This window comes from Moraxella nonliquefaciens (genome assembly GCF_001679005.1).
GTDB lineage: Bacteria > Pseudomonadota > Gammaproteobacteria > Pseudomonadales > Moraxellaceae > Moraxella > Moraxella nonliquefaciens.
In genome coordinates this window covers 173,015-230,685 of the sequence record NZ_LXTW01000012.1, presented here as the reverse complement: position 1 = coordinate 230,685, position 57,671 = coordinate 173,015, and the positions used below count along the sequence as shown (strand labels likewise).

General features: G+C 42.4%; 57 protein-coding genes, 2 tRNA genes, 1 other RNA gene and 1 pseudogene (2 of these 61 running past the window's edge). 23 read left to right on the top strand and 38 right to left on the bottom strand.

Annotation, left to right across the window (positions count from 1 at the left end; genetic code table 11):
* From A7456_RS05265 to A7456_RS05255, 3 genes are all read right to left on the bottom strand, one after another.
* Positions 1–740, bottom strand: partial view of a ParB/RepB/Spo0J family partition protein gene (locus A7456_RS05265; protein WP_067008637.1) — the 5' portion only. Its footprint begins 295 nt before the window's first position; only the first 740 of its 1,035 coding nucleotides appear in the window; the start codon lies at positions 738–740; its stop codon lies off the left edge, out of view.
* Between the two features lie 310 nt (positions 741–1,050).
* The gene (gene pta / locus A7456_RS05260; RefSeq protein WP_067008288.1) at positions 1,051–2,511 is read right to left on the bottom strand and encodes a phosphate acetyltransferase; all 1,461 of its coding nucleotides are present in this window, start codon (positions 2,509–2,511) and stop codon (positions 1,051–1,053) included.
* A gap of 109 nt (positions 2,512–2,620) precedes the next feature.
* Positions 2,621–3,808, bottom strand: coding sequence for an acetate/propionate family kinase (locus tag A7456_RS05255; RefSeq protein ID WP_066892001.1), 1,188 nt, complete (start codon positions 3,806–3,808; stop codon positions 2,621–2,623).
* 397 nt (positions 3,809–4,205) lie between these two features.
* Between A7456_RS05255 and A7456_RS05250 the strand changes: the two genes are divergently transcribed.
* From A7456_RS05250 to A7456_RS05240, 3 genes are all read left to right on the top strand, one after another.
* Positions 4,206–4,595, top strand: coding sequence for a CZB domain-containing protein (locus A7456_RS05250; RefSeq protein WP_065255427.1), 390 nt, complete (start codon positions 4,206–4,208; stop codon positions 4,593–4,595).
* A 316-nt stretch (positions 4,596–4,911) separates the two neighbouring features.
* Positions 4,912–7,137: an NADP-dependent isocitrate dehydrogenase gene (locus A7456_RS05245; protein WP_067008285.1), complete on the top strand. Its 2,226-nt coding sequence runs from the start codon at positions 4,912–4,914 to the stop codon at positions 7,135–7,137.
* A gap of 149 nt (positions 7,138–7,286) precedes the next feature.
* Positions 7,287–7,892, top strand: a complete 606-nt coding sequence (locus A7456_RS05240) for a rhomboid family intramembrane serine protease (RefSeq protein ID WP_066892010.1) — start codon at positions 7,287–7,289, stop codon at positions 7,890–7,892.
* A gap of 196 nt (positions 7,893–8,088) precedes the next feature.
* Here the strand turns inward: A7456_RS05240 and exaC are convergent, their stop codons facing one another.
* Complete coding sequence (gene exaC, locus A7456_RS05235; RefSeq protein WP_067008282.1) at positions 8,089–9,603, bottom strand: acetaldehyde dehydrogenase ExaC; 1,515 nt, start codon at positions 9,601–9,603, stop codon at positions 8,089–8,091.
* 307 nt (positions 9,604–9,910) lie between these two features.
* Here exaC and A7456_RS05230 point away from each other — a divergent pair, with 307 nt between their 5' ends.
* From A7456_RS05230 to A7456_RS05205, 6 genes are all read left to right on the top strand, one after another.
* A complete protein-coding gene (locus A7456_RS05230; protein ID WP_062501503.1) occupies positions 9,911–10,429 on the top strand; it encodes a GbsR/MarR family transcriptional regulator in 519 nt (172 codons plus the stop codon).
* Positions 10,430–10,447: 18 nt separating this feature from the next.
* Positions 10,448–10,969 (top strand): hypothetical protein, encoded by a 522-nt coding sequence (locus A7456_RS05225; protein ID WP_067008279.1) that lies wholly within the window; start codon positions 10,448–10,450, stop codon positions 10,967–10,969.
* 88 nt (positions 10,970–11,057) lie between these two features.
* Positions 11,058–11,816, top strand: a complete 759-nt coding sequence (locus A7456_RS05220; protein ID WP_227713293.1) for a fatty acid desaturase — start codon at positions 11,058–11,060, stop codon at positions 11,814–11,816.
* A gap of 38 nt (positions 11,817–11,854) precedes the next feature.
* Positions 11,855–12,253, top strand: a complete 399-nt coding sequence (locus tag A7456_RS05215; RefSeq protein WP_062500872.1) for a DoxX-like family protein — start codon at positions 11,855–11,857, stop codon at positions 12,251–12,253.
* Positions 12,254–12,444: 191 nt separating this feature from the next.
* Positions 12,445–12,924 (top strand): DUF2269 family protein, encoded by a 480-nt coding sequence (locus A7456_RS05210; protein WP_062500874.1) that lies wholly within the window; start codon positions 12,445–12,447, stop codon positions 12,922–12,924.
* A gap of 5 nt (positions 12,925–12,929) precedes the next feature.
* The gene (locus tag A7456_RS05205; protein WP_067008277.1) at positions 12,930–13,775 is read left to right on the top strand and encodes an NAD-dependent epimerase/dehydratase family protein; all 846 of its coding nucleotides are present in this window, start codon (positions 12,930–12,932) and stop codon (positions 13,773–13,775) included.
* 148 nt (positions 13,776–13,923) lie between these two features.
* Here the strand turns inward: A7456_RS05205 and A7456_RS05200 are convergent, their stop codons facing one another.
* The gene (locus tag A7456_RS05200; protein WP_062500878.1) at positions 13,924–14,178 is read right to left on the bottom strand and encodes a hypothetical protein; all 255 of its coding nucleotides are present in this window, start codon (positions 14,176–14,178) and stop codon (positions 13,924–13,926) included.
* A complete protein-coding gene (locus tag A7456_RS05195; protein ID WP_067008275.1) occupies positions 14,175–14,657 on the bottom strand; it encodes a hypothetical protein in 483 nt (160 codons plus the stop codon). Before A7456_RS05195 ends, A7456_RS05200 begins: the two co-directional genes overlap by 4 nt.
* A 321-nt stretch (positions 14,658–14,978) precedes the next feature.
* Here A7456_RS05195 and metK point away from each other — a divergent pair, with 321 nt between their 5' ends.
* Positions 14,979–16,145 (top strand): methionine adenosyltransferase, encoded by a 1,167-nt coding sequence (gene metK, locus A7456_RS05190; RefSeq protein WP_067008273.1) that lies wholly within the window; start codon positions 14,979–14,981, stop codon positions 16,143–16,145.
* A 238-nt stretch (positions 16,146–16,383) separates the two neighbouring features.
* Positions 16,384–16,749 carry a DUF3144 domain-containing protein gene (locus tag A7456_RS05185; protein WP_227713292.1) on the top strand — a complete coding sequence of 122 codons (366 nt, stop codon included), beginning with the start codon at positions 16,384–16,386 and terminating at the stop codon, positions 16,747–16,749.
* 179 nt (positions 16,750–16,928) lie between these two features.
* Here the strand turns inward: A7456_RS05185 and guaB are convergent, their stop codons facing one another.
* A complete protein-coding gene (guaB, locus tag A7456_RS05180) occupies positions 16,929–18,398 on the bottom strand; it encodes an IMP dehydrogenase (RefSeq protein ID WP_066888792.1) in 1,470 nt (489 codons plus the stop codon).
* 312 nt (positions 18,399–18,710) lie between these two features.
* Between guaB and A7456_RS11170 the strand changes: the two genes are divergently transcribed.
* Positions 18,711–19,010 (top strand): hypothetical protein, encoded by a 300-nt coding sequence (locus tag A7456_RS11170; RefSeq protein WP_145916065.1) that lies wholly within the window; start codon positions 18,711–18,713, stop codon positions 19,008–19,010.
* 124 nt (positions 19,011–19,134) lie between these two features.
* Here the strand turns inward: A7456_RS11170 and cysS are convergent, their stop codons facing one another.
* On the bottom strand, positions 19,135–20,532 hold the full coding sequence (cysS, locus tag A7456_RS05170) for a cysteine--tRNA ligase (protein WP_067008271.1): 1,398 nt from the start codon (positions 20,530–20,532) through the stop codon (positions 19,135–19,137).
* A gap of 268 nt (positions 20,533–20,800) precedes the next feature.
* Complete coding sequence (locus A7456_RS05165) at positions 20,801–21,736, bottom strand: hypothetical protein (protein WP_067008268.1); 936 nt, start codon at positions 21,734–21,736, stop codon at positions 20,801–20,803.
* 362 nt (positions 21,737–22,098) lie between these two features.
* Between A7456_RS05165 and A7456_RS05160 the strand changes: the two genes are divergently transcribed.
* Entirely contained in the window at positions 22,099–22,872 is a 774-nt protein-coding gene (locus A7456_RS05160) for a methyltransferase domain-containing protein (RefSeq protein WP_067008267.1), read from the top strand.
* Positions 22,873–23,013: 141 nt separating this feature from the next.
* Here A7456_RS05160 and yiaA read toward each other — a convergent pair whose 3' ends face one another.
* Complete coding sequence (gene yiaA, locus A7456_RS05155; RefSeq protein ID WP_067008265.1) at positions 23,014–23,478, bottom strand: inner membrane protein YiaA; 465 nt, start codon at positions 23,476–23,478, stop codon at positions 23,014–23,016.
* 243 nt (positions 23,479–23,721) lie between these two features.
* On the opposite strand from yiaA, the pseudogene lon reads away from it, so the two are divergent.
* The 4 genes and pseudogenes from lon (at position 23,722) to A7456_RS05135 (ending at position 28,910) form a co-directional block, all read left to right on the top strand.
* Positions 23,722–26,123: pseudogene (gene lon, locus A7456_RS05150) on the top strand (endopeptidase La).
* A gap of 147 nt (positions 26,124–26,270) precedes the next feature.
* Positions 26,271–28,010 (top strand): arginine--tRNA ligase, encoded by a 1,740-nt coding sequence (argS, locus tag A7456_RS05145; RefSeq protein WP_067008253.1) that lies wholly within the window; start codon positions 26,271–26,273, stop codon positions 28,008–28,010.
* A gap of 55 nt (positions 28,011–28,065) precedes the next feature.
* Positions 28,066–28,494: an ASCH domain-containing protein gene (locus tag A7456_RS05140; RefSeq protein ID WP_067008250.1), complete on the top strand. Its 429-nt coding sequence runs from the start codon at positions 28,066–28,068 to the stop codon at positions 28,492–28,494.
* Positions 28,491–28,910 (top strand): RNA-binding S4 domain-containing protein, encoded by a 420-nt coding sequence (locus tag A7456_RS05135; protein ID WP_067008247.1) that lies wholly within the window; start codon positions 28,491–28,493, stop codon positions 28,908–28,910. Before A7456_RS05140 ends, A7456_RS05135 begins: the two co-directional genes overlap by 4 nt.
* 150 nt (positions 28,911–29,060) lie before the next feature.
* On the opposite strand, the gene ffs is transcribed toward A7456_RS05135, so the two are convergent.
* From ffs to A7456_RS05120, 3 genes are all read right to left on the bottom strand, one after another.
* Positions 29,061–29,157, bottom strand: an RNA gene (gene ffs, locus A7456_RS05130) — signal recognition particle sRNA small type.
* Positions 29,158–29,368: 211 nt separating this feature from the next.
* Positions 29,369–30,199 carry an inositol monophosphatase family protein gene (locus A7456_RS05125; RefSeq protein ID WP_066892038.1) on the bottom strand — a complete coding sequence of 277 codons (831 nt, stop codon included), beginning with the start codon at positions 30,197–30,199 and terminating at the stop codon, positions 29,369–29,371.
* 138 nt (positions 30,200–30,337) lie between these two features.
* The gene (locus tag A7456_RS05120) at positions 30,338–30,970 is read right to left on the bottom strand and encodes a WG repeat-containing protein (RefSeq protein WP_067008244.1); all 633 of its coding nucleotides are present in this window, start codon (positions 30,968–30,970) and stop codon (positions 30,338–30,340) included.
* 257 nt (positions 30,971–31,227) lie between these two features.
* On the opposite strand from A7456_RS05120, the gene A7456_RS05115 reads away from it, so the two are divergent.
* Entirely contained in the window at positions 31,228–32,469 is a 1,242-nt protein-coding gene (locus A7456_RS05115) for a YkvI family membrane protein (protein WP_062498984.1), read from the top strand.
* Between the two features lie 395 nt (positions 32,470–32,864).
* Here A7456_RS05115 and A7456_RS05110 read toward each other — a convergent pair whose 3' ends face one another.
* Complete coding sequence (locus A7456_RS05110) at positions 32,865–34,967, bottom strand: 1-deoxy-D-xylulose-5-phosphate synthase (protein WP_067008242.1); 2,103 nt, start codon at positions 34,965–34,967, stop codon at positions 32,865–32,867.
* A 276-nt stretch (positions 34,968–35,243) separates the two neighbouring features.
* Here A7456_RS05110 and ribA point away from each other — a divergent pair, with 276 nt between their 5' ends.
* Positions 35,244–35,852 (top strand): GTP cyclohydrolase II, encoded by a 609-nt coding sequence (ribA, locus tag A7456_RS05105; protein ID WP_067008631.1) that lies wholly within the window; start codon positions 35,244–35,246, stop codon positions 35,850–35,852.
* Here ribA and A7456_RS05100 read toward each other — a convergent pair.
* The 3 genes from A7456_RS05100 to A7456_RS05090 all read right to left on the bottom strand — a co-directional run bounded on the left by A7456_RS05100 (position 35,845) and on the right by A7456_RS05090 (position 37,229).
* Positions 35,845–36,036 carry a DUF3761 domain-containing protein gene (locus A7456_RS05100; RefSeq protein ID WP_066888817.1) on the bottom strand — a complete coding sequence of 64 codons (192 nt, stop codon included), beginning with the start codon at positions 36,034–36,036 and terminating at the stop codon, positions 35,845–35,847. The two genes, ribA and A7456_RS05100, sit on opposite strands and share 8 nt — an antisense overlap.
* A gap of 90 nt (positions 36,037–36,126) precedes the next feature.
* Positions 36,127–36,735, bottom strand: coding sequence for a tetratricopeptide repeat protein (locus A7456_RS05095; RefSeq protein ID WP_067008239.1), 609 nt, complete (start codon positions 36,733–36,735; stop codon positions 36,127–36,129).
* Positions 36,736–36,845: 110 nt separating this feature from the next.
* Positions 36,846–37,229, bottom strand: coding sequence for a hypothetical protein (locus A7456_RS05090; protein WP_066888821.1), 384 nt, complete (start codon positions 37,227–37,229; stop codon positions 36,846–36,848).
* A 123-nt stretch (positions 37,230–37,352) separates the two neighbouring features.
* Between A7456_RS05090 and A7456_RS05085 the strand changes: the two genes are divergently transcribed.
* Together A7456_RS05085 and A7456_RS05080 are read left to right on the top strand one after the other, a co-directional pair.
* Positions 37,353–37,769, top strand: coding sequence for a helix-turn-helix transcriptional regulator (locus tag A7456_RS05085; protein WP_067008236.1), 417 nt, complete (start codon positions 37,353–37,355; stop codon positions 37,767–37,769).
* A gap of 161 nt (positions 37,770–37,930) precedes the next feature.
* The gene (locus A7456_RS05080) at positions 37,931–38,266 is read left to right on the top strand and encodes a hypothetical protein (protein WP_066888825.1); all 336 of its coding nucleotides are present in this window, start codon (positions 37,931–37,933) and stop codon (positions 38,264–38,266) included.
* A gap of 122 nt (positions 38,267–38,388) precedes the next feature.
* Here the strand turns inward: A7456_RS05080 and secB are convergent, their stop codons facing one another.
* The 10 genes from secB to A7456_RS05030 all read right to left on the bottom strand — a co-directional run bounded on the left by secB (position 38,389) and on the right by A7456_RS05030 (position 45,586).
* Positions 38,389–38,829 carry a protein-export chaperone SecB gene (gene secB, locus A7456_RS05075; protein WP_066888827.1) on the bottom strand — a complete coding sequence of 147 codons (441 nt, stop codon included), beginning with the start codon at positions 38,827–38,829 and terminating at the stop codon, positions 38,389–38,391.
* A 145-nt stretch (positions 38,830–38,974) separates the two neighbouring features.
* On the bottom strand, positions 38,975–39,238 hold the full coding sequence (gene grxC, locus A7456_RS05070) for a glutaredoxin 3 (protein WP_066888830.1): 264 nt from the start codon (positions 39,236–39,238) through the stop codon (positions 38,975–38,977).
* A gap of 101 nt (positions 39,239–39,339) precedes the next feature.
* Positions 39,340–39,759, bottom strand: a complete 420-nt coding sequence (locus tag A7456_RS05065) for a rhodanese-like domain-containing protein (protein WP_067008233.1) — start codon at positions 39,757–39,759, stop codon at positions 39,340–39,342.
* Between the two features lie 73 nt (positions 39,760–39,832).
* The gene (rsgA, locus tag A7456_RS05060) at positions 39,833–40,870 is read right to left on the bottom strand and encodes a ribosome small subunit-dependent GTPase A (RefSeq protein WP_067008231.1); all 1,038 of its coding nucleotides are present in this window, start codon (positions 40,868–40,870) and stop codon (positions 39,833–39,835) included.
* 313 nt (positions 40,871–41,183) lie between these two features.
* Positions 41,184–41,274: transfer RNA gene (locus tag A7456_RS05055), tRNA-Ser, on the bottom strand.
* A gap of 87 nt (positions 41,275–41,361) precedes the next feature.
* Positions 41,362–42,072: a YdcF family protein gene (locus tag A7456_RS05050; protein ID WP_227713291.1), complete on the bottom strand. Its 711-nt coding sequence runs from the start codon at positions 42,070–42,072 to the stop codon at positions 41,362–41,364.
* Positions 42,069–43,118, bottom strand: a complete 1,050-nt coding sequence (gene murB, locus A7456_RS05045) for a UDP-N-acetylmuramate dehydrogenase (protein ID WP_067008626.1) — start codon at positions 43,116–43,118, stop codon at positions 42,069–42,071. Before murB ends, A7456_RS05050 begins: the two co-directional genes overlap by 4 nt.
* Positions 43,111–43,581, bottom strand: a complete 471-nt coding sequence (locus A7456_RS05040) for a low molecular weight protein-tyrosine-phosphatase (protein WP_067008230.1) — start codon at positions 43,579–43,581, stop codon at positions 43,111–43,113. The genes murB and A7456_RS05040 overlap by 8 nt, the downstream gene beginning before the upstream one ends.
* A gap of 61 nt (positions 43,582–43,642) precedes the next feature.
* Positions 43,643–44,686, bottom strand: coding sequence for a mechanosensitive ion channel family protein (locus tag A7456_RS05035; protein WP_082995450.1), 1,044 nt, complete (start codon positions 44,684–44,686; stop codon positions 43,643–43,645).
* A 24-nt stretch (positions 44,687–44,710) separates the two neighbouring features.
* A complete protein-coding gene (locus A7456_RS05030) occupies positions 44,711–45,586 on the bottom strand; it encodes an energy transducer TonB (protein ID WP_066892069.1) in 876 nt (291 codons plus the stop codon).
* Positions 45,587–45,737: 151 nt separating this feature from the next.
* Between A7456_RS05030 and A7456_RS05025 the strand changes: the two genes are divergently transcribed.
* Positions 45,738–45,828, top strand: a tRNA-Ser gene (locus A7456_RS05025).
* Positions 45,829–45,865: 37 nt separating this feature from the next.
* Here the strand turns inward: A7456_RS05025 and A7456_RS05020 are convergent.
* The 10 genes from A7456_RS05020 to A7456_RS04980 form a co-directional block, all read right to left on the bottom strand.
* Positions 45,866–46,180: a DUF3817 domain-containing protein gene (locus tag A7456_RS05020; RefSeq protein WP_067008228.1), complete on the bottom strand. Its 315-nt coding sequence runs from the start codon at positions 46,178–46,180 to the stop codon at positions 45,866–45,868.
* Positions 46,181–46,294: 114 nt separating this feature from the next.
* A complete protein-coding gene (locus A7456_RS05015) occupies positions 46,295–46,663 on the bottom strand; it encodes an MliC family protein (protein WP_067008225.1) in 369 nt (122 codons plus the stop codon).
* A 123-nt stretch (positions 46,664–46,786) separates the two neighbouring features.
* On the bottom strand, positions 46,787–47,869 hold the full coding sequence (locus tag A7456_RS05010) for an NYN domain-containing protein (protein ID WP_067008222.1): 1,083 nt from the start codon (positions 47,867–47,869) through the stop codon (positions 46,787–46,789).
* A 1-nt stretch (position 47,870) separates the two neighbouring features.
* A complete protein-coding gene (gene topA, locus A7456_RS05005; protein WP_067008622.1) occupies positions 47,871–50,471 on the bottom strand; it encodes a type I DNA topoisomerase in 2,601 nt (866 codons plus the stop codon).
* A 226-nt stretch (positions 50,472–50,697) separates the two neighbouring features.
* On the bottom strand, positions 50,698–51,222 hold the full coding sequence (locus A7456_RS05000; RefSeq protein WP_067008219.1) for a hypothetical protein: 525 nt from the start codon (positions 51,220–51,222) through the stop codon (positions 50,698–50,700).
* A gap of 120 nt (positions 51,223–51,342) precedes the next feature.
* Positions 51,343–51,783, bottom strand: a complete 441-nt coding sequence (locus A7456_RS04995; RefSeq protein ID WP_066888849.1) for a roadblock/LC7 domain-containing protein — start codon at positions 51,781–51,783, stop codon at positions 51,343–51,345.
* Between the two features lie 47 nt (positions 51,784–51,830).
* Positions 51,831–52,358 carry a GTP-binding protein gene (locus A7456_RS04990; RefSeq protein WP_066888851.1) on the bottom strand — a complete coding sequence of 176 codons (528 nt, stop codon included), beginning with the start codon at positions 52,356–52,358 and terminating at the stop codon, positions 51,831–51,833.
* 79 nt (positions 52,359–52,437) lie between these two features.
* The gene (locus A7456_RS04985) at positions 52,438–53,526 is read right to left on the bottom strand and encodes a hypothetical protein (protein WP_067008216.1); all 1,089 of its coding nucleotides are present in this window, start codon (positions 53,524–53,526) and stop codon (positions 52,438–52,440) included.
* Positions 53,527–53,846: 320 nt separating this feature from the next.
* Positions 53,847–53,972, bottom strand: a complete 126-nt coding sequence (locus A7456_RS11895) for a hypothetical protein (protein ID WP_265091092.1) — start codon at positions 53,970–53,972, stop codon at positions 53,847–53,849.
* A gap of 396 nt (positions 53,973–54,368) precedes the next feature.
* Positions 54,369–55,034: a DUF4230 domain-containing protein gene (locus tag A7456_RS04980; protein WP_067008619.1), complete on the bottom strand. Its 666-nt coding sequence runs from the start codon at positions 55,032–55,034 to the stop codon at positions 54,369–54,371.
* 361 nt (positions 55,035–55,395) lie between these two features.
* On the opposite strand from A7456_RS04980, the gene A7456_RS04975 reads away from it, so the two are divergent.
* A complete protein-coding gene (locus A7456_RS04975; RefSeq protein WP_067008213.1) occupies positions 55,396–57,123 on the top strand; it encodes a proline--tRNA ligase in 1,728 nt (575 codons plus the stop codon).
* 69 nt (positions 57,124–57,192) lie between these two features.
* On the opposite strand, the gene queF is transcribed toward A7456_RS04975, so the two are convergent.
* On the bottom strand, positions 57,193–57,671 hold the 3' portion of the coding sequence (gene queF, locus A7456_RS04970; protein WP_067008212.1) for an NADPH-dependent 7-cyano-7-deazaguanine reductase QueF. Its footprint extends 379 nt past the window's final position; only the last 479 of its 858 coding nucleotides appear in the window; the start codon falls outside the window, past its right edge; the stop codon is at positions 57,193–57,195.

The following is a 57,671-nucleotide window of genomic DNA, read 5'->3' as shown; positions in this document are numbered from 1 at the left end:
GTGCGGGCATGACCCATATCAAGCAAATTATCCATCATGAATGCTTTGACCTCATCGTGCAAGGCATTAAGACGCAATAAATTAGATACGGTCGTACGTGCCTTGCCCACGACATCGGCAATCATTGCATGACTCATGCCAAATTCGGTATGAAATCGCTCCAATGCCGCCGCCTGCTCTAACACCGTCAAATCTTCACGCTGAATGTTTTCAATCAGCGCCAAAGCAATCGCGACCTCATCTGAGAGTACACGCTCAATGGCGGGGATGGTATTAAGCCCTGCCAATCTGGCAGCTCGCCAACGTCTCTCCCCTGCGATAATCTCATGAGTGATGCCTTGTTCCTTACGCTCACCCTCCAACAAAGGGCGAATCACGATGGGTTGCATGACCCCATGCTGACGCACCGATTCGGCAAGCTCTTTTAAGGTCTCTTCTTTAATGTCTCGTCTGGGCTGATATTTACCCGATTGCAACCGAGCAGGAGCGATTTGAATGAGCGTAACCTGCTCACCATCTTGGGTAGGTAGATGATGGGTAGATTTGGGCGTGTTCAGTTTATCGGTATTTTTGTTGGTATTTTTATCGGTATTGGTTGTTTTGGGGTTGGTTGATTTTTGGGTAAAAGCAGGTGCCACTGTCGGCATGATGGCTTCTGCGGTCAAATCTCTTTCTCGTTTAATGTTGCCCATCAAGGCTTCTAAACCACGTTTTGTGCCAAGCCCACGCTTTTTTGTCATGCCCATCTACCCAGTATTTATCCAATGTTACAAAAATAACGAGCTATTTTAGCACAAATAATATCTTATGTTAAATGCTAAGTGTGCTTTTTGTCATAAAAATACCCAAAGTCATTTGGTATGACTGATGCCACAGCTTTATGTATCGTTTTATACACCATAAAAAATGGAAACACCCCAAAATTTTAACTTCTTTTGCAAAATTTTTCTTTTTAAAGGCAAAAATAAAGGCAGAATAAAGGCAAAAAGAGCGGAACAACCGCCCTTTTATGTGTTTTTTGTCTTAATAAGCTTAATAAACTTGACAAATTTAGACCGCTTGAATCGCTGTCAAAGCAATGGTATAAACAATGTCATCTACCAAACAGCCACGAGAGAGGTCATTGACAGGCTTATTAAGACCTTGTAGCATAGGGCCAACACTTATCACGCCTGCGGTACGTTGTACGGCTTTATAAGTGGTATTACCTGTGTTCAAATCAGGAAAAATAAACACATTGGCATCGCCTGCCACGTCAGAATTTGGTGCTTTTTGTTTGCCCACGCTTGGCACAGATGCTGCGTCAAATTGTAGTGGACCATCCACTTTTAGCTTGGGGGCTTTTTCACGAACAATCTCTAACGCACCTTTGACTGTATCCACATCAGGGCCTGAACCTGAATTCATGGTAGAGTAGCTAATCAAGGCAACTTTGGGGTCAATACCAAATGCCTTGGCAGACTCTGCCGACTGAATGGCAATCTCAGCGAGTTGTTCTGCTGTTGGGTTGGGGTTTACCGCACAGTCGCCATAGACGACCACTTGCTCGGGCAGTAGCATAAAGAACACGCTAGATACTAGGCTATACTCTGGGGCGGTCTTGATAAGCTGGAACGCTGGGCGAATGGTGTCAGCCGTGGTGTGTACCGCACCTGAAACCAAACCATCCACATCACCCACTTGTAACATCATCGTGCCTAGGTAGACGGTATCTTGCAGGGCTTGTCTTGCTCCTGCTTCATCAAGTTTGCCCTTACGGCGTTCTACCATGGGGGCGACATATTTTTCAATGACACCAGTCGGTTCAATAATCTCAATATCATCAGGCAAGGTAACACCACGCTCGTCTGCCACCGCACGAATCTTGGCAGGGTCGCCCAAAAGCACACACTGGGCAATACGACGATTTTGGCAAATTACCGCCGCTTCAATGGTGCGTGGCTCATCACCCTCTGGCAATACAATGCGTTTTTTGGCATTTTGGGCAAGACGAACCACTTGATTGCGAAAGGCATAAGGTGATAGCTTTTGGGTGCGTTCGGACGTTTTGTAATTGTCAAATGCACCGCCATCAATCTCAGATAAATGACCACCTTTGTCAGTACGTGCTACCACTTGCACCTTACCTGACAGCTCTGCTGTGCCAATGATACCCCAAATACGTTCACCTTTGATACCGCCAAATACAGATGCAAATACAGGCAGGCGTATGTCATTATCACCCACCAAAATCACATCTGCATCAAAACCTGTTGCCAGTTCACGGTTGACACGGTTGGCATAGGGGCGACTCTCATCGGCAAGCACACCCACCACCACACTCACAGGAGCAGACTGTTCGGCAATGACAGTTTCTAGGAGGTCATCAAGGTTATTATCGCTGATGGCATTTACCAATTCATCATGGCTTGGTATGGCGACAATTGTACCATCGGTCAAATCTGCAACATTTTGAGCCACGGTTTGCATGTTGATTTGGCTTGTGGTAGGGATAAGTAATAATGTTTTCATAAGTTACCTTTTTGGTTATCTTTTTATCAATTTATCAATCAGTCATCAATCAAATTTTAAAGAAAAGTCAGACCCAAATCTGACTTTTATTATTTGTTTTTGTTGTTTTTTATAGTCCCAACACCGCACGAGACTCGCTCATGATTTGAAACTCTTCATCGGTTGGGATGACCCACAACTGAACAGCAGAATCCTTGGCATGAAAACTGCCCTCCGCTCCACGGAACAGCTCAGCATTCTTATCGGCATCAATTTGTACGCCCAAATGTTTTAGGTAACCGACAATCTTAGCACGCATGTCTGCACCATTTTCACCAACGCCACCTGTAAAAGCAATGCCTGTCAATACTGGCAAGCCTGCGGTCAAGCTAAGCAGATATTTGGCAACACGGTAAGCAAACATATCAAGGGCAAGCGTGGCATCAGTATTACCCTCTTTGTCAGCTTGTTCTAACAAACGCATGTCGTTAGAGATACCAGAGACCCCCAAAAGACCGCTCTTTTTGTTTAGCAAAGTGTCAATCTCTTGGATAGACAGCCCCAAAGTACGGTGCAAATGCAGATGAATGCTTGGGTCAATATCACCTGAACGAGTACCCATCATCAAACCCTCTAACGGAGTTAGACCCATTGATGTGTCAAGGCTTTGACCATCATATACCGCTGTCGCTGAACAGCCATTACCCAGATGAGCCACAAGCCAACCTGTTTTACCCTCTTGACCGCTTAACGCATTGGCACGGTTTGAGACGTAATTATGCGATGTGCCGTGAAAGCCATAACGGCGGATTTGGTGCTTAGTGTATAACTCTTTGGGGATGGCATAGCGGTAAGCATGGTCAGGCATGGTTTGGTGAAATGCTGTATCAAAAATCGCCACCTGAGGCAAGTTAGGATAAATGGCGTTAATCGCTTTGATGCCAGCAGCATTGGCAGGGTTGTGCAGTGGAGCAAGGTTTGCCAGCTCTTCAATGGTCGCCAATACCTCAGGGGTAATGACGGTCGCTGATTTGAATTTGTCGCCACCGTGCACCACACGATGACCCACCGCCACAGGCTTATGCTCAGCAATCAGCTCGCCTAGGATAATTTGCAAGGCTTCGGTATGAGCCCCTGAATTTGGGATATCAATCTCCACTTTTGAACCGTCTAGGTTTTTGTGTTTGATGCGAGCATCAGCATTACCCAAAGCTTCGGCAAGACCTTCAATACGACTGTTACCATCTTCGCCAATCAAGGCATATTTGATGGATGATGAGCCACAATTTAATACTAAGGTGGGGTTGGTTAGGGACATGGATTTTCCTATGAAAATAAAAAAGATACGGCGGTAATTATAACACACAAAATTAACTTTGACAAAAGGCATGAACCAACCAAAACATGGCTTATCATCAAGCCTAAGCACAAAACTCACAGACAAAGGACGCTCCCACAAATCAACACCCAAAAAGCGTCATCCATCAATTTTATAAATCCCACCAACCATACGGTATAAATGCAGACCATGATTTGTAAACCATGATTTGTAAACACAAAACAGAATTTTTTAACCATAGAATATTGACCCCCCCCCCTTAATTTGATAAAATAACAAAGGTTTGTTAATTCTTTTTACTTTGAGTAAAATTTTATTAATAAATATTGACAAATCAAGCAAATCAACCTTGTTATTTTAATTAGGACATTTATCCATGAGTAATCCCAATACAACCATTCAACCTCTAGATTTTAGTGCAGCATTAAAAGCTCATGCAGACTGGAAAGGAAAATTAAGAGAAGCCATTGGTAATGAAGAGACCTTAGATGAAGCCAAAGTGTCTCGTGATGATTTATGTGTCTTAGGTGTTTGGCTTCATGATGAAGCTAACGTAAACGCCTTGACTGGTCTTGAAAGTTATCACCACTGCAAACAAAAACATGCAGAATTTCACAAAGAAATCGGTAAAGTAGCAAAAGAAATCAATAGAAAAAATTTTGACAAAGCCAAAGAAATGATTGGTTCAGGTTCACAATATTCTGAAATCAGTACTGACATTGCACTGTCATTACACCAGTTGAAAAAAGATGCCAGCACCTCTTAAAATGCTTTTTAAATAAATCCCCAAAAACCACGAGTGTCATGACATATGTGATGCTTGTGGTTTAAAATTATGGACAATCTAAAAAGTACGCTAAAAAGCTCTATAAAATCCGTAAAGTGGACTAAGTCTGACATTAGCAAGCGTTTTTCATCGGACAAGGCTTTCAAAAAAGTTAGGAAAATTGGTAAAAATATGGCATAATAAGTACAAGTTTTGGGTTATATGCGAATGATTGCACCCAAAATTAGACCCAAAATAAAACATCCACTTGCAAAGCGAACTTGCACTCACCATCCATGACGAACTCGGAGTTTTTATGTCAAAACCAACCATTGTCTACACCTATACCGATGAAGCCCCAGCCCTTGCCACGCACTCTTTACTGCCAATCATTCAGGCCTTTACCAAAAGCTCAGGCATTGACATTACCACCAGCGACATCTCTTTGGCAAGCCGTATCTTATCTCAATTCCCCGAATTTTTAAAAGAAGAGCAACGCCAACCTGACGCACTTGCCAAACTTGGCAAACTCGTTACCCAGCCACACGCCAACGTCATCAAACTGCCCAACATCTCAGCATCCATGCCTCAGCTTTTGGCAACCATCAAAGAACTACAAGATGATGGCTATGGTGTGCCTGACTATCCTACCAACCCCAAAGATGACAAAGAGCGTGATATTCAAGCTCGTTATGATCGCATCAAAGGTTCAGCGGTCAATCCTGTTTTGCGTGAAGGTAACTCCGACCGCCGTGCACCCAAAGCAGTCAAAAACTTTGCCAAAAAACACCCACACAGCATGGGAGCATGGTCAGCTGACAGCAAAACCCATGTCGCCACCATGAACGGTCATGATTTTTTTGCCAATGAAAAATCGGTCATCATGCCACATGCTACCACTGTCTCCATCATTTTTACCGACAAAAATGGCAACAGCAAAGCACTACGCAAGCCACTGACTCTAAAAGCGGGCGAAATCCTAGATGCCACTTTTATGAGCAAAAAGGCCTTGGTTGATTTTTTAGATGAACAAGTCAAAGATGCCAAAGAAAAAGGCGTACTATACAGCCTACACATGAAAGCTACCATGATGAAAGTCTCAGACCCCATCATCTTTGGTCATGCGGTCAAATCATTTTTTAAGCCTGTCTTTGATAAATATGGCAAAGAACTTCATGATATTGGGGTGAATGTCAATAACGGTTTTGGTAACTTACTTGCCAACCTTGATAAGCTAGATGCCAACACCAAAACAAAGATAGAAGCCCTAATCGCCGACACCTATGCCAATAATCCTGATGTTGCAATGGTAGACAGTGATAAAGGCATTACCAATCTGCATGTTCCCAGCGACGTTATCATTGACGCCTCCATCCCTGCCATGGTGCGTGCATCAGGTCAAATGTGGAACAAGGACGGTAAACAGCAAGACACCAAAATCATCATCCCTGACAGCACTTATGCACCACTGTACCACGCCACCGTTGAGTTTTGTAAGGCAAATGGTGCGTTTGACCCTACAACCATGGGTACTGTGCCAAATGTTGGTCTGATGGCTCAAAAAGCAGAAGAATACGGCTCGCATGATAAGACCTTTGAGATTGAAGCGGACGGCAAAGTAGAGGTCATTGATGAAAATGACAACATACTGTTATCACACAATGTAGAAGAGGGCGACATTTGGCGTGCCTGTCAAACCAAAGATGCTCCCATCAAAGACTGGGTCAGTTTGGCGGTCAAACGTGCCAGACTCTCTAAGATGCCTGCGGTGTTTTGGCTGGACGAAAACCGTGCTCATGATGCCAATATTATCAAAAAAGTCAACACCTATCTTGATGAACTTAATACCGATGGACTACAAATCCACATCATGCCATTGGTTGAAGCCACCAACTTCACGTTAAATCGCCTAAAAAACGGTGAAGATACCATCAGCGTAACGGGTAACGTCATGCGTGATTATCTAACCGACCTATTCCCCATTTTAGAACTTGGTACCTCTGCCAAAATGCTCTCTATTGTGCCACTTATGAATGGCGGTGGCATGTTTGAAACAGGTGCAGGCGGTTCTGCCCCCAAACATGTTCAGCAGTTTAACAAAGAAAACTATCTACGCTGGGACAGCTTGGGTGAGTTCTTGGCATTAGCGGTATCACTTGAACATCTTGCTGAACGTGAAAACAACACCAAAGCCCAAATTTTAGCAACCACCCTAGACAAGGCAACCGAAGCGTTGCTTATGAATGATAAGTCGCCACAACGTAAACTTGGCTCTATTGACAACCGTGGCAGTCATTTTTATCTTGCCAAATACTGGGCCACAGCACTTGCCACACAAGATGAGGACAAAGACTTGGCTGATGAGTTCGCTCCCATCGCCAAAGCATTGGACGAACAAGAAATAACCATCGTAAATGAGCTAAACGGTGTGCAAGGGCAGGCGGTTGAGACCGAGGGTTATTACTTTGCCAACCGTGAGTTGCTTGATAAAGCCATGCGTCCGAGTGCAACCTTTAACAGCATCATCGCCAAATTAGGCTAACTTAGATGCCCTGATATTAACCCTGATATTAAAAATGCCATCCCAGTGATGGCATTTTTATTTGTCATAAAGACATTCATGATACTTGCACCTTTGTGTGGATTTGATATACTGACATCATTTTCTCATCATTATCAGCGTTACTTATCATGAATCATACCACCGTCATCATCATTATTACTGTCGCTGTCAGTCTTATGGCCTGGCAAAACAAAACTTTTCTCGGCAGGCTCGTCTTTGACCCCATCTGTATCGCTCGCCATAAACAATATGACCGTTTTTTGACCAGTGGTTTTGTCCATGGTGATGGCATGCACCTGCTTTTTAACATGATTACGCTGTACTTTTTTGGGCGAACCATGGAGCGGTTTTATATCCATGAGCTAGGAGCATTAGGTTTTGTGGGTTTTTATGTGCTTGCCATCATTGCATCAAGTATCCCTGACTATATTCGCCATAAAAACAACCCACGCTTTACCAGCCTTGGGGCATCAGGCGGTGTATCAGCCATACTGTTCGCCTTCATTCTGCTTGCACCATGGCAGGTCATTTATCTGTTCTTTATACCCATTCCTGCCATTATTTTTGCCATTGGTTATGTCGGTTATAGCATTTGGGCAGACAGACGTGGCACAGGACGGATTAACCACCTTGCTCATTTATCAGGAGCGGCGTTTGGCGTGATTGCCACCATCATCATCAAACCTACCATCATACTACATTTTATAAATGCCCTGTTAAGCCCTACTTTTTAGAGATGATTTAACTCAATGCCCAAATGGCACACATATCAACATGATAATAAGACCACAAGATTGCTCTGATGTGCTTGGGTACAGTGAGTGCATCAAAATCATGAACCACATTTTGGGCCGTTATTTTAAAATAAAAACAGACAATACATATTGTCTGTTTTTTAAAGGTAAAGGCAGTTACATTAAAGGCTAAAAATTAAAAAAGTCCGGCTGTCTTGGGTGAATAGCTCACCAACAGGTTTTTGGTTTGCTGATAATGGCTTAACATCATCTTGTGGTTTTCACGCCCAATCCCTGATTTTTTGTAGCCACCAAAGGCAGCGTGGGCAGGATAGATGTGATAGCAGTTTGTCCACACACGTCCTGCCTGTATCGCACGCCCTGCACGATAAGCGGTCGTGCCATCACGAGACCACACGCCTGCACCCAAGCCGTACATGGTATCATTGGCAATTTGCATAGCTTCATCAAAGTCCTTAAAGGTCGTAACGGTCAAGACAGGGCCAAAGATTTCATCACGGAACACCTGCATTTCATTAGTACCCTTAAATACAGTCGGCTCAATATAAAATCCACCATCTTCGTTCTCTTTACGCTCACCGCCACCTGTTAGTAGCTCTGCCCCTTCTTTTTGACCGATGTCGATGTATTTTAGGATTTTGTCCTGCTGTTCTTGGCTTGCCTGAGCCCCAATCATCGTCTCGGTATCAAGCGGATGTCCTGTTTTGATGTTTTTGACTCGGTCAATGGCACGCTTGATAAACTCATCGGCGATACTCTCATGCACCAACGCACGAGACGGACAAGTGCAGACTTCGCCTTGGTTTAGGGCGAACATGGCAAAGCCCTCCAACGCCTTATCCAAAAACTCATCGTCCTTATCCATAACATCGGCAAAGAACACATTGGGCGATTTACCCCCTAATTCTAAGGTAACAGGAATGATATTTTCAGTTGCATACTGCATGATCTTCTGACCCACCTCGGTTGAACCTGTAAAGGCGATTTTGCTAATGCGTGGATTTGTGGCAAGTGGTTTGCCCACTTTTAAGCCATCACCATTGACAACATTTAGCACACCTTTTGGTAAAATATCCTCGATGAGTTCAATGAGTACAAGAATGCTCACAGGTGTCTGCTCGGCAGGTTTTAGCACGATACAGTTGCCCGCTGCCAATGCAGGGGCGATTTTCCACGCTGCCATGAGAATGGGAAAGTTCCAAGGAATGATTTGCCCAACCACACCCAGTGGTTCGTGATAATGATAAGCAACCGTATCATGGTCAATCTCACTGACGCCACCCTCTTGGACTCTGATACAACCTGCAAAATAACGAAAATGGTCAATGGCAAGTGGAATGTCCGCCTCCAACGTCTCACGCACAGGTTTGCCATTCTCCCACGTCTCAGCAACAGCAAGCAGCTCTAAATGTTCATCCAAACGGTCAGCGATTTTTAATAAAACATTGCTTCGTTCCATGGGCGATGTCTTAGCCCAAGCATCTTTGGCTTTGTGGGCAGCGTCTAGGGCAAGCTCAACATCTTCGCTTGTAGAATCTGCTACTTTGGTGAACACTTTACCGTCCACAGGTGAAATGTCATCAAAATACTCGCCTTTGACAGGGGCAACCCATTCGCCACCGATGAAGTTTTCGTATTGGGATTTGAAATTGACTTTTGAGCCGTCTGTATTGGGATTGGCGTAACGCATAGAGATTTCCTTATGTTGGTTAAAGTTGGTTAAAGTGAATGATACTGCCTTGTGGTACATACCACACACAGCAAAGAGCGATATGTACAGTTGTAAATTAGCTTAAATTCTCTCAAATTGCAAGGGCGAAATGTTATGAGATTGTAAATTGCTAAGCTATCATGAATAAATAAGAAAGCTATCATGGACAAAGGCAGATTTTGCCGACTTTAAAAATTTTAACCGCATGGTAAATTTTTAAATTTCAGTATTGACAGAAATTATAAAAACTTCTAAAATATCCAAAAACGTTAAAAAGGCAACTATCATGAAACTCTCCCCCACCACCGAAAAATTTGTCCTGCATTGGGGCGAAATGGGCAGTAAATGGGGCGTAAACCGCACAGTCGCCCAAATCCACGCCCTACTATTCATCACGGCAAAGCCGATGAATGCCGAACAAATCGTAGATACGCTCGGGGTCGCCCGCTCCAACGTCTCAAACAGCATTAAGGAACTGCAAAGCCTAAATCTTGTGCAGACCACGCACATATTAGGCGACAGACGGGATTATTTTACCACCAATAGCGATGTATGGACGCTCGCTCGGGTCATCGTAGAAGAACGCTACAAAAGAGAGCTTGCCCCTACCGTGCAGTTTTTAGATGAACTCATGAATACGCCTGAATTTGAACTGGAAAATGAAGGGGTCAAACAACGCATTAAGGATACGCACGGCTTTGTGGATACGCTCACCACTTGGGCAAATGAAATGCTAAAACTCTCTACAACGACACTCAATAAAATCCTAAAACTTGGGGCAACGGTGCAAAAATTTTTGAAATAAAAATAAGCGAGCAATAAAATGGCAACCAAAAAAGAAATCCTAGCTTATGCCAAACAACATGGCTTTATTTATCCAAAAGAAAAGGTGATTTTATTATTTATCTTGTTGGGTGGTGCGGTAGGTGGTTTTGTTTTCTTATTATTAACGAAACTATGGGAATTATTAATATCAATTCTTGGAAATTCAAGTAGTACCATTGATTATTTTCAAAGTTTTATTTTTTCATTTGGACTAATCCCACTCTTTCTATTTTTTGGAACATTATTTGGTTTTATTCCTGCTTTATTGACAGGCATTTATTTATCCATAAAAGAATTTATTATCATTGAGGCGAAAGATTATGGATTTTTGTTTTTAATTGGTAGTTTATCCGTGTTATTTTCTATCACCATCTTAATCATCATAACTGACCCAAATCCATTTATCTTTGATTTTAATGATACTATAATAACCATATTATTAGCTATCATTGGCGGAATATCAGCGATGATTTTTGGTAAATTATTTTTACCAAAACTACCAAAGAACTTTGATAAATAGGACAGCAAAATGAAAAAAACCCAATTATCTAAAACAAGTCCAATGGCAAGATTTACGCCATTTGACATTTTGGCAAAAGGTTTATAACGTGGCATTGCCCTATCCTTTTTTGCTTGTATCTTGGTATTTGGTTCATCAGTCGCATTATGCGTTTGCATTTATCTGCTCGGTATTTTTTGTGATTACTGCCTATCGGCAAGGTCATGATTTATTTCATCAGGCATTAGGCATTCATCGCCATTTGGCAACGGCATTATTATTCATCATCAGTTTATTGTCATTTAGCAGTTTGCATAGCATGAAATACAGTCATCTATTTCATCATTACAAGCCATTAAGTGATGATGATACCGAAGATTATTTGGCTCATCAAACATGGTATCAAGCACTGCTTGGGGGATTATTATTTCGTGTGCGGATTTATCGGCATGGCTATCATCTCGCCCTAAAACATTTTAAACCAAAAATCATCATTGAAAGCCTGTGTATTTTATTATTATCATTTTGTGCTTTTTATTATCAATCTGCCTTATTGCTGTATCAATTTGCTGTGATGTTTTTTATTAACGCAAGTTCAGGATTGATTGCGGTATGGGGTTTACATCATGATTGTGATGAAATTGGACGCACCGAGCGAAATCCGATTGTTAATGCCCTGACCTTTAATTTATTTTATCATGCCGAACATCATTTATTCCCTGCTGTTCCTACGGACAATTTACCAAAATTGGCAAAACGTTTGGATAAAGTCGCCCCACACTTTAGCAAAAATAGCGTGGTGCCGACATTGCAAGACATATTTGGCAATAAAAATGACACTTGCCCCATTCGGCAATTATTTGCTTAAATTAAAATCAACGCTACTGATTAAATCAAAGGCATTTTATGAAAATACCCAACTATATCTATCACGCCCTTGCCTTATTATGGTTATATAGTGGCGTTATCCCGATAGTTTTTAATCATTCATCATCGCTTGATTTATTGCATGGCATGGGATTTTATGGCGTGATTGTTGATGTGTTATTTATCGGAGCCAGTGGCATTGATGTGATGTTTGCCCTATTTATCATGACTAAATACCGCACGCATTATCTGCTTTGGCTTAGCCAAATCATTGTCATCATTGGCTATAATACATTGATTTTAACACTTTTACCAAAATCATTGCTGATAGAGCAATTATTACACCCCTTTGGTAGTATGATAAAAACTCTACCTATTTTGGCAATCGTGATATTTTTATATGAGTATCACAAACCCAAAATACACTCTACAAAATGAAAAAGTACTACGGTTTCTGTTCTTGGTGAGCCTGTCGAACCATGACGGAAACTTATCCGCAGGCATAGCTCGGGGTGAACGGTTTCCGTAGTAAAATTCAATTTTGTTAGCTGTAAGATAGGGCGTGCCTAATATTTTTTTATTAACTTATTTCTGTTTTTACAGAAATTATGGTAAACCAAGGAAAAACCATGAGCGACTTTACCCTATATCAACTCATCAAAACCTTGCATATCTTATCCGCCATGATAATTTTAGGCACAGGTTTTGGTACAGCGTTTTATCTGTTCGTAACCAATCGCAGTGGCTGTGTCCCTGCCCAATCAGTCGTCAGCCATTGGGTGTGTCGGGCGGATTTTTGGTTTACGACCCCTGCGGTGTTTTTTCAGTTTTTCTCGGGGCTGTGGCTCATGAACGCCCTAAATATGCCGTTTTCTGCCACTTGGATTTGGGCGAGCCTTGTGCTGTTTTTCTTTACGGGGGCGTGCTGGCTTCCTGTGGTCGTGTGGCAACTAAAAATGCGAGACATCGCCAAACAGTCGCACGACAATGGCGACACCGCCCTACCCCAATCCTATTGGGACTATGCCAGAAAATGGGAATTGGCAGGTTATCCTGCGTTTTTGGCGGTATTGGGGATTGTGTTTTTAATGGTATTTAAGCCGATGTGATAACCATGAACATTTTATTATTCGGTCATACAGGATTTATTGGCAAAAAGATTGATAATTTATTAAGTCAAAATCCCTTATATCACATCAAATCCCTATCATCAAAAACGCTTGATTTTAATTATCCAACCATACCGCCCGATTTATTTGATGATATTGATGTGGTGATTAACGCTGTTGGCGTGATGAGTGATGATACCGCCTTTATGGAAAATACTCATCATCATACGCCTGTTTACCTTGCCACTATCGCCAAACAAAATGGCGTAAAGCATTGGCTAAATCTCTCAGCACTCGGAGCGGACAAGCATTCGCCCATTGCCTTCGTGGGCAGTAAAGGGCGTGGCGATAAGGCGTTATTGGCATTGGCAGATGATGATTTTAGGGTAACTGTCATTCGTCCGTCTTTGGTGTTTGGGCAAGGCGGAGCAAGTACCGAGCTGTTTTTAAGACTTGCCAAATTACCGATTTGGGTTTTGCCTAATGGCGGTCATTTTATCATACAGCCCATTCATGTTGATGATGTGGCGTTGGGGTTTTTACATCTTTTATCTTTTCAAACATCTTTACAAAAAAGTGGTGTTGTTAATATGGCAAGCTCGCCCATTTTATTAACAGATTATTTAAAAATACTGGCAACTAATTTTTATCAAAAACAGCCTGTTTTTATCATCAATATCCCTGTATATTTTGCTAAATTATTTTTAAAAATAATTTATCCAATATGTAAAAATACGTTGTTTTCTATGGATAATTTAACATTATTAGAAAATAGTCAAATGGTTGATGAAAATGATTTTATCAATTTATTAGGCAAAAATACACGCAGTTATCAGGATTTTATGTTTTAATTTTAAAAATAATCCATGACAATCCCAAAATAAAAGTAGATACCAACAATCCCGATATAAACATCAGCATAAAACCTTTAAAATAAGGCGTATAATAAAACCCTGTTATCATCGTTAAAATTTTTATCGCCAATAAAGCCACCACAAATTATGTAAGAATACTAAATTGTATTAAAATCCTACCCATAACCATATCATGCAATATCAGGCTAAATGTTGGATAATGTGCTAAGGCATATTTATCTATCATCACATAAATAGGCACAAATACCAATACGCCCAATATCAAACTTAATGTCTCTAGCCAATTACTAAAATAACCCCCAAAAGCACTCAAAAATAAAAACCCAACGATTGCATTGGAGCATACCAGACCTGTCCATTTTAGCCAAATATTATTCATCTTTTAGCCCCATTATTTTTTAAATAATCACCAAACGTCATCATTGCCATAATTACCGCCGTCAATATCGCCACCACAACGGATAATAACCCACCTGTTACCACCGTCAAGAAAAACGCTCCAAAAAATCCTATGTTCGTTGGGTGAGTACTTATATTAAAACCCATAATACCGCCAACCAATTCAAATGCTATCCCACCTGCAAATATATCCACAATCATTATAAATTGCATCAACGCCCGAATAAGCACGCTAATCCATAAAGATTTTCTAAGGTGTTCATACTGATAATCCAACGCATATTTATCCAAAAATACATAGATTGGCACAAATACCCAAATACCAAAAAAGATACCTATATTATACGTCCATGATTTAAGATCCAAAAAACCACCAAGAAACAACCCAAGAATAGCATTTAACCATACCAATGCCGTCCATTTTGACCAAAGCTCAGTCATGTCATATTTTTGTGTCATAGTATGCCTTTTTGTGTTGATAAAATTGGTAGTATTATAATCACTTGCTCTTTGTATGATTGTGAAAAAATCATGGAAAAATAATGAAAAATAACAACGACTGCAAAATTTTTCATGGTTTGCCAAATTTTTTTCATCTATTTTTTTACATTTATCTGCCAAAATGGGGTATAATTTTCCGCCAAATATCTATGTAAAATCCAGATATTCTCGCCTTACGATGTAGAGTTTTGCTCATTCTGTCAAGCCTAGATTTACGTTGTAAATGATGAAAAGCCACCAGAATGTCGTAAGTTTTTTAATCTATTTAAGTGATTTTTTATGAATTATCAATTATTTACATCAGAGTCCGTTTCCGAAGGACACCCTGATAAAATGGCAGACCAAATCTCAGATGCCATACTTGATGAGATTTTGACCCAAGACAAGGACGCTCGTGTGGCATGTGAGAGCTTGACCAAAACAGGGGCTGTGGTACTGGCAGGAGAGATTACAACCCATGCCAACATTGACGTGGAAGCAATCGTCCGCCGTACGGTCAATAAAATCGGCTATAACCATAGCGATTTGGGCTTTGACGGGGCAAGCTGTGCGGTCATCAACATGATTGGCAATCAGTCGCCCGAGATTGCCCAAGGCGTGGACAGACAACGCCCCGAAGACCAAGGGGCAGGCGACCAAGGGTTGATGTTTGGCTATGCGTGCGTTGAGACAGACGTACTCATGCCTGCTCCCATTCAGCTCTCACACCGCCTAATGGAACGCCAAGCCGAACTGCGTAAAAACGGCACGCTCTCATGGCTACGCCCAGACGCTAAGGCACAGGTAAGCCTACGCTATGATGACAATCATCGCCCATTGGCGGTAGATGCGTTGGTGCTGTCCACTCAGCACGACCCCGAGATTAGCCAAGCTGACCTGCATGAAGCGGTCATGGAAGAGATTATCAAACAAGTCATTCCTGCCGAACTGCTCCACGCTGGCACAAAATACCATATTAACCCAACAGGTAAATTCGTCATCGGAGGGCCTGTGGGAGATGCTGGTCTGACTGGACGTAAAATTATCGTGGACACCTACGGCGGTATGGCTCGTCATGGGGGCGGTGCGTTTAGCGGAAAAGACCCGTCCAAAGTTGACCGTTCGGCTGCCTATGCAGGGCGTTATGTCGCCAAAAACATCGTGGCGGCAGGGCTTGCCGACCGCATTGAAGTGCAAGTGTCCTATGCCATTGGCGTGGCAGAGCCGACTTCTATCTCGGTCAATACCTTTAATACAGGCAAGGTGTCTAATGATGAGATTATCCGCCTTATCCGCACCCATTTTGACCTACGCCCCTACGGCATCACTCGTATGCTGGACTTGCTACAACCGATGTATCAAATCACGGCAAGTTACGGGCATTTTGGGCGACATGGTACGGACAATGCCTTTACTTGGGAAAAGACCGATAAAGTAGAGGCGATTATGGCGGATACAAATTGGTAATTTATCAAAATCATGCTAATATTAGAGCCAGTTTTTGACTGGCTTTTGTTAATTTGGCATCATTGGGCAAGCATGTTTAAATTTGGATGTTTATCCAAAATCAAACATTCACCATTGAACAAAGGATTTGACCCAACCAATGTGCCTAAATGACCAATGAACCAACCGTTAATTTTATCCACTCATCAATCTTATCATCTTAGTTCTTATCATCAATCTTAGTTTAATGGAAAAATCTATGTCAAATCTTAATGAACAAATGACCAATAACACCGCCGAACTCCCCCAAAATGCCAACGCTTTTTTTGAACGGGCGGACAGTGTCATTACGCTTGCCAACAGCCAATTATCACCAAACTCTCACGCAGGGCAAGTGGCAGCATCTTTGAGTTATGCCGCCGCTCGTTTTGCGGTGTCGGCGGCAAGCATTGGTTTTGTCAAGGGGTCGGATTTTACCAAAGAAAAAGCGGACATCATCGCCTTTTATACTGAGCAATACCAAAAAATGCTTAGCGATAATATTGATGATTATGCTGAGAATTTTGAGAAATATACAGGACTAAAAACAACCACTCAAAATCCATCAGATCAGAACAAGAAATGATAAGATAAGCAGAAAACGCCAAATTTACCCAGATTTACCTTTGGGTAGATTTGGATTTTAATCATTAACAATCCATCCAACCTTTGATTGGATGGATTTGATTGGATGGATTTGATTGGATGGATTTTATCCTAACAAGGTTAAACTGCTAAAATATTTTTCATTAACCTTGATGATAATTAACCTTGACGATAATTCGGAGCTTCTTTGGTAATCTGCACATCATGAACGTGCGACTCTTTCATACCTGCCGATGTTACCTTAATAAACTGTGGCTTAGTTCGTAACTCTTCAATGGTAGCACAACCTGTATAACCCATGGACGAACGCAGACCGCCAGCCAGCTGATTGATGATGCCTGTTACCGAACCTTTGTATGGCACACGTCCTTCAATGCCTTCTGGCACAAGTTTTTCCACACCCTCTTTGGCATCTTGAAAATAACGGTCAGATGAACCATTTTGTCCGCTCATCGCCCCAAGCGACCCCATACCACGATATGCCTTATAGTAGCGACCTTGATACAGCTCCATCTCACCAGGAGCTTCTTCTGTCCCTGCTAAGAGTCCCCCTACCATGATACAGCTTGCTCCTGCTGCCAAAGCCTTTGCCATATCGCCAGAAAAACGAATGCCGCCATCAGCAATCAGTGGGATACGCTCTTGTAAGGCACTTGCCACATTATCAATGGCACTAATCTGTGGCACACCAATCCCTGCAATGATACGAGTGGTGCAGATAGAACCTGGCCCAATGCCAACTTTAACAGCATCCGCCCCAGCATCTAAGAGGGCAAGGGCAGCATCACCTGTGGCAATGTTACCGCCAATGACTTGTATGTGGGGGTATTTTTTCTTGATAAAGGCAACCCTATCAATCACACCACGGCTATGTCCATGAGCGGTATCAACCACAATCACATCTACATCAGCCTCTACGAGTGCCTCTACACGTGCCTCGGTATCCGCCCCTGTACCAACCGCCGCCCCCACACGCAAGCGACCTTGTGCATCTTTGGCGGCGTTAGGATTGTTTTCGGCTTTGCTAAAATCATTGACGGTAATTAGTCCTTTTAAGTGAAAATTATCATCAATAACAATTACTTTTTCAATGCGGTGCGTGTGCAATAAGCGTTTGATATTCTCAGTAGACTCACCTTCTTTGACAGTAACGAGTTTATCCTTTGGGGTCATCACATTTTTGACAGGCTGATTAAGATTGGTCTCAAAACGCAAATCACGGTGTGTTACAATGCCTACCACTTGACGGCTATCATCTACCACAGGCACACCTGAAATGTGATTTTCACGAGTGATGCGAAGCAGCTCGCCCACACTTGTCTCTGGACTTACAGTAATGGGATCGGCAACGGTACCCGCTTCAAACTTTTTGACATGACGGATACGACTGGCTTGACGGCTGATGTCCATGTTTTTGTGAATGATGCCCATGCCACCAAGCTGTGCCATGGCAATTGCCATCTTTGATTCGGTAACGGTATCCATCGCCGCCGATAAGATTGGTAAGTTTAGGTCAATCTCACGGGTCAGACGAGTGGATAAGCTCACATCTTTTGGCAACACCTCAGAGTAGGCAGGTAGCAGCAATACATCATCAAAGGTCAATGCTTCATAACTTAATCTTAACATAACAGCCCCTTATGGCAAAAATGGAAAATACACCATCAAAAAACCAAAAAAAGCTAAACAGTCATCTGCCTAGCCTTTGGATATACGGTTACTTGTTTGTTTTGGCATTGTATATCGGTTTGAGAGTGTAAAATTAGCGGTGCATTATACAACAGATTATCAGACTTGTCAATTATCAATTTATTTAATTTATTGATTAATTTTGAAGGTATCCGTAAATTACAAAATAAAGTTGATGACAAGATAACTATGATATAAAATACCCAATCAATCTATAAACTTATACCTAACTTACTTATATAAGCACCAGTTATGAAACGCCTTACCCTACTTTGCCCATTACTACTAACCGCCTGCACCGCACCAACAGTAACGCCTAAGCCTGCTGTTATTGATGCGATAGCACCCCATCCATCTACTCTGTCAGAACCTGCCATGTCCATGAAGCACTGCACCATGGAGTATTTTCCTGTCTGTGCCACACTTGAACAAAATGGACAACGCTTTGATGAAACCTTTGGCAACCGCTGTGCTGCCCATACATTCATCCCAAATGACACTAAGGTGATAGATGTGCGTGATGGTGAATGCAACCCAAACAGCAAGCACTGATGAGATTTGGTTATTTGTAATTAAAGTCTCATCACACCATAGCCAAACGTTAGCTTGGTTATCCTTGTTATTATTGTGTTATGACAATAATAACAACCATCATTATCATACACCCAACCTTTATTCACACTCTTCGCCAGCTCGTCCCTGACCTACCGTCTTCTAACGCCACACCTTGTTCTTCTAGCTCGGCACGGATTTGGTCAGCAAGCGCAAAATCCTTGTCAGCTTTGGCTTGTTTACGCTTATCAATCATCGCCAAAATCTCACTCTCAGAGATGCTCTCATCACCAATTTGGGCTTGTAAAAAGGCTTTTGGAGCAGTTTGGGCGATGTTTAGCACACGTGCCAGCGTCTTTAATATCACAGCAAATTTTAGTCCGCCTGCCATGTCGTCTGCCTTAACCGCTTTATTTATCTCGCCTGCAACCTCAAATAAAACACTCATCGCTTGGGCGGTGTTAAAGTCATCATTCATCGCACGCACAAAGGCTTGCCCATGCTCACCATCCCACACCGTCTCATCTATCTCTACCACCTCAAAAGGTTTTAGGGCGTGATATAGACGTGATAAGGCGGTATGGCTTTCTTTTAAAGCCGTATCAGAGAAGTTAATCGGACTGCGATAATGACTAGATAGGATAAAAAAGCGAACGGTCTCGGCATGAAAATCCTGCAACACCTCACGAATGGTAAAGAAGTTGTTCAAGGATTTGCTCATTTTTTCATCATCCACATTGACAAAACCAACATGTAGCCAGTTGTTGGCGTACTGTTTGCCTGTCGCCCCCTCGCTTTGGGCAATCTCGTTTTCATGGTGTGGAAACTGCAAATCATGCCCGCCACCATGAATGTCAAAACTCTCACCCAAACAACAAGTACTCATCGCACTGCACTCAATATGCCAACCAGGGCGACCCAAACCCCATGGACTTTGCCAATGTGGTTCAAACGGTTTGGCAGATTTCCACAGCACAAAATCAAAAGGGTTGTCTTTATCATCTACTGTAAGAACCCTTGCCCCTGCTTGCATGTCAGCAAGTTTACGTTTAGACAGCTTGCCATACTCAGGAAAATTTGCCACCTTATAATACACATCGCCACTTGCCCCCTGATAGGCTAGGTCTTTGGACTGCAAGGTATTTATCATATCAAGCATTTGGGGAATGTGGTCAGTTGCCTTAGGCTCACTGGTTGGACGCAAGCATCCTAAGCGGTCAGCATCTTCGTGCATGGCACTGATAAAACGTGCGGTCAGCTCGCCAATGGTTTCGCCGTTTTCGTTTGCTCGTTTGATGATTTTGTCGTCAATGTCGGTGATGTTGCGGACGTAGTTTACCTCAAAATAACGAGACAACCAACGATAAATCACATCAAAACTCACCATCACCCGAGCATGTCCAATATGACAATAATCATACACCGTCATGCCACAGACATACATGCCCACTTTGCCATCATGGATGGGAACAAAACGCTCTTTTTGTGCCGATAAAGTATTATACAGGTGTAAGTCGCTCATGCTATGCCTTTAACTTGACAATGGTTTTTGATAAAGGGGCTATCATACTAAAAATTTAAAAAAAATACTAGGGCATGGATGAATGAAAAACTGGGGGAATTCATTAAAATCAGTTAAAATCAGTTAAAATCAGTTAAAATCAGTTAAAATCAGTTAAAATCAGTTAAAATCAGTTAAAATCATCATTTTAAAACAAAACTCCAAATCGCTTTGGGGCATATTGCCACTTATCATCACTTGCCACTTGGCTTAAAATGACATAAAAATATCAGTAAGTCTCATCGGTCTCAATAATGACAATCTCATCACTGATGGGTTTTTGTGTTTCAAATTCAGCTGTGGGCTTTGTTTTTGGTTTGGATGGTGTTTGGGTCTGTGATGTTGTCTCTGGTTGGGTCTTGGATGTCATCTTGGATGTCATCTTGGATTCTGCGAGTTTTGTATTAGATTCAAAGGCTTGTGGTATGCCAGATGGGATGTCCTCAGGCTGTAAAATGGCTTCTTCGGGCGTGGGAATTTGAGGCAATGGTGGCAACTCCACAGGGCGGATTTGCACCGTTGGGGCAGGGATGATGTCATTAAACTCTTGACCGATATTGGCGGTTTCACGTTTGGCATTGACCAGGTTTTGGCGATTCATTGCACGTATTGCTGTTGCCATGGTTTCAGACGCAAGCATAATGACAGGCGTGTTATTATCAATGGTCAGTGTTTGCTCATCTGAGTGAAAAACAAAATCACCCACAAGACGATTGCCCCCCATAATACTTATGCCATCTTCAATGGCTTGCTCTTCTAGACCTGCCACGCCTGCCCTGCCAAATACCTTATTGGCAGTCTCAATCTCTTGACTGGGTAGGACGATATGAAGCTGTCCACGACACTCGCTGGCGGTTTGGCTGATGTTTTGCAAATCAATATCCAGCTCCAACAAACGTGCGTTTAGCTGTAACGCCAACTGCTCGCTTGCTCCACTACCAAGTGCATGCACAGATGCTGTATAAAGCTCATCACGCACAAGGCTGACCACACGGTTTTTTAAACCAATATCATCACAGACCATAACAGGGTGTTGGGCAACCTTGGGGGTAGCAACATCAATTTCTGCCTGTGGTTTGGGATCATCCTTTTTGGTGCATCCGACCATGCCAGCTAACGCAAGGGCGATGGCAGACACACAGGTTAAATGGTTAAGTATTTTCATGGTTTATCTCAAAATCTTGGTTGACATTTGGGGTGTGGCGGTCTTGTGCTCTACAATAAAATACCCAATTTAAAAAATAGGGTTAAAAATAAGAGCATGACAGGTTTTTAAAACAACCCCAATAACCAAATCATGTGCATGTTAATCATGCCAATGCTCATCATTTTATACCTATATACACCTAAAATATACCTAAATTTTTATACCCAAATTTTAAGCATCAGGCTGGTGTTTAGTGGACAGATGGTCGTTTTTCACATGTAAATTTAAAATGCAAATCATGTTATGTGCTATAATGTGCCATAAAGGGCAGACCCCAACCATTATACCACGCCAAACCCATTTGCCAAATTATTTTTACCATGAATGATACCATCTCCCATTCTCATGTTAATGACCGTAATTTTAATGACATCGCCGATCATTTTGCCAAAAAAGTCTATGGCACCCCAAAAGGTCAAATCCGCCTTGCCGTATTAGAGCGAGACTTATCCAAACATTTGCCAAATCATCCGCTTAGGGTGTTGGACATAGGGGCAGGACTTGCTCAAATCAGCCTAAACCTTGCCACACATCATGACACAACCATCAGCGACATCTCTACTAAGATGATACAACAAGCCCAAAACACCGCAAGCAAACTTGGCGTATCACCTCGTTTTATCACCGCTTCTTATCAAGAGCTTGCCACACGGTTGCAGGGTGAGACCTTTGATTTGATTTTATGCCATGCTGTCCTAGAATGGCTTGGCGAACCTGCCAAAATCATGGCGTTTTTTGATGAATTTTTAGCCGATGATGGTTACTTGTCTTTATGCTTTTACAATCCTGCCAGCATGATTTATCGCAACCTTATCATGGGTAATTTTTATCAATTAGAACACCCCAAACCCGCCGATAACAAAAGTCTAACCCCAAACAATCCTGTGCCTTATGAGACGGTCAAATCATGGCTTGATGATAAAAAATACACCATCATTTGCCAATCAGGGATACGAGTGTTCTCTGACTATACTCCCTTAAAACGTGGCGGACTGGGTAATCCTGATGATGTTATGGCGATGGAACTTAACTACTCCCAAACGCACCCTTTTTGGCAAATGGGGCGGTACTTGCATATTTTGGCGAAAAGGTAAGATAATTCACTCTTGACTCAAAATAGCAACTTATTGATTATTCAATAATCATTTTTAGGTTGTAGGGACGAATTGCAATTCGCCCTTGATAAACAAAGCACTTATATAAGAAGCCAAAATGGGATAAGACACCAAAAACACTTACTCTTTTTCTTTTAAAAAATCATCTTTTTCCAAAAAGACATCGCCCTGCTCATAAGGATTTTCATATTCCTTAACCACTTGCAAATCCCGAATGTTCTTTTGAATGGTAATCACCGCAAAGAGTGACAAGGTAAACGCCATAAAATAATAGCCCTTTTCGCTAAGTAGCAAAGTGGCGTTCCATAGACCCACGGTCATCAGTAACATCGCAAGCCCCAACGCCAACCAACTAATGCCATAATAAATGCCCGACACAGGGATATTTTCTGCTTTATCACGAATGGTTTTTTGTAGGCTAATCGCCGCATACAGCCCCAATGCCAACACCGCAAAATAATAGCCCTTCTCGTTTAACATCATCTCGGCATTCCACAGACCAACCAAAAAGCCAAGCACGCCCACGCCCAGCATCGCCCAAGATGCACCGACATAAGCCGATGTTGGTTTATTAATGATTTGCATGGTTTTTTCCTTTCATCATTTAAAAAATTGATAGATGTTTTTAGAGTTTTGAATAATATAGCAAAATAAAGCAAAACCGACAAGTGTACTTTATGGCATGATTTGGCTTTTAGCATTGACCATATTATAAACAATAATACGATTTTTGACCCAATTTTTCATAAAACCATCGCACCGCCTTGCAATTTACCACGCCTGCCACCATAACAGGTCAACATTATAAGAATTTATTTGGAGTTTATCATGCCTGATAACCAAACCTTACCCCTACTTGCCGTGCGTGATGTCGTGGTTTATCCACACATGCAAATCGCTCTATTTGTGGGGCGTGAGCAGTCCATCAATGCCATAGAACTTGCCGATGAGCGTTTTGATGGTCATCTGCTTGTGGTCTCACAAAAAGACTCGCTGTCAGAGGAGATTAGTACAGACAATCTTTACCACTTTGGTACGGTGTGCAAGGTCATCAGCACCATGCCCCATGATGCTGATGAAAACTGTCTTAAAGTACTCATCGAAGGGCAAATGCGTGCCAAAGTGAGAGATGTTAATGTTGATAAGGCACATAACACTCTTGTGGCGACATTTCACAAAAAGCCTGTTAGCGATACACTAAGTGATGACGACAAAGAAGCCTATAAAAAGGTACTGATGGACTTTTTTGCCAATTTTGCCGAAGAAAATCTACGTAACGGACGTGAGATTATCCGTGTGGCAGGCAAGATTAACGACTTGACCGAGCTCATGTACTTTATCGCCACTCGCATATCCATGCCCCTTGACACAAAACAAACACTGCTTGAAGATAACGATATCACCGATCATTACCAAACGCTGGTTGATTTTTTTGTCAGCAATCATGCTGAGCAGTCGCTTGAAAATGAACTTCAAGAGAGCGTACGCAAGCAGATGGAAAACAACCATCGTGAGTATTTTTTAAATGAAAAAATGAAAGCGATTAAGTCTGAGCTGTCTGACTTAAATGATGGGGCAGATGAAGAAGACGGAGAACTTGAAAAACGCCTAAACAATGCTGACCTGCCTGATGATGTCCGCAAAAAGGCTGAAACCGAATTTAAAAAACTAAAACAAATGCCCCCAAGTTCATCAGAGGCATCGGTGGTACGTGGTTATGTAGAATGGATACTAGATACCCCATGGAAAAAAGCAAGCAAGGTATCTGTTGACCTAAATAAAGCCAAAGAAACGCTAGACAAAGACCACTATGGGCTAGATGATGTCAAAGACCGTATTTTGGAATATCTGGCAGTACAATCTCGTGTCAAAAAATTAAAAGGCCCGATTTTGTGTTTGGTTGGTCCTCCTGGGGTGGGAAAAACATCGCTGGGCGAGAGCATTGCTCGCGCCACAGGGCGTAAATTTGTGCGTATGGCATTAGGTGGTGTGCGTGATGAAGCTGAAATCCGTGGACATCGCCGTACCTATATCGGCGCCATGCCCGGTAAAATTGTGCAGTCTTTGGCAAAAGTGGCCGTTAAAAACCCGCTGTTTTTGCTGGATGAGATTGATAAAATGGCACAAGACTACCGTGGTGACCCTGCATCCGCCTTATTAGAAGTGCTTGACCCATCGCAAAACAACAGTTTCAATGACCATTATCTTGATTTGGATTTGGATTTATCTCAGGTGATGTTCATCTGTACCGCCAACTCAATGAACATACCCCCTGCCTTGCTTGACCGCATGGAGGTAATCCGTCTGCCAGGGTATACCGAAGATGAAAAAATGAACATTGCCAAAAACCATCTCGCTCCCAAAGCCCTGGAACAAAACGGACTTGGCAAAGATGAGCTTGATATTAGCGATGATGCTGTTCTTAACATCATCCGCCACTATACTCGTGAAGCAGGCGTGCGTAATTTGGAGCGTGAGATTAACAAAATCAGCCGTAAAGCGGTACGTTCACAGATTGAAACCTATGGCATCAAACCCAAAAAAGACAGCAAAATTGAGTCTTTGTCGGTAACAGATGAAAACATTACCGATTATTTGGGTGTTAGACCCTTTGACTTTGGGCTTGCCGAAAAAGACCCTGAAATCGGACGCATTACAGGACTTGCATGGACTTCGGTGGGTGGCGAGTTGCTCACCATTGAAACCGCTACCATGCAGGGCAAAGGTGAGCTTGTCTTTACAGGGTCGCTTGGCGATGTCATGAAAGAATCCATTCGTGCCGCCATGAGTGTGGTACGTGCAGGGGGTGAGCGTTTTGGCATCAGTTATGATAAGTTCAAAGATACCGACGTTCATGTGCATATGCCTGAGGGTGCTACACCCAAAGACGGCCCGTCCGCAGGCATTGCCCTGACCACCGCTTTGGTTTCTGCTTTTACAGGCATTGCCATTCGTGCTGACATTGCCATGACAGGTGAGGTTACCTTACGCGGTAAAGTGCTAAAAATTGGCGGTCTAAAAGAAAAACTGCTTGCCGCTCTGAACATGTGCTTATCCCCAAAGCCAACGAACCTGACCTTGCCGACATTCCTGATAACGTCAAAGAGGGTTTGACCATTCAAGCGGTTGAGACCATCGATGAGGTGCTAAAAGTCGCCTTGGTTGCCCCACTCATGCCCTTAAAGCCCAGTATGGTTGTCAAAAACGATGAACAAACGTTGAGAAGCTGACCCAAACATACCCAAAACCCTGTCTGCTGGCGGGGTTTTTCCACTTTATGGGCATGCTACCAGCCCTGACAGTTCTGTGATGATTTTTGCCAAAACTGTTCAATTTTTAGTATAATAATTCGTTTAATATCACTTTTAAGAGCCATCATGAACATCTCCACCCTACTTCACACTCACCTACAAACCGCGATGATAAACGCAGGAGCAGATAAAGGCACCGACCCCATCATTAAACAGTCAAATAAGCCCCAATTTGGTGATTATCAAGCCAATGGCGTGATGGGTGTTGCTAAAAAACTTGGTATCAACCCACGAGAATTTGCCCAAAAAGTACTTGATGAGTTAAACGCCAACCAATCCTTAGATGGTATTGCCAAAAAATTAGAAATTGCAGGGCCTGGTTTTATTAATATCTTTCTTGATACAGATTTTTTGGCAAAATCCGTTCAAAATGCACGCTTATCGGAACATTTGGGCATCACATCAAATCATAACCAGACAGTTGTCGTTGACTACTCATCGCCCAATGTCGCCAAAGAGATGCACGTTGGGCATTTGCGTTCTACCATCATTGGCGACAGTTTGGTACGTGTGCTTGAATTTTTGGGTGATACCGTCATTCGTGCCAACCATGTGGGCGACTGGGGAACACAGTTTGGTATGCTCATCGCCTACCTTGAAAAAATGCAAAATGAAAATGCGTCCGATATGGCATTATCTGACTTAGAAGCCTTTTACCGTGATGCCAAAGCAACTTATGACAACGATGAAGCATTTGCCGAAAAAGCTCGTGGCTATGTGGTCAAACTCCAAAGTGGTGATGAATATTGCCTTGCCATGTGGCAAAAACTCGTTGCCATTACCATGAGCCAAAACCAAGCCAGCTATGAACGCCTGAACGTAACCCTAACCGATAAAGACATCATGGGCGAGAGTCTATACAACCCCATGCTCCCTGACATCGTCAAAACCCTAAAAGAAAAAGGCATGGCGGTAGAAGATGACGGGGCGACTGTGGTATATCTGCCTGAATTTAAAAACAAAGAAGGCAAGCCGCTTGGCATCATCATCCAAAAAAAAGACGGCGGATTTTTGTACACTACCACCGACATTGCTGCTGCAAGCTATCGTTATCATACCTTAAATGCTGACCGTGCCATTGTTTACTCTGATACCCGTCAAGCCCAACATATGGCACAGGCATGGGCGATTGCACGGCTTGGCGGATTTGTGCCTGATACGTTCAAATTAGAGCATCATAATTTTGGCATGATGTTAGGCAGTGATGGCAAACCGTTCAAAACTCGCACAGGCGGTACAATCAAACTTACTGACCTACTTGATGAAGCTGTTGCCCGTGCCACAGTATTAATAGACAGTAAAAACCCTGACATGAATGCAGATGAGAAAGTAGCACTCATTGATGCTGTTGCCATCGGAGCGATAAAATACGCTGACCTATCCAAACACCGAACAACTGATTATGTGTTTGATTGGGACAGCATGCTAAACTTTGAGGGCAATACCGCCCCTTATATGCAGTACGCTTATACACGTGTGCGTTCTATTTTTGCCAAAGCAGGGGTAAATCCTGACACGCTAACAGGCGAGATTGTCATCACGGACGACAAAGAGCGAGCATTGGCGGTCAAATTACTCCAATTTGAAGAAGCCCTACGTCAAGTTGCCAAAGACGGCACACCTCATGTTTTGTGTGCCTATCTGTATGAATTGGCTGGGGTTTTCTCATCATTTTATGAAGCCTGCCCGATTTTGTCAGCAGATGATGACACCAAAAACAGTCGCCTACAACTGGCGGATTTGACCGCTAAGACCTTAAAAACAGGCTTAAATTTACTCGGTATTAAGACGGTTGAGAGAATGTAAATCACACATTGCCATTGGGTTGTCCTGATGGCAATTTTTTAACTTGGAAGCACTTATGTTTGACAAATTTGGCAATATAAGCACCGACAATTTGGACATTACCGCCCTGCCCCATTGGTCATTTGGCGACAGCCCCCAAATGGCAGACGAACTTGTAGGGCTTGTCTTAGACGGCAAAAAGCGAGCCACTTGCACCGCTCTACATTGGCATTTGGACGAGCCAGCTTACCCCGTTGGTAGCCTGCAAGTCATCACAGACGGACAAAACCGCCCACGCTGTGTTATCCAAAACACTACCCAATTCATCATTCGCTTTTGTGATGTTGATGAAAAGTTGGCACGTCAAGAAGGCGAAGGCGATTTGTCGCTTGATTTTTGGCGGACGGCTCATCAAGAATTTTTTGAACGGTTTGGGATATTTGATGATAAAATGTGGTTATTGTTTGAAACCTTTGATGTTATAAAAATACTGGACACTCCATGAACAACCAAACCAATCAAGAACCCCAAACCCTAAATAAAGTCCGAGCCGATAAATGGCTGTGGGCTGCTCGATTTTTTCGCACTCGCACGCTTGCCAAAGAAGCAATAGAAGGCGGAAAGGTTCACATGAACGGTCAAAAAATCAAAACAAGCAAAGAGTTACACGTAGGCGACATTCTAACCATTCGCCAAGGTCATGCCAGTGTCCAAGAACAAAAAACAATAATTATCAAAGCCTTATCTGACAATCGAGGCAGTGCTACCATCGCCCAAACGCTATACGATGAGACGGACGAGAGCATTGCCACCAGAGAGTTTTTTGCCCATCAACGTCAATTACAAAACCTTGCCAGACCATCCACCAAACCTGACAAAAAACAGCGTCGGGACATTAAGAAATTTAAAAATAATTGGTAAAAATAAGCACACAAGCACACAAGCACACAAGCACACAAGCACACAAAGATTATCTCAAAAGAACGACATCAGAAAATAACAATATCATCATGGATATGTAGGAGAAGATACGTACAGAGAAGGGTTGTCAAATTTTAGACAAAAAAATGACTTCACCAGCACATCTTCGGCACACTTTGGGATTACTACCGTTGCTACCTTCCGGTCCTGGCGGGGTTCATAAATCAAAGTTGCGAAGCTACCGATGAAGCCGAGATTAATTATACATGAATTTTTAAAAAATGCAAGAAAAATTTACCAAAACTTTTATATTTGTAAAAACCAGTCCCAAACTACCGCTTACCATCCTAAATACCATCTAAAACTTCAAGCTACTTTGTTTGTTTGGTGGTTTTATTTGATGATTTTGCACATTCAAATGTTCAAAGCCATCTGGCTTGTTTATTTTGGCTTGTTTATCATGCCAGTGCGTTTTCCCACGTTGGGATGACCGCTTGCATGAGTGGTTTTAGCAGTTTGGCATTACAGGCAAAGACTGAACCTGTCTGCATGGCGTTATTTGCTCCCTTGTGGTCAACCACCACCGCTTTGGCCTCACTGGCAATCAGCTCGCCTGCACACACATCCCACGGCTTAATATTCATCTCAAAATAACCATCAAAACGTCCTGCTGCCACATAACACAAATCCAGTGCTGCTGAGCCTGTGCGACGAACCTGTCCGCCTTGCTCACAAATCACCGCCAAACTGGCAAAATGCTGACGGATAAAACTCGTGCGAGTCTCGCCCATCATGCGTTCATAAGGATGCCCTGTGGTAAACAGTCCGCCCGCTATCGTGGTACGCCCCGAGACTGACAGACGACGTTGGTTAAGTCTTGCTCCACGATTACGGCTGGCGGTGAACAGTTCATCACGCATAGGGTCATAGACCACGCCATGCTCGGTTACACCTTTATGCTGAATGCCAATAGACACACAAAAATGTGGCACACCATGCACAAAATTCTGCGTGCCATCTAGCGGGTCAATGACAAAACACCACTCTGCATCTGCCCCCCTACCCTCTTGCAAGCCAAACTCTTCACCCAAAAATGAATGCTTAGGGTAACTCTCTTTTAACAAAGAAATGGTCAGCTCTTCGGCATAACGGTCAACCTTGGTTACCAAACCATCCAAACCTTTGGACTCAACACCCAAATCAATACGATGACGGTTCTCATGAGCCTTTAAAATCTCATGACCGACTTTTTTCGCCACTTCGGACGCAATCACCACCATAGGTTCCATAATATACCTTACCAATGTTTATTAAATAATGTAAATAATGCTTTTGTATTCATCATACAAAGACTGTCATTATAGCCTAAAATGGGTAAAATTGCGATCAAAATTTACCACCCATCAAAGTTGGTCAAAACTCATCTATTAATGGTTGGGTTCTGGCATCAAAGGCTCAGCAAATAACAACTCATGAATCAAATCCACGGTAGCGACATCCATCTTTGCCATTGGCGGGGCGGGGGCATCATCTAACACCCTTTGACCTTGCCCATCTACCATAAAATACTCATCCTCCTTGCGAACTAATGCCATGCCATTTTTAAAAAACCCCACATCATCATATTTTAGTGGTACAACTAGCAGTCCTTGATGATTGATAAAACCAAATTTTTCTCGGTATTTTACCCTTGCCAGTTGATGGTTAAATTGACCAATTTCATCAAACATGATTGGCACAATAATAATCCCTCTGTCATCCATCATACCATATTTGCCATTTTGGGCAACTTTGATGAGTCCATCTAACACACATTCAACGCCGTCATATTCATCGCTGACTTTGGGCATGACACAGTCATGAGCCATTGCCATTTGATAAGCACTCAAAACAGGCATTAACAAAACAAATATCGGCAGGCACAGCAAAGGGGGTTTGATTATTGACATGAGTAAAGTGGCATAAAAGTGGCGTAAAAGTGGCGTGGTACATAAAACGTGGCGTGGTACAAATGGCATGACCAAATCAGTCAAACAGCCAATAACAACAGATTTTATCAAACTTTATTCGTCAATACCAAGACTTTTATTCAGCACCAGCACCAGCACCCATGCCATTTTATGCAACAGATTGATAATTTATGCTTAATTTGCCCTATTTTATCATTTTATGTTATAATTTCATATTTTTTTATGATAGATAACCCACCATAAAACGCTCATTTTGGTCAAGATTTGCAACCCAGACCCGCTTTGCAAATCTTTGCTTACACAGTTTTATGTAGAGTTTTGGGGCATGTAAAGTTTTAAGGTTTTTTATGAATTACAAACGCATTATCATGATTGCATTGGCATATGTCGGTGTGGTTACAGGGGCAGGACTGTCATCTGGTCAAGAAGTTTTTCAGTACTTTGTCAATTTTGGTACAATTGGTTTGGTTGGTGTGGTGCTTGTTGGCATTTTACACGCCATTTTTGGGCGGATTATTTTGACACTCGGCTCATACTACCGAGCTCGTGAACACAGTGCGGTTTTAGAGCGAATTACGGGCAAATTGGTGTACCGCCTGCTGGATATTTCACTGATTTTGAGTGGATTTGTGCTGGGCTTTGTGATGATTGCAGGGGCTGGGGCGAATCTAAACCAAGAGTTTGGTCTGCCCACATGGGTTGGTGCATTGCTCTGCTCGGTGTTGGTCGTCGTTGTGAGTATGATGAACTTTGAACGTGTTACCCAAGCCATTGGTGTATTTACGCCCATCATTGTGGGGATTATTGTGTTGCTTGCCATTTATACATTTTGGGGAAAATCTTATGATTGGGTAGCCTTAGATGGTTTTGCCAAAACCTTGCCAAAGGCTCTGCCAAATATTTGGGTGTCAGTCGTCAACTACTATGCCATTTGTATCATGGCAGCGGCGGCGATGTCCTTTGTGCTGGGCGGTAATGAGATGTATGTTGGCGAGGCGGGGCGAGGCGGACTGATTGGTGGGGCGATTATTGGCGTAATTACCACTTGCACCGCCTTTATCTTACTTGCCAACATTGAGCTTGCCAGTCAAGTTGCCATTCCCATGCAAGCCTTAGTCGCCCAAATCCATCCCATCTTTGGCACATTCATGTCAATCATCATTTTTGGCATGATTTTTAATACCGCCATCAGTTTGTATTATTCACTGGCAAAACGTTTTTCAGGAGCGGATGATGTTCGCTTTAAAAAGCTCATGGTCATCTTTGTGGCGGTCGGTTTTGGGCTAAGTTTTGCAGGCTTTAAAACACTCGTGGCGACTGTATTTCCGATTTTGGGCTATATTGGCATGCTCATGCTGTTGGTCTTGACAACCACTTGGATAAAAAATCGCCACATCATCAAAGAAGAACGCCTACGTCGCCGTCAAATCTTTGACCTTATGGTACAAAAACACGATGATGACCAACATTTTGACAAAACCCATCAAAAACACTTGGATGGTCTGATTGACAAATCAGTGCTGGATAATGATGATTTACGTCAACAAATGCGTGATATGGCAAAAGAGCATTTAGACGATAAGAGATGATTGGGTTTTGTGGTTTTTTAAAAGATGATATTTTGTCAGGGTAAATATGATTTGCCCTGACAAATCTATTTTGGGCGTGGTTAATTAACAATGCCAGATACTTTAACTACCATTGCATTGCACCTAATTCATAAAAGTTCCACCACATAGGCTTCCACTCTCCATTGACATAGTTACATTTGGGCAAGTGGCTTGAATGGTGTAGCAACTGCTACCATCTGCATTAACCGACTTCTTTTTGAATTTCGCAATTTCCATCATTTCTTTGCTATCGCATTTAATACACACGCTCAATCTTAAAACCCTTTACAGGTTTTTCAGGATAGTTCATTTATTCACACCTTTGTAAAACAAATTGATTGGATTACTATTTTATACAAAATTTTTAAATCAATCTATCTTTTTGGTTTATTCAACCACTCCAAAATCCCTGTCCCATCTAGCCTGCATTGTGCCAACTGCTCATCATGACTGCCATGGGCAACAAACACATCATCAATGCCAATTTGCACAAGAGAACCACCATAGCCCACACTTGCCAAATACTCGCCCACCGCAGAGCCTGCCCCACCCATACGCTGATGCTCCTCTACTGTGATAAAATGCGTAACGCCCTGCCCGATAAGCTCATCTATCAGCTCATTGTCAAGCGGTTTGACCCACCGCATGTCCACCACCGTCATGGGCGTGTCTGTCGTTTGGGCGAATGTTTGACTTGCTGACAGAGCGTCATATAGGCGTGTACCAAAGGCAAGCATGGCGATTTTTTTGTCTGATGCTTTTTTATCTTTGGCGATAAAACCATCTGATTGCCATACCACTCTCGCCCGACCAATGGCAAAACTCTCATCAATGTCCTTGACAATCTGTCGCCCCACACCCACACCCCTAGGATAGCGAATGGCACTTGTGCCTTGATAGGCATAACAAGCACTAAGCAAATGATAGCATTCATGTTCATCGCTTGGAGCAGCAATGACAACATTTGGCACACAACGCAAATACGCCAAATCAAACACGCCTGCATGAGTTGCACCATCTTCGCCCACAAGTCCCGCTCGGTCTATGGCAAAAGTTACATCCAGATTTTGTAAGGCAATGTCATGAATGAGTTGGTCATAGCCACGTTGTAAAAAAGTAGAATAAATCGCCACCACAGGCTTTAATCCACCTGTCGCCATACCCCCTGCTAAGGTTACGGCATGCTGTTCGGCTATTGCCACATCAAAAAATTTATCAGGATAAGCCTTGGCAAATGCCACCATCCCAGAGCCCTCACTCATGGCAGGGGTAATGGCAACCATGCACTCGTCTGTGCCGTTATCCATAAGCCACCGCCCAAATACGTCCGAGTACTTTTGGGGTTTTGAGGCAGGGTCTATTTTATCAGTTTTTGGCGGCTCGTTTTTGGGTAATTTGCCAATGGCATGATAGGTAATGGGGTCAGCCTCAGCAGGCAAAAAGCCCTTACCCTTAACCGTATGCACATGAATCAGCACCGCCCCTTTTAACTGTTTGGCACGCCGAAATACTTGTAAAAGTTTTGGCAAATCATGTCCATCAAAGGGCCCAAGATAGGTAAAACCAATCGCCTTAAATAGGTTATCAGGGAAAATATGGTCATGCACTTTTTCAGCGATTTTATCAGACAAGGGCATGGGCGGGGCATTTTTACCAAAGAGATTGCCAATGTTTTGCACAAGATTGCCACCGAGTTTGGCAGGGATTTTTTCTAGGGTTTCTTTTGCCCCATTTGCCATGTGTATATAATGGCGAACCCGCCTGTCATCAGGGCTAATCTCACGCTTTATCATCAAGATATTGCCATGTTTATCAATGTCAAAAGCCAGCCCACGTTGCCATAAACGTGCCAAATGGCGACTAAATCCACCAATGGCTTGCGAGATTGACATGTCATTATCGTTTAGCACCACCGTCAAATCAGCATTTTGCTGAACAGCGTCATTCATTGCCTCAAACGCCATACCCCCCGTCATCGCCCCGTCTCCGATGATTGCCACCACTTTGCGGTTTTCGCCTTTGATACGACTTGCCAAACTCATGCCAAGCCCTGCTGATATGGAGGTAGAGCTATGTCCCACGCCAAAGGTGTCGTACTCACTCTCACCTCGCTCAGGAAATGCCGTCAAACCGCCTTTGGCACGGATATGCAAAAGCTCATCACGGCGACCTGTCAACACTTTATGGGCATACGCTTGATGCCCCACATCCCACACAAGTTTATCATAAGGTGTGTCATAAATGGCATGCAAAACAACCGTCAGCTCTACCACACCCAAATTTGCCCCAAAATGTCCACCACTTTGACCGACCGAATAGAGCAAATACTCACGCAATTCATCAGATAATTGGCACAGCTCATCGGTGCTTAACGTCTTTAAATCTCTGGGTAAATTCACTTTATCCAAAAGTGGTGTCGTTGGGCGAGAGATGGGCAGGTGCGTAAAGGTGCGTGGGGTGTGAACAGAGGTTGGCATAAGGCTAGTGTTCCAGATTTTGATTTTTCAAAAGTCATCTTTGCAAAGTTATGTTAAATCATGACAAATTTGGGGTATAATGCCAAACTTGATGATAGCAAAGCCAAACTTAAACTTAAATGAGTGGCTTATTTTACAAGATAGCCTTTTAATTTGCCATAGCAGCACCATTTAATTCACAAATTATTCACAATTTATTCACAAGTTAATCAGGGCGTGCCAACATTGATGACACAATAAGGACAGCACGCCCCATCATTGTACGTTTTGGGGAAAATTTTGTATCAATTTATCAGCAAAGCCAACTTGCCTACCGTGCATGGCGATTTTATCATTCATGCCTTTGAAAACGAACACGGTCAAGAACATGTTTTACTAAGCGTGGGGTTGCCATCTGCCGACCCTGATGCCATTGCGCTCATTCGCATTCATTCAGAGTGCTTAACAGGCGATGCTTTTGGTTCATTAAAATGCGACTGTGGCCCACAGCTTAATACCGCCATGCAAATGATACAAGCCCACGGCTGTGGGGCGATACTCTATCTGCGTCAAGAGGGGCGTGGCATTGGGCTTGTGAATAAAATCCGTGCCTACGCTCTACAAGACCAAGGACATGATACGCTAGATGCCAATCTCATGCTTAATCTGCCAGCGGATGCTCGTACTTATGAGATGTGTGAGGTTATGCTAAAACACGTTGGCATTGATAAAGCCAGACTGTTGACTAACAACCCAAACAAACTTGCCTATTTGCAGGCGTTGGGGATTGAGGTGGTGGAGCGAGTGCCGTTACTGGTGGGTGTCAATCCATTTAATGCCGAATATTTGGCGATTAAGGGGGCGAAAATGGGGCATTTTATCCCCACGCATGTAAAGCCTATCTAAGCCAATGCTTGACACCGCCATGTGATGAACAAACACCACGCCTGCCTAGACTTTTAGAACACGTGCCGTCATAACAAATGGCGGTGCATTCATGAGAATGCCCATAATACTCGGACGGATAATACTTATTGGTATTTGAATACTGTGTTTGTGGGGTTTGTAATTCAAGTTGTTTTTGTGTCATTGAATTTTCCAGTGAGATTTCCCTTTGGATTTTTTCTATCATCCCATCAAATCCAGACACACCTTGATAATTGGGAATTTTTTGAAAATATTATAAGGCGATTTCTCTATTTTTTTCAATACCGAACAGTCCTTTATAATAAATCTCTCCCATTCTAAAAATAGCGGGTTCATAGTGTAAACCTACCAACTCATTATATAATAATAGTGCTTGCTGATGATTTTTCTCTATGCCTCTACCTTGTGCCAAATGATTGGCTAACACAAACCCAGCTTCTAAATTGCCAGATAAATAGGCTTGATAATACCAAGCATTGGCATTTTTTAAATCTTGGGATACGCCAATTCCCTGCTCATGAATTTTTGCCATTTCAAATTGAGCATCAGGATAGCCATCAAAAGCAAGTTGTTCATACCAGTATAGAGATTTTTGTAAATCTTGTCCGTATTTTTCATCGCCAAATAAAATATCAGCACCTTTACGGTAATTTTCAGCCAAACAAAGCATACCCTCAACTTTATCCCAGTTTTTTAACAAATGACAAGGAATATCACCATCAGCCAAACAAATGCTACCATCATCTTTTGGTTGACTTTTTGTCTTAATTTCACATTGATAAATTGTTTGTATAAATTGTTGTTTCTGCTTGCGATTATGGTTATCCGTCCATAGATAACCAACTGCCACCACAATAAACACAAAGAAAAAAACCTATCCATTGTCTTTAATTAACCACCTTAAACTTTAAATGACCATGTGCCAAATGCGATGTTTGAGCTGTTTTATATGTCAAATATCAGCACAACCCATCAAAAATAAAATACTTCGTCATCAGGATTATTATCTAATCGCTCGCCAAGCATTTGATCAATAATGGGTGTATATTTGATGGATTTTTCATTTAATCTTTGCTTAATCATCATTTTATTTTGTGGTGTATTTTGATGATTTAAAATACCAGTTATTATCCCTGCCCATTCATCAACCACTTTATCAATCAATACTCGTTTATGAGTATCCATACCGTCACTTTGCATCAGATTGACATAAGCAATCAAAAGCAGATAAGAGACTTCCTCTAATACACCAGAAGACCAGATGGATTGATGTTGGTAGCCAGAGATAATAAACTGATTGCCAATGATCTTTGTATGCCTTTTTAGCAGTGAGATGACTTGGGATATATCATTCATTTTAATGGAATTTAATTTGCCAAAAAATTTCTGATATGTTACAATAATTTACCCAAAAGTTGAACCAACCCACACTCTACATCTGCCAACTGACAGTAGTCTTTTATTAAAAATAGGTTTTTTATGATTGATTTTGACACCATTCGTGAACTTCGTGAAGAGCGTAACTGGACACAAGAACAAATGGCAGAAAAATTGGGGCTAACCCGCAATGGTTATGCTAAGATAGAGACAGGAAAAAGTACGCCTAGCCTAGAACGCTTAGATGAAATTGCAAGCCTATTTGGTGTTAAATTATTTGAACTGTTAAAACTTGACAGCAAAAGCGTGGTTTATCAAATCGGTGAGAATTATCACGGCAATAACAATTATTATAACAACAACGAAAAACTACAAGAACAGATTCATCAGTTGCACAACGACATAGAAAAGTTAAGACTAATCATCGCCCATAAAGATGAATTATTAAACCAAAAAGATGAGTACATCAAAATCTTAAAACACCTTGCAAAAGCTGATGATGAACTGCCAGAACTATAATAGTTTATTTATAAAAATAAAAAACCATGAATAATTATTATAAAAACCCCAAAAACCTGCCGTTTTGAAATTCTATAACCTTTACTTTATGTCATGATGTGCTTAGAATGTTCATGTTAATCATCATCAATCCTTTATTAATATCATCTAAGGAGCATATCATGACTTGCACCATTCACCCCAACCACGACCACGTTCATGGCGAAGGCTGTGGACATACTGCCATTGTTCATGACGACCATGTGGATTATCTGCATGATGGACATTTGCACCATCAGCATGGCGACCATGTTGATGAACACGTGCTAGAAATCAATCAGCAAAATCCTGATGAGTGCAACCAAGCTCATCACTGCCACGACCACGTTCATGGCGAAGGCTGTGGACATGACGCCATACCACATGGCGACCACATTTGTTATGTCGTGGATGGACGTTTGCACCATCAGCATGGCGACCATTGTGATGACCACGGTGCGATAGAGGTTGTTGCCTGATTTTTCAGATTTATCACGCCAAAAACCCCAAAAGCATGACTTTTGGGGTTTTTGTTATCCATCAAACATCATGAACGAATGAGACTTGACGGACATTTATAAATCAAAACTTCATCTAACAATTAGGCATTACCATCAGCTTGGGCTTGGCTTTGTAAAAATGCTTGATCAAAATTGACAGGAGCAAGTAAAAGCTGTGGGAAACTGCCACGTGCGATGATGTCACTGATGACCTCACGAGCATAAGGGAACAGCACATTGGGGCAATAAGCATTCAATAGGTGTGGCATGTCCGCCTCTGGGATATTACGTAGCAAGAAAATCCCTGCTTGTTGTACCTCAGCGATGAATGCGGTGCTATCTGCATTTTTGGCAGTAACGCTCACAGTCAATATCACCTCTTTGTGGTCTTCATCTAAATCAGAACTGGTCGTAGTCAAACCAATGTCCAACTCAGGTTGCCACTCTTTGGTAAACACCTCAGCACTTGGCACCTCCAATGAGATGTCCTTGACATAAATACGCTCTAAACCCAATTGTGGGGCGGTTTGTTCGTCAGCCATGATAGCCTCCTTTTAACTTAAAATACTTTTGACTCAAATGATAAACACACTCACCCAAATCAAAAAACCATTGATAAAGTCATCACAACCTCATCAGTTTGAAACATACAATGTCTCTATTATCAATCAAAAATTAACATTATTATTAATCAATACTTAACATTTTGTCAAGTCTGCCTTCTTTGTCTAATCTGTTAAGGTCATCAAAACCACCGATAAAAGTGTCGCCGATGAAAATCTTTGGCACAGTGCGATGATGATTGGTCTTAACAGCAACCTCTTCAAGCTCTGTTTGGTTCATCTTGGTTACATCAAATTCAGTATACACCACACCTTTATGCTCTAACAGTCGCTTGGCACTGATACAATAGGGGCAGGTTTGTTTAACATAAATGGTTACAGGTTGCATAATCATCCTACATGTTGTGAAATGTTATAAAATATTATGTACCGCTCTTATATAATGGTGAGTTTGAATATTTCAAGAGCGGTTTGAGAGGTGCTACAAGGTTATTTTTTTGCCGTTTTTACACCAACCAAAGGTAAGCCTTGTGCTTGATAATTAGCAATGCCTCCTTCTAGTCGCATGGCATTGGGTTTGCCGACCAGTTGCACCGCCATGCCCGCCTGCATGCCAATATCACAAATAAAGACGATGGGATTGGTCATCGCTTGTAACTCTGGCAGATGGTTTTTAAGCTCAGTAAAGGCAATGTTGCGAGAACCTGCGATATGCCCTGTGGCAAATTTATTGGCAGGACGAATGTCAATCAACGTCGCATTGTCATTATTAACCAACAATCCCAACGCTTGGGGGGAAATTTTCTTACCGCTGCGTTTATTCTCAATACTAAAAAACATGATAGCAAAGACAAAGAGCAGTCCGAATAAAAACGGGTGATTGCCCATAAACTCAAACCAACGTTCCATGGTTGCTCCAAAATTTTAAAAACTGATATTATACCTGTTATTTGTCATAATTGCACTCATTTTGGTTATTTTATCACGCTTGTCCCTGCTTGGCTTCTGCTACCATCTCATTAAAATTCTCAACACGCCAAGACAATACCACCCCATCCGCCACCGCCTGCCAAAATGCACAGCCTTTGGCATTGGGGGCGTGGCTACAATCTCGAAACTGACATGCACCATGCAAGTCATTGAGTTCATCAAATCCCTTTAAAATGTCATCTGCCGATAAGTGCCAAATGCCATATTCACGAATGCCGGGCGTATCAATGATTCCGCCCTTTGTCAAATCACCCATATCATAAGCAAGCAAGCGACTGGTTGTCGTGGTGTGCTGACCCAACTGCGAACCTACCGATATGATGTTCGTGGACTGCTTGGCATGGGGCAAGATGTGGTTTATCAGGCTAGACTTACCCACACCTGACTGCCCTGCAAAGATGGCAAGCCTGCCTTCAATGTGTGATTTTAATGTATCCAGCCCCATCATGTCCACACCAGAGCTTTGAATGACATCAAAACCGTATCTTCGCCCAAGTGATTGATATTCTTGATAAATCTGCACCACTTCTGGATGCTCATCTAACAAATCTGCCTTATTTAGTACCAACAGGGGTCTAATATTGGACAATCGTGCTACCAAAATATAACGGTCAATCAATCCTGTGGCAGGCTTAGGCAGGGGAGCAAAAACAATCACCAAAATTGCCACATTACTGGCAACAGGCTTGACCTTATGGTAGCGGTCAGGTCGTGTGATTAGGGTTGTGCGTGGCAGCAGCTGTTCAATGCGTCCTGTGCCTGCGATATCATCAAGGCTAAATTTAACCACATCGCCTGTGGTTAACATGGGCAGATTAGTGCGAGCATGACACCGCCATATCTGCCCAACCGTTAAAGATGCTTTTGGCATGATTTGGGGCAGGACGGTGATTTGAACGTCTAACTGCTTGCCAAAATGCGACACCACCACGCCTGTGGCAAAAGTACCATCATCGGTGATGGCTTCTTGGTTTTTTTTGATTTGACGGGTTTGGTTTTTGGTGAGTTTGCGTTTGCGGATAAGAGACATGATGACAAATGTGATGAATTTGAGTTATTGTAGCCCAAAACAGTCCAAAAATAAATGATTTTGCCCCAAATGGTGTGCTTTTGCTGGACTGATGATACAGGTTAAATCAGTGATTTTAACAGTTTTTGTTTTAATGTATCAACATTTTGAATTTTAAAGATTTAAATTTTAGTTTTAAAGATAAGTGTCCGCCCAAACAACACCTAACACTCATAAAACGTGCATCAATTACCCCTATGAACACTCTTTTTTGTCTTTTTCCCTTTTATTTTTGGTCAGAAAAAAACCGCCCAAAAGGACGGTTTTTCAATAATGGCGGAAGCTGAGAGATTCGAACTCTCGGTGGGCTATGAACCCACGCCGGTTTTCAAGACCGGTGCATTCAACCGCTCTGCCAAGCTTCCTTGGGTGCGTATTATAGCTAAATTTTTAAATAATGCAAGCCTTTTTTTGTGAATTTTTTAAATATTTTTAAAATAATGGGCGAAATTCTAAAAAAATATTTTTGGTTCACGTCTGGGTGTACTGATCTCTTCTAAACTAATCTCATCTGCCATGCGACAGTTATTTTGTGGTCGTAAAATGTCTCGTGCCAATGCCATCATTTCATAAATCGTTCGCCGTGAATGCACCCAATTATTATGCCCGTTGCCCCATGAAAGCGGTATAGTAAGCGGTGCAGGTTGTGGTATTGTGCTAATGCCAGCCTGTGCAAATTGTCGTCTTGCTCGTGCCATATGATAACGGTCAGTAACCAAATACACGCTCTCACCCAGTTCATGATGAGCAAGCAGTTTGGCGGTAAAAATGGCATTCTCACAAGTATTCATGCTGGCGTTATCGCTGATAATGAACGCTTGGGGGTGTTTTTCTTCAATATAGTCTTGAAGCCACGGCGATTCTACCCCACTGGTGATGATGGGCATGGTGCCATCATGAATACCAATGGCAGTATCAGCACGGCTTTGAGTGTAGTGATTTAGAGCAATCTTACCATCTTTTTTGATAAGTCCACCCCCCAATAACACGATGGCAGTCGGTGAATCATCATTTACGCTTAGGGTAGTTTTGCTAAATACATCAAGGACAAACACCCCAACGTTGGCAAAAATGGGCGTAAATACCGATAAAGCAGTCAGTCCACCGACGATTGTCAAGGTTGTTGTCGCTTGCCAAAGACGCTCTCGCCTCACACCCATCATACCACCCACACAGGTTCACGCACCAAAGTTATGCCAAACTTGTCCTGCACGGCACGCACGATAAATTCCTGAGCCGTGCGAATGTCATCTTGTGTGGCAATGTGTGGAGCATGATTGGTTAATACAAGGGCTTGCTTATCATATGTTAAAATTGGTGCCACACCCCCACCCTTTAATCCTGCCTGCTCAATGAGCCAGCCTGCGGGGATTTTTATCAAATCATCAGTGATGAGATGACCTGACAAATTGGCAAATTGTTCTTTTAAAATGGTAAATTGACTCATAGAAACAATCGGATTTTGAAAAAATGAACCACAATTTGCCAAAACAGCAGGGTCTGGCAGTTTACTTTGACGAATGCTAATGACTGCATGAAATACGTCAATGGGATGGGGGGCGTCTCGTTTGTTGTTGTTGGCAAATTCTTGTGCCAAACTTGCCAAATCACCATAATTTGTCAAGACCTTTGGGTCTTTGTGAAGGGTGAAAATGACATGGCTAATCAAATACCGTCCTGCATTGGCCTTAAAGAAACTGTAACGGTAACCAAACTGACACGCGGTGTTATCAAATTCATACCTTTGTCCATCTGTCAAATCATAAGCGATGACTTTTGTGATAAAATCAGAGACTTGCACGCCGTATGCTCCGATATTTTGCACAGGACACGCTCCTACAAGCCCTGGGATTAGAGCCAGATTTTCAAGACCAAAATAACCTTTATTCAGACATGTTTTTATCAAGTCATGCCAGTTTTCTCCACAAGCAACTTGCAAAGTGATGCCATCATTGGTCTCTTGCACAACTTCAATGCCTTGTATTTTGGGCATTAGTACAAGGGCATTGAGTACATTTGGCAAAATCACATTACTGCCATAGGATAGGACAAATAACGGCAACTCATGGCATTTGGCAAAATCTATGGCAGCAGCAATGTCATCACCAAGCGTATCGGCATCATCCAAAATCATCGCATGACAAGCAGTGCAAGAGAGTGCCATGGTGTTGTTGTGCGATAGGTCATGGTTGGGTATGATGTCAGCCATGATGATGACCATGTTGCCAATGTGTTAGCCATTGTTTGCTGACACGTTTAATATGCCCAAACATTATCCTAAAATCACCCAAATCGCCATAATAAGGGTCGGCAACTTCTTGTTTGGCAAAATCATCAAAAAGCAACACCTGTGCGGTAGCATCGTTTGGCATGACTTTTTTGATATTGGTTAAATTACTGTTATCCATCGCAAAAATCACGTCAAATTCATAAAAATCTTGCATGGATAATTGTCTTGCTCTAAGGTAAGATAAGTCAAAACCAAGCATGTTACCAACGTCTATCGCACGTGGGTCAGGCTTTTCGCCCACATGATGATTGCCCGTACCTGCTGAGTCAAAATGGATGCTAAGTCCTTGATTTTTTGCAAGTTTTTCCATAACTGCTTGGGCAGATGGGCTACGGCAAATATTACCAAGGCAGACAAAAAGAATGGATTTGGGCGTTGTCATAATAATCATTACCACCAATAAATGACCTAAATGAGCCAAAATAAAAATGATTGGTTACTGTCTACTTCATCTTATTTGAAAGTTCAATGTCTTTGGCTGTCATCAACATCTCATCAAGTCCATCAATCTGCAATGTCCGAACAGGAAAAGGAATGTTGATATTCCCCTCATCAAAGACATATTTGATGCGTTCTAACAGATCACAGTGTACCACCCACCAGTTATCATTATCGGTCCACAGATACAGGATAAGGTTCACCGAACTGTCAGCAAGTTCCGTTACACGCACAATGGGTTTGGGGTCTTTTAATACCAATTCATGCTCATCTGCAACTTGTATCATAAGATGGCGTGCGGTCTTGATATCGCTGTCATAACCGATACCCACAGCCACCTCCACACGGCGGTTAGGTAAAGATGAATAGTTGGTGCTTGCTGATGTCATGATGTCGCCGTTAGGGATGATGACCTCATGGTTATTGGGCGTTCGTATGCGAGTGCTTACCAAGGTAATCTCTTGAACAGTGCCTGTATGCCCTCCAATCTCCACATAGTCGCCACGGCGAAAAGGGTGAAATACCACAATCAGCACACCTGCCGCTAAGTTTGATACCTGATCTTTTAAGGACACACCAATGGCGACAGTCATGGCACCAAGTACCGCCACAAAAGAGGTGGTGCTAATACCAAGCTGGTTTAGCGATGCCAAAGTAACCGCTGCCAACATGACCCCATAGAGCAGATTACCCAAGAAGCTAACTGCTGTTGCATCTATTGAACCACGTACCATGGCATGTTTGGCAAGATTGACAATACGTTTACCAATCCATTTACCTACATAAAATATGATGATGGCAAGCATGGCCTTGATGGCAAATTCAGCAGAGTTGGCGATGAGCGTGCGAGTATCCACCGTAATACCGAGCAATTCTAGGGTATAATCACTGGCGGTCTCTACGGTTTTGGTCGTACCCGTAACAACCTCTCGGGTAGTCTCCGCCACCATCTCGCCTGTTTTTGATGCGGTGCTTTCTAGGCGTTCGGCGGACTGTTCGGCACTATTTTTCAGTTCGTCAAGAATCGGAGCGGGGGTTTGTTTTGTCATAATTTAGGGTTTATCAAAATTGTGTTAATTGGTTACTTCAATTTTATCACTATATCGCCATGTACGAATGATTCTAATCTCGCTAAGCTTACCCATCTCTTCATCAAAATGACCATAAGGAGCAGATTGACGAACCGATTGCTTGGCAGCTTCGTCTAATATGGCAGAACCTGACGATTCAAGCAGACGAATCGCTTTGACATAACCATCGGGTGAGATAATCACCATCAAACGAACATCGCCCATGATATTATTGCGACGTGCTTCATTGGGATAATATTGATTGGCGATACGCTCAACATGGCGACGAAAATTTTCCAAATATCCTGCCGCAACCCCATGTGTGGTTGCATTGCTATTAACCGTGTGAATGTTGGATTTGGATGAAAAAACTTGCTGTTTTTGAGACAGTTGAGCTTCAAGTGTACGAATTTTTTTACGAATACGTTCTTCTTGGGACTCCAAATCGTTTTGATTTTTTTTGGTATTGTTGTCATTTTGGTTGTTTACATAGCGGACAGACAGTGTGGTACGTAGATAATTTTCTTGGTAGGCCTCTTGACGGCTTTGTTTTTGCAAGTTAATAATGTCTTGGGTCTCCTCCATGTCATCACTGACATCAGGACTGATCATGGTTGTTTCTTGGCGTAACTGCTGACGCACCTCTCCGCCACCCTCTTGACTGGCATTTGCCACAAAGCGTGCTTCTTTATTTTTCTCTTTATTATCACTTAAAACCGTCGCCACTTCTTGTGCCATCTCATTGGACAACACATCTGCATTAAAACTCACCCCAAAAATCACAAAGACATGTACCGCCACTGCAATAACGGTCGCCATGGGAATGTCTGGATTTTTATCTTGTAGAATATGGCTTAGAAAATCAGGCAAGCTAGGCACAGGTTTTCTCTTAAATCAAAATGGTTAATATTCTATCTTAATTTGATAAAATTAACAAGTTGGCGATGGGCATTTTTCATCTTAAATCTTGTCCAATAACGAATAAAAAAGATGACAAAACTAAAAAAACCTGTTATAATTGTTAGGTATTGGTGACGTGGCTGAGTGGTTGAAAGCGCACGCCTGGAAAGTGTGTATACGTTAATAGCGTATCGAGAGTTCGAATCTCTCCGTCACCGCCATTTGTAAGCCCTGAATCTCATCAGGGTTTTTTACTCATCACTCATCTGTCGCATCCAGCAGTTTGGCATCTGCCAGTTCTAGCTTATGAATGTATCTTTCAAACCAAAATGGAACAAATGGCAAAACAGAAGCCACAAGTCCGATGACAAAAACTTTTAATGACCAGCCCTTTACCTGACACGCCAAAAGTAGCAGCACAATAAACAACACAAACATCGCCCCATGGAACATACCTGCATATGACACCAAAAATGGCTTGTCCATCATGTACTTTAAAGGCATGGCAATCCCCAAAAGCAGGATGAAGGATACCCCCTCCAAAAAACTCACCAAACGCAATAGCTTTGTCATGATTTTTCCTGATTTAAAAAGCGTTATTCATCAATAATAAAACAAAACAAATGATAAAACAAAACACCGAACGAGCGGTGTTTTGTATTGGTATCTTACAACTTAGGGCGTGCCTTATTGTGCAGTACAGCTTACCTCAGCTGTGCCGTGTACGCCTGGATAACTAAATATTGCCATGTCGCCTTTTTCATGCCATTCGCCACCATGACCGAAGATGCCAGTCTCTGACACATAACGTGAGCCTGACCCTCTCGTTGCAGCATTTAGAGTAGTGGTCGCACCTTGCAAAGTCAGTTCAACTTGGTTGTCATTGGGATAGTATAAAGATGGGGTCATGCCGTTATCGCACGAGAAAACCTTGGAAAATGGTTGATAATCTGGCAAAACAACCGCTGATGTGGCAGTTTGGTTAAGTGTTTTGGCGTTGTTACAGCCTGTTAGTGCAAGAGTAACAGCCGTTAGTACTAATGCAAATTTTTTCATGACAGCTCCTTAGAAGCGTGGTTAAAATAAAAAAGAAAATTAAAAATTAACTGGAAATTGATTAAAAGTAACTTAACCATTGTACGCAAAAATTGGATAAAATACAAGGTAATATTGTTGCAATTATTTCTCTTTTATTGATAGCAGTTTAATTTGTGTTTTATCTGCATTTAATTCAAAATATTTACTCTCAATGGCTTTGATAATTTCTTGAATATTTCGATAACCAAAAATTCTAGGATTAAAATCTGGATTTCTTTTGGCAATCTCAACTGCTAATGGATTAATAAACACCCATTTATTTAAACCACGATAATCTATAATTGTATCATGAATGATTTTTAACACTTTGATACTGGGTTTCTTCCTTACAAATTTTTGTGAACCCTCTAATTTTATCTCAAATAAATCTAATGATTGCAGTAATCCTGATAGTTTGGCACGCCCATAAGTTCTTGTGTCAAAATCAGGCTTAATGGTTGCCAAGTGATTGCCTAGCGTAGATAAATTTGCCCAACCATCATCATCCGCAACATCTTTGATGGATTTATAAATAAGTTGCAAAGTTGGCTCGTCTACCTCAACTTGTTGATTAGGCATGGTTGTTGGTTTTTGATTAATATCACTAGACGATTGTTTAGTGCTGTCTTTTGGCAGTGTATTTGCGTTGTCTGCTGTTTTATTTTTTTTCATCAGTAGTGATGAATTTTCCTTATTATCAAGTATTTCATTGGTATCATTTTCCACATAGTTTTGAGTTAGATTTTCTATATAAATAAATTTGTCGCACGCATTGATAAAAGCACTTGGTGTTTGGGTTTTGCCAAATCCATAAACCGTCAAGCCACTTTCACGAATACGACTGGCAAGCGGAGTAAAATCGCTGTCGCTTGATATAATACAAAAGCCATCTAATTGATTGCCATACAGCAAATCCATGGCATTGATGATAAGCATCATGTCCGTGGCATCTTTGCCTTTGGTGTAGGCAAACTGCTGAATGGGTGTAATGGCATGCGATAGCGAAACATCACGCCAAACGTGTAGGCGATTGGTTGGCTTGCCGTTTTCATTAATCTCGCCACTCCAATCGCCATAGACACGCTTGACGATTGGCACGCCATATTTGGCAATCTCTTGTAGTACAAGCCCTATGGTCTTGTGAGATGTATTATCTGCATCAATGAGTACCGCCAACTTTTTCATATCACTCACTCACCCAAGCCCCATTTTGCCACATCAACGCAAATTTGGTTGCCTTACCGTCTTTTTCTGAACCGACATATTGCTGTGCATTTTTGCGAGACCATCTTAAAATGGTCGGATTACCATCAGGGTCGGTTGTAGGGGCAGAGAGTAAATAATGAAATTTAGGGTCAAGCTCGCCTTGTATGGCTTGTAATTCTGCCACTTTGGGTGGACGAGTTTCACGGATTTTGGGGAACTTGCTCGCTGCCAAAAACAGCCCAGCCGCTCCTTCTCGCAAGATATAATGGTCATCAAACCGTACTGAACGTAAATGTGGCATTAAAATGGGCGTCATGCGTGGCGGTGCAGGTTGTCCGTCTTTTTGGACTTTGCGGGTGTTGTCGCATTTTTGGCAAGCAAAATACGCCCCAAATCGCCCCGTTTTTAGCTCCATTTGCCCATCGCATTTGTCGCAGTCAATGGTTGGTGCGTCATTGCCTTTGTGGGTTTCAAACACGCCTTTTTCTAAGAGATAGCCATCACAATCAGGGTTATTACCACAAACGTGCAACTTTAATCCCCCATCCACGATATAACCATCCATCGCTGTGTGGCATTTAGGGCAACGCTTCTTTTCAAGCAATGACAAAATCTCATCCGACTCATTGTCTGATTTATCTGATGTTTGATTGGCAAAAGCCTCTACCGCCATGAGATTTTTTGTTCCCTTACACCGCTCTTTTGGTGGCAAGTGATAGCCTGTGCAACCCAAAAACACGCCCGTGCCACCTGTGCGAATCTGCATGGGGCGACCGCACAAATCGCAATGCACGTCAGGCACGTCTGTGGGGTCATTGGGTTTCATGCCATCTTTGGCTTTGGCGGTTTCTAATCTGCCCTTAAAATCACCGTAAAACTCATCAAGCACCGCCTTATAATCCACATTCCCTTCTGCCACATGGTCAAGTTTATCCTCCAAATTGGCGGTAAAAGTGTAGTCCATAAGGTCAGGAAAACTGCCTGTCAAGCGGTCGGTTACAATGTCGCCCATTTTTTCGGCAAATAGGCGTTTGTTTTCGGTGCGGACATAGCCACGCTCTTGAATGGTGGAGATGATAGATGCGTAAGTAGATGGTCGCCCAATGCCACGTTTTTCAAGCTCTTTTACAAGACTCGCTTCGGTGTAGCGAGCGGGCGGTTTGGTAAAATGCTGGCTTGGGATAATCTCGTTTACCATCAAACTCTCGCCCACTTTGACATCAGGCAGTAGCACATCATCACTTTTGGCAGGAGGTTGGGCTTTGGTGTAGCCATCAAAGGTCATGACACGCCCTTTTGCCTTTAATTCTACATTGCCAGATGATACAGTCAAGGTCATGGACAGATAGCGGGCAGGAGGCATTTGGCATGCCACAAACTGTCGCCAAATCAACTCATAAAGTCTTTGGGCGTCTGGTTCCATGTCGTTTAGATGAACCGACAGCACCGATACATCGGACGGACGAATGGCCTCATGGGCTTCTTGGGCATTTTGTTTATTGCCATAGACATTGGGGTTTTTTGGTAGATATTGACTGCCATAATTAGATTCAATATACGTACGCACACTTGATAAAGCATCTGCACTTAAAAATGTACTGTCAGTACGCATATAGGTAATATGACCTGCTTCATACAGACGTTGGGCAAGTAGCATTGTTTTTTTGACGTTAAAGCCCAAACGTGTGCTTGCTGATTGCTGTAAGGTGGATGTGATAAAAGGGGCGGACGGCTTGGATTGAGTGGGTTTTTGCTCACGTTGGCAGACGATGAAGGGATTGGCGTTTAAAACATCAACGACCGCTTTCGCTTCATATTCATTGGCAAGGCTTAACTCTTTACCATCTTGACGGATGGCTTCTAGGTAAATACCCTCCTTTGAATCACTTAGAGTGTCAGCATGAATTTGCCAATATTCAGTGGGGGTAAAGGCACGAATTTCACACTCTTTTTCCACAACAAGGCGAGTTGCAACCGACTGCACACGCCCAGCTGACAGGCCACGAGCGACCTTTGCCCATAAAAGCGGCGACACCATAAAACCAACCACACGGTCTAAGAATCGACGTGCTTGCTGGGCATTGACACGGTCATAATTTAGGTGAATGGGGTGTTCAAAAGCTTCGGTGATGGCAGATTTGGTAATCTCATTGAACACCACACGGCGATACTTGCTGTCTGCCCCCCCAATGACCTCTTTTAAGTGCCACGCAATCGCTTCTCCTTCACGGTCTAAGTCTGTTGCCAAATAAATGGTATCAGCGTCTTTGGCAAGTGCCTTTAACTCTTTGATGACTTTGGTTTTGTTGGGCAAAATCTCATAATGAGCCTGCCAGTCATTTTCAGGATTGACCCCCATACGGCGAACCAAAGCATTGTATGCCTTTTGTTCACGAGACAGTCCCATTTCATCGGCTTTTTTAACCTTACCCGCTCCTGAGACAGGCAAATCACGCACATGACCCACGCTAGAACGCACGATATAATCTGAACCCAGATATTTATTAATGGTTTTGGCTTTGGCAGGCGACTCAACAATAACCAAAGACTTAGCTTTGCCTGATACAGAGCCATCAGCCATGCCATTCTTGGCGGTTTTGGTTGTTTTTTTGGTGGTTTTGGTGGCTTTGATGGTATTTTTGGTGCGTGTGTTGGGTTTTTTAGGGAGTGCCATGAGTTGCCTATTTCTCTTATAATATATAATATGAAAGTGTTCACTTTATAAGGTGGCTTTGATGTTTTGTCAATAGCCAGATGAAATATTTTAACAATTTTATGCTTAAATGGTTATGAAATGGGAGCAATCTTTATGGGTTGGCATGATGCACATTTTGCAAAAATACTTTTAGTGCCAACAAATCTTGCTCTATCATTGTCATCACCTGTTCATCTTTGATGGCAAAACTTTTGGCGTATTTTTCATCTTGCCAGTAGATGCTAATACTATTGGCTTTGGTGGTCAGTCCTTGAATATGGGGTAACAGCGACCTGGGGGGTATCTCTAAATTGATGGACGCACCATCTTCGTTTTGCCAATCGCCCCCTGTCCATAGCAAGCGTTTGGCGGGCAGTTGCCAGTCATCATTGATGATGGTATATTTAGCCATCATGTCATGACTGGCTAAGGCTTGTGTACTCTGTCCATCATATCCATCATGCCTGTGATTTTTTAGCCAATCGGGCATGGCAACCAGCTTAGGATGCAACTCCATCTTACGAGCAACCATTCGCATATTACCCACGCGAACCTCGCTCATCTTTGGTTTTAAGCTCATGATATTACCAAGCACAAAAAGCATGGCAATGATGATGATAATAGTCCCAATACTCATGGTCAGCCCTGCCTATTTTTTGGCTTTTGCACTAAGGTCAGTCAAACATTAATCCATCAAGCACTATATGGCTAAAATCAGCTTTTTGTGATAAAATGATGTCGATTGGTCAGCGGTTACTTATTTGCCATGGTGCTGACTGTCAAGCTCTACCAAGCGAGCGGTTGCTTTATTCATGGCATGCATGATTTGCCCAAGCAGTACTTGCTGTTTGGTTACCACAATCAAAATCATGGGCTGGTTGGCATTTGGCACAGAACTGATCATGATTTTACCATTTTCAGCATCCAAAATCACCGAACGACATCCTGTCAACTGTGCTTCGGCAGTCAAAGCTTGTACCAATGCCAAAATAGATGAACCAACCGCTGAGAGTTTATTGCCATCATAGTTTTTTTGAAAAATGGATGACACCTCAAAACCATCAGTTGATGCCAATAACACGCCATCCACACCCGTGGTAGAATGTAACAATTCATGCAAAGTCTCTTTGGAGAGCGTAACGAACTGTTCGGCAGGTTTGATGCGATTAGAATCCAATTTAAAAGGACTAAGACTCATGATATTACTCCAATATGTTTATTTTTGTATCAGTATTATGACATCAATCATTCAGATTGTTCTAAACTGGCGATGATGCTCTCAACGAGTAATAAAACATCTTCACGTTTACGCATGTCCACAGGAAATAGCGGTAAATTACGTCCAATACCTGCCAAATAATCACGATAAATAGAAAGCTCACGCTCAGGCATTTTATCAACCTGACTAACACCAAGGACGATACGACCATCATAAATGTCATCAAAAATCTTTAAATAGTGCGTCAAATCCGCCACAGGGTCAGCCGCTGAATGGTCAATCAAAATCACCACACCCAAAGCACCTTGCGATAAAATGGGCCAAATAAATTTAAAACGCTCCTGACCTGGGGTGCCATACAGTCCAATACTTGCCCCACCATCAACGGTAAGCTCACCGTAATCCATACCAACCGTGGTCAAGAGCTTAGCGTTGGTGTCAAGGTCGGTGTTCATAACCTCTGTTGAGACAACAGGAATGTCGGAGAGGCTAGAAATGGCTTGGGTCTTACCTGCACCCATCGGACCACTAAATACGATTTTTAGACGCTGCATAAATACTACCTAAATAATAAATACAAATAATGACGATAATTGTATGATAAAAATACAGATATTGCAAATTAAGATATCATCATAATCCCAACTTACGACGCAGACGTGATAAGAAACCCAACTTCTCTTGTTGCTCGGTGGTTTTTGGTTCAGGTTTGGGTTCACTGGCGGGAATGGGTTTGGCAACTGGGGCGGTCGGTGCTGGTACGGTCGGTACTGGCGTAATGGTGGTACTGATATTTTGGTAACTATTATCCGTCAAATGCTGAGAGAACAGCAGTGAGGCAATCACCTTTTGAACAATAAGACGGCTCAGTCCTGTACGTACCACAATCTCATCTACCGTGCGTGCTGTATCTTCTAAGGCAACCATCGTTCGCAAAATGATGCGTCTGTCGGCATTGTTATCAGGTTTTGCCCACGAACGCAACTGGTGACGGGCTTGGGGATTGATAAGCGGTAGTAACTTATCGGAATTTACCCATGCAATCTGATAAAGCCACTGATTCATGTCTATGGCATGCTTAGACTCACCTGCCATCCCGCCATACACTCGCAGTCGCCACGCCGTTACATCTGCCACTTTGGCACTTTTTAGCCACACCAACTGGCGTGCCCCATCAATGACAGCCAACACCTCACCATCTTGGGTCAGCTCAAATAAAGACTTAGGGCGAGTATGCAACGTTTTAACCAACTCTATCAAATCATTCATCTTTGCTGTGGCAGGCTGTGCTTGTTGTGCTGTCTGAGTAGACTCGGCTGTTTGGGCTGTCTTAATGGGCGTCTCAGATGTGCTTGGCGTCTGATAGGCCAATCCTTTTAAGACACTTACTTTTTGGTGCAGCCATTGATTTAGGTTGTTGATTTGTTTTAGGGGCAATACCAACAAATCATCAGTGATGCCACCATCGCCTGCCAGATTACGACAAAGGTATAAAATGGGGGTGCGTGGATGGGCATCAATGAGTTTTTGTACGCTGGCAGAATGTTTAAAATCTTGATTGATGACATATAAATCCACATCATCAACCTGAGCAGATACCCAATCCAAATCCACATCCAAGCGTAATAAAACACGCAGATAACCCTTAAAAGTAATTTGGTCGGCAGGGCTGATACCAACCATGGCAATACGCATCGTATTTTTGCTATCAGTACTCGTCATGATATACTCTTAACTAACCAAAGCGACTGCTTTGAGATTATTGATTAAATTACCTAACGCCATTATTTTGATATTTTTGATAAAGAAAATATTTGCTTAATCTTGCAATTAATACAACATACATCAATCAACCTTTGATTGATGCTTTTATATTATCCCAATATCAACATTGCAACATCAAATTTAATTAATACGACCATGAATGATAATTGTTGATTTTAAATAACCCCCAAAAATTCAAGTAGAAAATTTTAAAGGTCAATAAAATACCATTATCTCATGTCATGCTAAAAAATTTGGCATGGCATTTTGGCAAGGCGTTAGGGTGAAGCTTCATCAGAAGCGAGACTTTCTACAATACCAGATTTTCCATTTACCCCAAAACCATCAAAAGATGGCGACAAATCATCAGAATGTTCAAATTTGCCACGAGCAATTTTATTCAAGAATTTAAGGTTTTACAGGAAGTCTTTTAAAGTAAGGTTGTTTGCACGATACAAATAAGAATAATTATTGAAAAATCTGCGATTCCATTGATAATGATGACACAGACAGCGATGTCATTAGTCATGTGTTACTGTCATTAATCAATAAAACTTAATTTTAATCAATAATTTTCTCAAAATCAGGCACATATAAAAGCCATTTATAAACGGATAACAATAAAGATAAATTCAGCAAACTTTCGCTGACCGTATTTTATAACATAATTTAGTTTACGGCTATACCAAACAGTATGAATATTTTACCTTTGGGTAATATTTTTATACCCATAAAATTATTATGGATATAAACCACAAGGCAAGCACGCCCATTTTAAGCAATGTGGCATGCCAAATCATTCATACCCTGCATGCTCCCACATCACCCTTAACGGTTACCGTCGCCCCTGTCAAGGCAAATAAGCCCTTGATTTGATGGGTGGCATTATTGGTAGCAAGTGTCATGATATCACCTTGACATGCTTTTTTTAGCACCTCGGTTTTGGCGGATATTTGGGCTTGATTTAGGATTTGTGGGTCATTATTAGCAACACCAAATAACCCTGTTTTCCAGTCATAGACCTGAATGTCATCAAGAAAAACTTCAAATACCTGCGATGGGGGCAAGGTTACGGTAATGTTGGCGTGCGGGGCGACTTTGGGATCGGTCTGAGGGTCAAAGGTAACAACCACGTTTTGTGCCGTAATTTTTTCTAAATCCACGCCTGCCAAAACACGTCCTTTTGCCACAAAAAGCCCTTTTTGTTCGTCCTGCCAAAGTTTGTACCAATTACCCTCTTTTTGGGCAGTGATGACCGTATCCACGCTAAAAGCAACGGTATTTAAGCGAGCCATTTTTTGAATCTCAGTAACAACACCATCTCGGCTAATGGCAGATACGGCGGGCTCCTCGGTGAATTTTAGCGTCCAAAAAATCGCCAAAAACACAATCATCGCCATGACAGCCACGACACAAAATAAGGTGAATTTATTGGTTTTTTTGGATTTTGGGGTAGGCATAATCATGTGTCTCCCTGTATGGATGGATGAATAAAAAAGTAAAATAAGGGTAAAATAAGGGTTAAAGAGTTGGTGTCTTTGGTTATCATAACATTTTATGGGGAAAAATTTGTGAAATTTTAATAAAAAGACTTGCACAGTTACCAAAGTTTACTTTAATATAATACGTTTTTACCAAATGTGAAATTTGGGGCATTTTACCAAACCATTTTAGCGATGTGATAAAATTTGGACGTATGGGATGAATGTTATGCCAAAACACCCTACTTATGCCCTGCTCCTACATGAACAAAGTAACGCTAATTTGCTTTGCCAATCCTTTTAAAGTGCAAAACACAACCTAAAATATCAATCAGTGAGAATTATCATGAAAGCCAGCCAATTTACCCTAGCCACACTTCGTAACACCCCAAGCGATGCTGATGTCATCTCCGCCCAGCTGATGATAAAGGCAGGACTGATTCGCAAACTTGCCTCAGGGCTTTATGTGTGGATGCCCATGGGCTTGCGTGTATTAAAACGAGTTGAAAAAATTGTCCGTGAAGAGATGGAACGTATAGACGCCCAAGAACTGCTCATGCCTGTTGTCCAACCTGCCGAACTGTGGCAAGAGAGTGGGCGTTGGGAGGATTATGGGGCGGAGCTACTTCGCTTTAAGGACCGCCATAATCGTGATTTTGTGCTAGGCCCCACCCACGAAGAGGTTATTACCGACATTACTCGCAACCAATTAAATAGCTACAAACAGCTGCCTTGTACGTACTATCAAATCCAAACCAAATTCCGTGATGAGATTCGTCCACGTTTTGGCGTGATGCGAGCTCGTGAATTTACCATGAAAGATGCTTATTCGTTTCATATTGACAAAGACAGTCTTGCCCAAACTTATCAAGATTTCTATGATGCTTATGAACGTATTTTTACTCGTTTAGGGCTTGATTTTCGGGCGGTACAAGCTGATACTGGCTCAATTGGAGGATTTGCCAGCCATGAATTTCATGTGCTTGCCGACAGCGGTGAAGATGACATTGCATTTAGCACAGAGTCGGATTATTCAGCCAATGTAGAGCTTGCCGAAGCGGTCTGTATCACCACACGCCCTGCCCCAAGCAAACCACGTACGAATGTGGACACACCAAATATGCCTACCTGTCAAGAAGTGGCGGAGTATTTGGGCTTAGACCTGACATGTACGGTAAAAACGCTCATCGTCAAAGGCTCACACTCAGATGATGCCCCTGACATGCCAAAGCTGGTTGCTCTTGTGCTTCGTGGCGACCATACCCTAAACGAGTTAAAAGCACAGAAGTTACCACAAGTCAAAGCACCCCTAGAAATGGCAACAGAGGACGAGATAAAGACGGCAGGTCTCATCAAAGGCTATATCGGTGTGGACTTAGCACAATATGGCATGACTGTGATTGTTGATAAAAGTGCTTCGGTCATGGCGGATTTTGTCAGCGGTGCAAACATCGCCAACAAACACACCACAGGCATGAACTGGGAGCGTGATGCTGTCTACACAGAAGTGGCAGACATTCGCAACGTCGTAAACGGCGACCCGAGCCCTGATGGTAAAGGCGTGCTACAAATCAAGCGTGGCATTGAGGTTGGGCACATTTTTCAGCTTGGTAACAAATACTCACACGCCTTAGGTTGTACTGTACTTGGCAAAGAGGGCAAGCCTGTTACACTCATGATGGGCTGTTATGGCATTGGTGTGAGCCGTATCATCGCAGCAAGCCTAGAACAAAACCATGATGACAAAGGTTGTCTATGGGCAAACACCCCAGACCCTGCCGATAATATCGCACCTTTTTATGTGGCTGTCGTTCCCATGAAGTCCAAAGATGGCAATGCCGAAGCTAAGGCAGATGAGCTTTACAAAATCCTAAAATCAAAAGGTGTAAACGTTCTACTAGATGACAGAGACGAGCGAGCGGGTGTTAAATTTGCTGATTTGGAGCTGATTGGCATTCCACATCGTATTGTTGTCTCAGAGCGTAACCTGACTGATGGCAAATACGAATACGCCAAACGTGGCAGTGATGATAAAGCGTTGTTAGAACTGGATGAGTTATTAGCAAAGTTTTGATTTTTAATATGTTGACAGCGGTATATCCAAAAAGGCAGACCAGACGGTTTGTCTTTTTTTGTTTGTCTTTTATTGACGAATCAATCTTAGCATCTGCCCCCTATTGGCATGAAAAACTCGTACAGGGTTGATATCAATGCCTCCACGTCTGGTATAATTTGCCAGCACTTTTAAGGAGGTTGGATGAAAAGACATCATCAAGTCAGCAAATATACGCTCTACGCACTGCTCATGAAAACCGTTATGTTGCCTAAATGACAAAATGTATTTTAATACATCGCCAAAATCCAATTCATACTCGCTTGTTATTTCAATTTGCACCGTCCCCCAATCAGGTTGATTGGTTACAGGGCAGTTTGAACGTAACAGATTGCTATAAAATTGATATGTTTTTAATTCACCTTTATTGGCATTTTTCAAAAAACCATCATCAATATCATCGGTTAAAATAACCTCATCGGAAAAATCATGCAACGCCTCATCAATACAAATGCCCATCGGTCTTGCAATGGTCAGCTCATCACTGTCCATCTCAATAATCTCTACAC

What these genes read in the sequence shown, in the direction of transcription:
- A7456_RS05065 (WP_067008233.1), bottom strand. Translation starts at nt 39,759, where the DNA reads ATGGAACGTTGGTTTGAGTTTATGGGCAATCACCCGTTTTTATTCGGA.
- A7456_RS05165 (WP_067008268.1), bottom strand. Translation starts at nt 21,736, where the DNA reads ATGAAAATACTTAACCATTTAACCTGTGTGTCTGCCATCGCCCTTGCG.
- A7456_RS05040 (WP_067008230.1), bottom strand. Translation starts at nt 43,581, where the DNA reads ATGACAACGCCCAAATCCATTCTTTTTGTCTGCCTTGGTAATATTTGC.
- A7456_RS04990 (WP_066888851.1), bottom strand. Translation starts at nt 52,358, where the DNA reads ATGCAGCGTCTAAAAATCGTATTTAGTGGTCCGATGGGTGCAGGTAAG.
- A7456_RS04980 (WP_067008619.1), bottom strand. Translation starts at nt 55,034, where the DNA reads ATGATTATGCCTACCCCAAAATCCAAAAAAACCAATAAATTCACCTTA.
- cysS (WP_067008271.1), bottom strand. Translation starts at nt 20,532, where the DNA reads ATGAGCGACTTACACCTGTATAATACTTTATCGGCACAAAAAGAGCGT.
- A7456_RS05080 (WP_066888825.1), top strand. Translation starts at nt 37,931, where the DNA reads ATGACTTGCACCATTCACCCCAACCACGACCACGTTCATGGCGAAGGC.
- A7456_RS05125 (WP_066892038.1), bottom strand. Translation starts at nt 30,199, where the DNA reads ATGGAACCTATGGTGGTGATTGCGTCCGAAGTGGCGAAAAAAGTCGGT.
- A7456_RS11170 (WP_145916065.1), top strand. Translation starts at nt 18,711, where the DNA reads ATGAAACGCCTTACCCTACTTTGCCCATTACTACTAACCGCCTGCACC.
- A7456_RS05035 (WP_082995450.1), bottom strand. Translation starts at nt 44,686, where the DNA reads ATGACAAAACAAACCCCCGCTCCGATTCTTGACGAACTGAAAAATAGT.
- A7456_RS05160 (WP_067008267.1), top strand. Translation starts at nt 22,099, where the DNA reads ATGAATGATACCATCTCCCATTCTCATGTTAATGACCGTAATTTTAAT.
- A7456_RS05215 (WP_062500872.1), top strand. Translation starts at nt 11,855, where the DNA reads ATGAAAATACCCAACTATATCTATCACGCCCTTGCCTTATTATGGTTA.
- argS (WP_067008253.1), top strand. Translation starts at nt 26,271, where the DNA reads ATGAACATCTCCACCCTACTTCACACTCACCTACAAACCGCGATGATA.
- A7456_RS05255 (WP_066892001.1), bottom strand. Translation starts at nt 3,808, where the DNA reads ATGTCCCTAACCAACCCCACCTTAGTATTAAATTGTGGCTCATCATCC.
- A7456_RS05100 (WP_066888817.1), bottom strand. Translation starts at nt 36,036, where the DNA reads ATGACACAAAAACAACTTGAATTACAAACCCCACAAACACAGTATTCA.
- A7456_RS05250 (WP_065255427.1), top strand. Translation starts at nt 4,206, where the DNA reads ATGAGTAATCCCAATACAACCATTCAACCTCTAGATTTTAGTGCAGCA.
- A7456_RS05115 (WP_062498984.1), top strand. Translation starts at nt 31,228, where the DNA reads ATGAATTACAAACGCATTATCATGATTGCATTGGCATATGTCGGTGTG.
- A7456_RS05225 (WP_067008279.1), top strand. Translation starts at nt 10,448, where the DNA reads ATGGCAACCAAAAAAGAAATCCTAGCTTATGCCAAACAACATGGCTTT.
- guaB (WP_066888792.1), bottom strand. Translation starts at nt 18,398, where the DNA reads ATGTTAAGATTAAGTTATGAAGCATTGACCTTTGATGATGTATTGCTG.
- A7456_RS05135 (WP_067008247.1), top strand. Translation starts at nt 28,491, where the DNA reads ATGAACAACCAAACCAATCAAGAACCCCAAACCCTAAATAAAGTCCGA.
- A7456_RS05195 (WP_067008275.1), bottom strand. Translation starts at nt 14,657, where the DNA reads ATGACACAAAAATATGACATGACTGAGCTTTGGTCAAAATGGACGGCA.
- A7456_RS04985 (WP_067008216.1), bottom strand. Translation starts at nt 53,526, where the DNA reads ATGACGAGTACTGATAGCAAAAATACGATGCGTATTGCCATGGTTGGT.
- A7456_RS05185 (WP_227713292.1), top strand. Translation starts at nt 16,384, where the DNA reads ATGTCAAATCTTAATGAACAAATGACCAATAACACCGCCGAACTCCCC.
- yiaA (WP_067008265.1), bottom strand. Translation starts at nt 23,478, where the DNA reads ATGCAAATCATTAATAAACCAACATCGGCTTATGTCGGTGCATCTTGG.
- A7456_RS05010 (WP_067008222.1), bottom strand. Translation starts at nt 47,869, where the DNA reads ATGAAAAAGTTGGCGGTACTCATTGATGCAGATAATACATCTCACAAG.
- A7456_RS05210 (WP_062500874.1), top strand. Translation starts at nt 12,445, where the DNA reads ATGAGCGACTTTACCCTATATCAACTCATCAAAACCTTGCATATCTTA.
- A7456_RS05200 (WP_062500878.1), bottom strand. Translation starts at nt 14,178, where the DNA reads ATGAATAATATTTGGCTAAAATGGACAGGTCTGGTATGCTCCAATGCA.
- A7456_RS05090 (WP_066888821.1), bottom strand. Translation starts at nt 37,229, where the DNA reads ATGAATGATATATCCCAAGTCATCTCACTGCTAAAAAGGCATACAAAG.
- A7456_RS05230 (WP_062501503.1), top strand. Translation starts at nt 9,911, where the DNA reads ATGAAACTCTCCCCCACCACCGAAAAATTTGTCCTGCATTGGGGCGAA.
- murB (WP_067008626.1), bottom strand. Translation starts at nt 43,118, where the DNA reads ATGGCTGACATCATACCCAACCATGACCTATCGCACAACAACACCATG.
- A7456_RS05000 (WP_067008219.1), bottom strand. Translation starts at nt 51,222, where the DNA reads ATGAGTATTGGGACTATTATCATCATCATTGCCATGCTTTTTGTGCTT.
- exaC (WP_067008282.1), bottom strand. Translation starts at nt 9,603, where the DNA reads ATGCGTTACGCCAATCCCAATACAGACGGCTCAAAAGTCAATTTCAAA.
- A7456_RS05085 (WP_067008236.1), top strand. Translation starts at nt 37,353, where the DNA reads ATGATTGATTTTGACACCATTCGTGAACTTCGTGAAGAGCGTAACTGG.
- metK (WP_067008273.1), top strand. Translation starts at nt 14,979, where the DNA reads ATGAATTATCAATTATTTACATCAGAGTCCGTTTCCGAAGGACACCCT.
- A7456_RS04975 (WP_067008213.1), top strand. Translation starts at nt 55,396, where the DNA reads ATGAAAGCCAGCCAATTTACCCTAGCCACACTTCGTAACACCCCAAGC.
- grxC (WP_066888830.1), bottom strand. Translation starts at nt 39,238, where the DNA reads ATGCAACCTGTAACCATTTATGTTAAACAAACCTGCCCCTATTGTATC.
- A7456_RS05140 (WP_067008250.1), top strand. Translation starts at nt 28,066, where the DNA reads ATGTTTGACAAATTTGGCAATATAAGCACCGACAATTTGGACATTACC.
- secB (WP_066888827.1), bottom strand. Translation starts at nt 38,829, where the DNA reads ATGGCTGACGAACAAACCGCCCCACAATTGGGTTTAGAGCGTATTTAT.
- rsgA (WP_067008231.1), bottom strand. Translation starts at nt 40,870, where the DNA reads ATGTCTCTTATCCGCAAACGCAAACTCACCAAAAACCAAACCCGTCAA.
- A7456_RS05050 (WP_227713291.1), bottom strand. Translation starts at nt 42,072, where the DNA reads ATGATGGGTGTGAGGCGAGAGCGTCTTTGGCAAGCGACAACAACCTTG.
- A7456_RS04995 (WP_066888849.1), bottom strand. Translation starts at nt 51,783, where the DNA reads ATGAGTCTTAGTCCTTTTAAATTGGATTCTAATCGCATCAAACCTGCC.
- topA (WP_067008622.1), bottom strand. Translation starts at nt 50,471, where the DNA reads ATGGCTGATGGCTCTGTATCAGGCAAAGCTAAGTCTTTGGTTATTGTT.
- A7456_RS05015 (WP_067008225.1), bottom strand. Translation starts at nt 46,663, where the DNA reads ATGAAAAAATTTGCATTAGTACTAACGGCTGTTACTCTTGCACTAACA.
- A7456_RS05205 (WP_067008277.1), top strand. Translation starts at nt 12,930, where the DNA reads ATGAACATTTTATTATTCGGTCATACAGGATTTATTGGCAAAAAGATT.
- pta (WP_067008288.1), bottom strand. Translation starts at nt 2,511, where the DNA reads ATGAAAACATTATTACTTATCCCTACCACAAGCCAAATCAACATGCAA.
- A7456_RS05020 (WP_067008228.1), bottom strand. Translation starts at nt 46,180, where the DNA reads ATGACAAAGCTATTGCGTTTGGTGAGTTTTTTGGAGGGGGTATCCTTC.
- A7456_RS05110 (WP_067008242.1), bottom strand. Translation starts at nt 34,967, where the DNA reads ATGCCAACCTCTGTTCACACCCCACGCACCTTTACGCACCTGCCCATC.
- A7456_RS05240 (WP_066892010.1), top strand. Translation starts at nt 7,287, where the DNA reads ATGAATCATACCACCGTCATCATCATTATTACTGTCGCTGTCAGTCTT.
- A7456_RS05245 (WP_067008285.1), top strand. Translation starts at nt 4,912, where the DNA reads ATGTCAAAACCAACCATTGTCTACACCTATACCGATGAAGCCCCAGCC.